This is a genomic window from Deinococcus aquaedulcis, from assembly GCF_019693445.1.
GTDB classification, from domain to species: domain Bacteria; phylum Deinococcota; class Deinococci; order Deinococcales; family Deinococcaceae; genus Deinococcus; species Deinococcus aquaedulcis.
Map to the genome: position 1 here is coordinate 1 of NZ_JAHRBL010000011.1, position 54,918 is coordinate 54,918.

Here is a 54,918-nt window from a genome sequence, read left to right on the forward strand (position 1 = left end):
GTACGTTGCAGCTGAAACCGCCGGGAGCTTTACGGCAGGCGTCTAGGCTGTGGCGCATGACTGGGGTGAAGTCGTAACAAGGTAACTGTACCGGAAGGTGCGGTTGGATCACCTCCTTTCTACAGGTCACGTCTATCAAACCAGATGCGTTCAACAGCGCCCCGGAGCTTATGGCTCCGGGGCGCTTTCTTGTTGCTGCTTGCTGGTGGTGTAACTGTTTTCCTCGCCTCAGTGGCCAAGGAAGGGGCAGGTGCTTCGCTGTTCTTGCCACGCGGGCCGCTGCACCACGAAGTTCGGTTTCAGCTCTGTATCGTCGTACTGTTCGTGCCAGACCGGGGTGGTGGCGGGTGAGAGGGGCGGAATGAGCCACGACCAGCGGCCAGTGGCGGTGCGCCCTGCCTGCGCTTCCAGCTCCACAAAGTGCTGGAACTGCCGGGTGACGCTGTGATGGTCAGCGATGCGCACGCCCGCCGCGTCGAAGGAGTGCAGCACGGCCACATTCAGTTCCACCAGGGCGCGGTCCAGCCATAGCGAGCGGCGCCAGGTGGTGTCCAGCTCCAGCGCCTGCGCCACGGCGGGCAGCAGGTTGTAGCGCCCTTCGTCGGCCAGATTGCGTGCGGCAATTTCGGTCTGCAGATACCAGCCGTTAAAGGGCGCGCAGGCGAAGGCCTGGCCCGCCACCTCCAGCGTCATGTTGCTGATCACCGGCAGGGCGTGCCAGCGCAGCCCCAGGGCGCCAATGCCTGGGCAATCGGGGTGGGTGATGGGTACCTCGTACACTGCGTCTGCGGGCAACTCGAACAGGGTGACCTGTCCCTGCGCCTCGATCGCCAGCGGCAGCACGTCAAAGGGAGTACCCGGCCCCCCAGCCCAGCCCAGGCGCTGCAGGTACTGGGTCAGGGCCACGTTTTGCGGATCGCCCCGCACCGTGCCGTCGGGCTGGCGGTAGCCGGCGTAACGGATTAGCTGGTCGTTGTGCAGGCGCACGCCGGGCCCAAACACGCTGATGATCGGCAGAATCCGCCCCCCGTTCAGCGCCGCGCGCAGATGGCCACACAGGTGGGCAAACACCTCTGGCGCGGTCGTCACGTGCCGCAGGTCCCGCACCTGCAAGCTGGCCCAGGGCAGCCGCCCCACACAGCGCGTGCTGTGGCGCCACGCCATGCGCGCGCCGTGGGTCAGCTCGGCGGTACTGAGAGCCAGATGGCCGGCGCGCACCGCCTCCTGGCGGCGCTGGGCCAGGCCGGGCGTCCCTGTTTCCGTGTGATAGGCCTTCAGAAAGGCCAGCGCCTCCTGCAGCTTGTGCTGTGGGACGGCGTCAGGCAGGCGGGGCGCAGGCATCCTGCCCATGCTGCCCGCCCCACGGGCCGAAAATGTCCCTGAACGCGGGAGGCAGGGCAGTGGGGGCTCTTTCGCCAAGGTCATGGGGACAGGCTTCTTGCCGTCGAAGATGACAGACAGGCTCTGCCCCGTGTCCTGCAGCGTTATCTCTTCTTACGGAAGCCAGCGGCGGCGACCGCACTCCGGTAGCGTGGAAGGGCGCATGGGAAAGAACGAGATGAGGCCAGGAACCACACGCAGGCGGCAGCCGTGACGGACCACACGGAGGTGCTGGCCCTGCAGCAGCGTGTTCAGGCCCTGGAGGCCGAGGTGCAGACTGCTCAGCAGGCCGCCCGGGTCCTGTTTGCTGAGGCCCCGACCCCCTATCTGCTGCTGGGCGCGCAGGGCCGGATTCGGGACGTCAACGCGGTGGCGTGTGGCCTGCTGGACCGGGCCCCCCAGGCGCTGCTGGAGCGGCCACTGGCCCAGTTCCTGACGCCTGCCTCGCAGGGGTCGCTGGACACCCTGCTGGCCCAGGCCGCCCGCAGTGGTCTGCGGCACTGGGGCGAGGTGCAGGTGCTGCAACCCGACGACACCCCCCTGGACGTGCTGCTGGAGGTGAATGCCCAGGCCGCTGCCGATCAGCCCTGGCAGTTCCGGGTGGTCCTGACCGAGATCACCGCCTACAAACGGGCGCACGCCCAGCTGCTGGACGAGGTGGCCGATCAGCAGGGGCGCATAGAGGCCCACGCCACGCGGATGCGCCTGCTGAACCAGGAACTGGGGCAGGTGATGAAGGTCTTTTTGAAGGAGCTGCATCTGCCCCTGGCGCGCGCCCTGAACTTTCTGGCGCTGGCCCGGCGCATGGGCCAGGAGTCGCCAGTGGGCGGTTCTCCCCTGGCCGCCGCCGAGCAGGCGGTGCAGCAGTTGCTGGCCCTTGCCGCCTCCATTGAGCGCTATCTGCGCATGCGCGATATGCGGATTCGCCTGCACACGGTCAATCTGAACACCGTGCTGCAGGAGGTTCTCAAGAAGCTGCAGCCCTCGCTGCTGGACCGGGACGTGCGGATCACCGCCGATCCCCTGCCCACTGTGCAGGCCGACGCCCGGGCGCTGTTCCTGATTCTGGACGAGTACCTTGCCAACGCGGTGAAGTTCACCAAGCAGCGCGAGCAGGCGCGCATTCACGTGGTGGTGCAGGAACAGGATGGCGAATACTTCATTGGCGTGCAGGACAACGGCGCCGGGTTCAACATGCGCCAGAAGGACAAGCTGTTTCAGCTCTTTGGCCGCCTGCACTCCTCGCAGACCTTTGAGGGCACCGGCGTGGGCCTGATGACCGTCAGCCGCTGCTGCCAGCGCTTTGGGGCGCGTGCCTGGGCCGAAGGCAAGGTGGACCAGGGCGCGACGTTCTGGTTCGCGTGGCCCAAAGTGCCGCGCGTGCTGGATTGAGAGGGGAGAGCGGGGTGGTGATTGCCTCTCCAGTCACCTAGATCCCTAAAGCACATAACCCCCCGGCCTTGGTCGGGGGGTTACTCTGGCGCGCCCTGGAGGACTCGAACCTCCGACCGACCGCTTAGAAGGCGGTTGCTCTATCCAACTGAGCTAAGGGCGCAGACGGTGAAGGCTCCCGCGCGGGGAGCCCTCTGTTCTGGAGCGGGATCACGGATTCGAACCGAGGCCAGAAGCTTGGAAGGCTGCTGTGCTACCACTACACCAATCCCGCTGGGGGGTGCGCGCGTCAGGGGGCGAACTCTATGGTCGAGGCGACAGGATTCGAACCTGCGACCCCTTGGTCCCAAACCAAGTGCGCTACCGGCCTGCGCTACGCCTCGATAGAGCCCACGTACGCGCGCCCGCGCACTATAGCAAAGTCTGTGCCCCCCGTGCAGGCGCTATGCTGCGTGGTCGTGAGTGAAGGCGTGGCCCGCGTGAAAACCTACCTGGACCTGGTGAAGTTCGAGCACACGGTGTTCGCGCTGCCCTTCGCCTACGCGGGCATGTTGCTGGCCAGCATGCAGACGCGCGGCACCGGCTGGCCAGGCTGGGAGGTGCTGCTGTGGGTCACGGTGGCGATGGCCTCGGCGCGCACGGCGGCGATGGGCGCCAACCGGGTGATTGACCGCTACATTGACGCCCGCAACCCCCGCACCGCCGGCCGCGAGGTGCCCAGCGGCAAGGTCAGGCCGGCCCAGGCCTGGGCGCTGGTGCTGGTCAGCCTCGTGATCATGGCCTTTGCCGCCGCGCAACTGAATCCGCTGTGTCTGGCCCTCATGCCGCTGGCCGTGGTGTTCCTGATCGGCTACCCCTACACCAAACGCTTCACGTGGCTGTGCCACGCGTGGCTGGGCGTGACCGACGGCGCGGCGGCGGCGGGCGGCTGGATTGCAGTCACGGGCGAATTTGCGCCGCCCGCCTGGGTGCTTTGGGCGGTGGTGATCTTCTGGATGATCGGCCTGGACGTGATTTACGCTACCATGGACCGCGACTTTGACGTCGCCAACGGTATCCGCAGTATTCCGGCGCGCTTCGGAATTCCGCGCGCCCTGCGGATTGCCGCCATGAGCCACGGCCTCACCTTTGCCCTGCTGCTGCTGGTGGGCTGGGTCACGGACGCCAGCGGGTGGTACTACCTCGCGGCGTGCGTGATGGGCGGCATTCTGCTGTTCGAGCACCGCATCGTGAACCCCAACGATCTGGCGCGGGTGAACGTGGCGTTTTTCGACGCCAACATGTGGCTGGCCCTGACCATGCTGGCGGGCGTAGTGGTGGACGTGACGTGGCGCACCCTGACCTGAAGGTGCCCCTGCCCCCAGAGGCCGCTGCCGCCTTTGCCGAGGGCGACGAGCGCCGCGCAGCGACCCTGCTGGCCCGCGCCCGCGACGCCCAGCCCCCGGGTTCGGTGGCGTGGGCGCAACTGGAGCGCCTCTACGGACTGGTGCTGATTCATGTGCAGCGCGAGGTGGAGGGCACCTTTGCCCTGGAACGGGCCGACGCCGTGCTGGACGCGGCGGGCGCCGCGCGGCCGGATCTGGGCTGGCTGGGGCCGGCCTCTTCGATAGAATCGCGGGAATGGTAAAGCGGCCAGCAGCACTTGCCCGGAGATGGTGGGGCCCACGCCAGGGAGCGCGCGCGTGACCCTGGAGACCTCGGAGCGGGAATTCACGGCGCGCTTTGCGCCCCACGCGGCCAGCGGCGTGCTGTACCCCCAGCGCGAGGGCAGCCCGCTGCTGGAGTTTGCGGCGGGCGGGCGGGTGCTGTACCTCTTTGACCGCAGCGGGCCCTACGCCACGCGCCCCGGCCCCGCCCAGGTGGTGGTGCATGGCGTGCTGGACCCTACAGGCACTGCGGTGCTGGACGAGACGGCGGAGGAGAGCTTGCAGGTGGTAGGCGTCTCGGCCGTGGAAGGTCGGGGGCGGGTGCTGGCCGTGGAACGCGGCGTGCTGGTGGTCTATGCGCGGCTGCCCCTGGTGCTGGCGACCCTGGGCCTCCCCCTGGAGGCCCGGCCCGGCGACACCCTGGCGTTCCGGACCCAGCCTCCCCTCCACGGCTTCCTGGTCGCGCAGCCCTGAAGACCGTGGGGCCGTGGATAGGCACCTCAGTCTGGGATGCAAATGAATTGGAGCAAGGGAGAAGGTAGGCGGCCAGTTGGCTCCAGTGGCGATCTGGTCCTGCGGCTGCTGAGCAGGATGGAAGCCGCATGAGTGGGGGCCACGGGTGTAGCCCATAACAGCTCGAGCAGCTCTTTAAAAGAGAAAAGCCCTCATGAGAGGCTCACCGCAAGCCCGAGCAGCAGGTTGTTGAGGAGCCTCTGCCCATTTCCACTTACTTAACTGCTGTCAGCGGCCTTCTGCCGTCCTACCCTTGCTCCAGATTCGAGATGTGAGGTTTTGTATATCCTGGACACTTCAACATTGATTTAATTTGATCTTTCTTTCCTGCTCATCTTCAGGCATGATGAGGGCCGCTGCCTTATGCCTGACCTTCTGCTCCCCCTTCCCGGTCCCCAGGACGACACCGTCTCTGCTTGCTTCGTGCTGGTGGACCTGGTGGGCAGCACGGCCATGGCCCAGGCCCTGCCGCTGCCCAGCTACATGGCGCTGATGCAGGACTTTGTGCAGCTGATGGTGCTGAGCTTTGAAGCGCGCGGCGGGCAGGTGCTGCAGCACCAGGGCGACGCGGTGCTGGCGTGGTGGCCCGCGCAGCACGCCGCGCAGGCCTGCACGGCGGCGCAGGACGCCCACGGCCGCGCCGCGCGCCTGCATGTGGCCGCACAGCTGGGGCAGCAGCTGCGCCTGCGTGCGGGCGTGTCGGTGGGGCCGGTGCTGATGGGCATGGTGGGCGGGCAGCTCAGCGCGTACGGGCTGCCGGTGAACTACGCCAAGCGCCTGTGCGACGCCGCCCGGCCCGGCGACACCCTGATCTGCGACGAGGTGCGCCGCCGCCTGCCCGAGCACCTGACCTGGCCCTGCGCCCCACTGGCCCTGCAGGGCTTTGGCAGCGACTGTATGGCTCACCATCTGCTGTCCGAAACCGCAGACGACGCGCGCATGAAAGTTGATTAAGCACGCGGGGGGGCTTCTCATGAGAACGCTCCCTAGACTGGCCGCATGGAACGCAAGCCACTGGTGCTGGTCATCGAGGACGAAAAGGATATTGCGCGGTTTATCGAACTCGAACTGGCAGCCGAAGGCTACGCCACGGAAGTGGCCTTTGATGGTGTGACCGGCCTTTCGAAATTCCGGGAAGTCAACCCCGACCTTGTCATTCTGGATCTCATGCTGCCGGTGCTCGACGGCCTGGAAGTGGCCCGGCGCATTCGCAAAACGAGCAACACACCCATCATCATCCTGACGGCCAAGGACGGCATTCAGGACAAGGTGGAGGGCCTGGATTCCGGCGCCGACGACTACCTGATCAAGCCTTTTTCTATTGAGGAGCTGCTGGCGCGGGTGCGCGCCCACCTGCGGCGCGTGAACCCGGCCGTGACCGGCGAGGTGCGCGTGGCTGATCTGGTGATGAACCTGGACGGCCGCGAGATTTTCCGGGGCGGGCGCCGCGTGGAACTCTCGGCCAAGGAGTTCGAACTGCTGGAACTGCTGGCCCGCAACCCCGGCAAGGTCTTTTCCCGCTTTGAAATTGAGGAAAAAGTCTGGCCCGAATACACCGGCGGCAGCAACGTGGTGGACGTGTACATTGGCTACCTGCGGCGCAAGCTGGAAGAGGGCGGCGAGCGTCGCCTGATTCATACGGTGCGTGGCGTGGGCTACGTGCTGCGCGAGGAATAAGCCGGCCGCAGACGTGGGTGCAGAGGCGCGCGAAGAGCTGTAGGGCAGTAAAAAAGGTCGGGGGGTCAAGGCGTCCAGGGGTCGAGTTGGGCGCCCCTGACGCCTCGACCTTTTGGCGATGGGTCGGCCGGCTTCCAGGGCTGAACGGGAGGGACCTCCTGCCATGCCCTGTCCCTCCAGTGCCTCAACCGCGCCGGATCTCATGGCGGGCGCCGCTACACTGCAGCCCATGAGTGCCGCCCCTGCCCGGAGCCGCGCGTGACCCTGCGCTGGCGCCTGACCCTGTTTTACACGGCGCTGCTGGCCTTTTTGCTGACGGCGGTGGGGTTGATCACCCTGTACCTGATGCGCGCCAATCTGATCGGTGGTCTGGACCGTGAACTGGACGCCACCTACCGGCAGTTTGTGTCGTATGTGATCAACCCGCTCAAGCCGAACGAACCGCGTCTGCCACTGGACCGCCTGCAGCGCACCGCCCGCGAACGCACGGGGGACCCGGAAATCAGCCAGGCCAAGCTGCTGGCCCGCTTTTACTTTCCCGATTCCAGTCTGGCGCTGGAAAACCTGTCGTTCTACACGCGGCAGTCGCTGATTGATGACCTGGCGGGCGCGCGAACGCCGGATGACCGCGCAAAGCTGTTCCGCACCATCGAGACCCTGCGCAGCGGCACCCGGCGGTCGCTGGCGGTGGATGTGGCCCGGCCCATCACCCTGTCCAGGGAGGAACTGGAGCAGCTGATCAACTCGGTGGATGGGCGCCTGACGCTGAACCGCACCGTGTACGTCTCGGCCAACAGTGAGCCGGTGCCCATGCGCCTGCTGGTGGTGCTGGGCCCGCTGAAGCCGCCTGCCCCGAAGCCTGACCCCGGATCTGCAGAGGACGCCCCCAAAGTCGCTGCTGAAGAGGACGCCGCAGCCCCCCAGGCCAGCCCGGGCGACTTGCTGGGTGGGGGCAGCCTCAGCACCTACCGCCTGGACGCCCCCGAGGACGAGAGCGTGAGTCTGGTGTACGTGGCGCGCGACCTGCGCACCGTGGAGGGCCTGCTCAATCAGCTGGAAAAGGTGCTGCTGCTGCTGTTCATCACGGGGCTGCTGACCGCTGGCACCGGGGCCTACGCGCTGGCCGGGCAGGCGCTGCAACCCCTGCGCCGGGTGCAGCGCGCCGCCGAGCGCATTGGCGGCCAGAACCTCACCGAGCGCGTGCCCGTGCCGCAGACAGGCGACGAGGTGGAATCGCTGGCGATGGCCCTGAACGCTATGCTGGGGCGCCTGGAAGGCAGCTTTGAGGCCCAGCGCCGCTTTACCAGCGACGCCAGCCACGAACTGCGCACGCCAGTGACCGCCATCAGCGGTCACGCCAGCTACCTGCTGCGCCGCACCAACCCCAGCGGGCAACAGGCCGAGAGCCTGCGCATCATCCAGCGCGAATCCGAGCGGCTGACCAACCTGATTGCCAGTCTGCTGCAGCTGGCCCGCTCGGACAGCGGGGCGCTGGCGATTACCCGCGAGCCCATCCTGGCCGCGCTGTTCCTGTTTGAAATCACCCAGGAACTCGCGCCGCTGGCCCAGGCCCAGGGCACCGCCCTGCGCACCGAAGGCGAGGACGTGACTTTTGAGGGCGACCCTGACCGCCTGAAACAGGTCCTGATTAATCTGGTGAGCAACGCCCTGAAGGCCGGTGCCCAGACGATTACCCTGCGCAGCGCCCGCCTGGGCGACGAGGTGCGCCTGAGCGTGCAGGACGACGGCCCCGGGATTCCCGCTGACCAGCTTGAGCGCCTCTTTGACCGCTTTTACCGCCTGGAAGACAGCCGCAGCCGCGACCAGGGCGGCGCCGGCCTGGGCCTGAGCATTGCCCGGGGCATCGTGGACGCCCACGGCGGCCGCATCTGGCTGGAGAGCGAGGTGGGCGCTGGCACCACCGCCCACGTGCAGCTGCCCATCGGCAACGTGCCGGAGCTGGGGGAAGAGGACGTGCCGTAGGGGGCAGATGGTCAATGGCGAATGGCCGATGGCCAAAGGCAGTTGAGCCATCTGCTCTTCGCCATCGGCCATCCGCCTTTCTTACCCCAGCATCAGCGCGTGGAATTCCTCCATGATGCTCTCGGCGTCGGCGGTGGTGCGGGCCACGACGAAAATGGTGTCTTCGCCGGCGATGGTGCCCACGATGTCGTCGCGGCGCACGCGGTCGAGCAGCAGGGCCACGCCGCTGGCATGGCCTTCGGCGGTGCGGATCACCAGCATGTTCTCGCCCCGGTCCACATCGTGCACGAAGTTCTGAAAGAGGCGGGCGAGTTCTTCCTCGGCGCCGGTGTGGCCTGCGGTCTGGGCCAGGGCGTAGCGGTGGCGGCCCTTGCCCACCGGCAGGCGCACCAGCCGCAGCTCGTTGATGTCGCGGCTGACGGTGGCCTGGGTGACCCGGATGCCCTCGGCGCGCAGGCGCTCCACCAGTTCGCCCTGCGTGCTCACGCTTTCGCGCGCGATGATGTCCTGAATGCGTTTCTGCCGCTGGTCCTTGCTGAGCGCCCCTGCCATTGCTCACATGCTATGAATATTCACGTCTTTATGCAATCGGGGCCTGGGGTGTGGGGGGCGGCAGGAGGCGGGCGGCTTCCGTCAGCAGTTCCTCGGCCACTGCACGCTTGCTCATGCGGGGCCACGCGTCATGGGTGCCGTCGGGGCGCACCAGGGTCACCTCGTTGTCGTCGCCGCCAAAGGCCGTGCCCGCCTGGGTGGGGTAATTCAGCAGGATGAAGTCGGCGTTCTTGCGCGCCGCTTTCTGGGCCGCGCGCTCCACGCCCGCGTGCGTTTCCATCGCAAAGCCCACCAGCACCCGCCCGCCCTTGTTCTGCCCCAACTCGGCCAGAATGTCCGGGTTGGGCGTGAGGTGAAGGGTCACGTCGCCCGCCACCTTGGCCTGCTTTTCCCCGCTGGGGGCGGCGGCGCGGTAGTCGGCCACGGCGGCCGTCATGACGACGAGGTCGGCGTTCTGGGCGGCCTGCAGCACCGCCCCCCGCAATTCCAGCGCCGATTCGATGCGCACCACCGTCAGGCCCTGGGGGTTGGGGAGGTTCACCGGGCCAGTCACCAGCGTCACCTGGGCCCCCCGGTCCCGGGCGGCCTCGGCCACGGCAAAGCCCATCTTGCCGCTGCTGGGGTTGCTGATAAAGCGTACGGGGTCGAGGTATTCGCGGGTGGGACCAGCGGAGACGACCACGCGGCGGCCCGCGAGGTCGTGGGTCGAGGGGTCGAGGGGTCGAGGGGTCGAGGCAGACTCTCTCGACCCTTCGACCTCTCGACTTCTCGACGGCTGCGCCTGCCCCACCAAGTCCATCACCGCCGCCGCAATATCTTCCGGCTCGCTCATGCGTCCCACGCCGGTCCCCTCGCCGCGTGTGCCAAAGGCGCCCACCTCGGGGCCCAGGAAGCTGTGGCCCCAGGCGCGCAGCTGCCCGGCATTGGCCTGCACGGCCGGGTGGGTCCACATCGCCTCGTTCATGGCGGGCACCCAGAGGATGGGCGCGCGCACGCTGAGCAGCGTTGCCAGGGCCAGGTCGTTCGCGTGGCCATGCGCGGCCCCCGCCAGCAGTTCGGCCGAGGCGCCCACCACCACCGCCGCGTCCACCTTGGCGTACCCCAGGTGCAGGGCGTCGGGCCGGGGCTCAAACCAGTGCTCGTCGGTGCCCACCGGGCCGTCGGCGGCGGTGCTCAGCGACAGTTCCGTGATGAAGTGCAGCGCGGCGCGCGTGGCGATCACCCGCACCTGCGCGCCCTGTTCCCGCAGCCGCCGCAGCACCGAGGGCGCCTTGACAGCGGCCATAGAGCCCCCCACGATGACCAGCACGGTTGGCTTGGCGTCTTTGCTCACAGGGGAGAGTGTAGCGGGAAGGGGGGAAAGGCCATGAGCCATGGGCTTTGGGCCATGAGGGAAAGGCCCATCAGCAACAGCAGGGGCGTGACGTATTCCCCCTGCCTTTGCCTTTTCCCCAGAGCTCATGGCTCATGGCCCATGGCCCAAAGCCCTTTTACCCTTCGCGCTGGCCGGTCACCCAGTAGCGCACGCGCTCGGCAATGTTCTCCATGTGGTCGCCCACGCGCTCCAGGCTGCGGCCCACCCGCATCAGCATCAGGGCCTTGGAGATGTTGCGGGGGTCTTCGAGCATGTACGTCACCAGTTCGCGCTGGATCTGCTCGTACAGGTCGTCCACCTCGTCGTCCATCTGCACGGTGGCCTCGGCGCGGGTCACGTCGCGGTCGGCAATGGCGGTGCGCAGGTTCTGGCTCATCTCGCCCAGGCGGTCGAGCATGCGGGCCAGGTTCACGTAGCGCTTCAGGGCCGGGGCCTGGGCCAGCTCGGCGCCGTCTTCGGCCACGTGCACCACGTAGTCGCCCATGCGCTCAATGTCACTGAGGCTTTTGAGGATCAGGGCCACCATGCGCAGGTCGCGCGCCACCGGCTGGTGCAGGGCGATAATCCGCAGGCATTCGGCCTCAATCTGGGCCTCCTGGGCGTCCACCTCGCGGTCCAGGGCCTTGACTTCAGCGAGACGCTCCACGTTTTCGCGCAGCAGCACGTCGCCCGCCACGGGCAACATGCGCTCAACGGTACCAAGCATATTCAGGGCGCCGTTCAGGACGGCGCGCAGATCGTTTTCCAGGGCTTCACGCATGGGAACTCCTCGGGAGGGGGCGGGGCAGCGGGGCCCGGGGGCCCCTGGCGCCTTTATGAGAGCGAAGCTAGCACCCGGGCGCCGGGCGGGGTGTCAGGGCGGTGTCAGCCACCCCCCATTACAACCCGCCCACCCCAGGCAACGTAAAGCAAAAAGCGTTGGCCTCGGCGCGGCGCTCGGCCCAGGCCTGCCCACCCCAGCCGTGCACAATCGAGCGCACGATGTAGAGCCCCATTCCACTGCCCTGCCCGGTGGCGCTGGGCCCGCGCGTGTGGGCCCCAAACAGACTCTCGGCGTCCAGGATCGGCTCGCCCCGGTCCAGCACGCTGACCTCCACCCAGGTGCCACGTTCAAAGGTCAGCACCTCAATGGGCTGGCCGGGCGGGCCGTACTTCAGGGCGTTTTCAATCAGGTTCAGCAGCACCTGCAGCAGTTTGTCGGGGTCGGCGCGCACCAGGAAGTCCTGCCCAAAGCGCAGGCTGGCCCGCCGGGTGTTCAGTTCGGCCGAGAGAAGGCGTTCGGCGCGGGCAAAAGCTTCGGTCAGCGGCAGGGTGCGCGCCCGGGTGGGCCGGAAGCCCACCGCGAGGTCTTCGACCAGCCGGGCCAGCCGCTCGGTTTCCTGTAGGCCCTGGCGCACGAAATTCTGCGACAGGTCGCGCGGCATGTCGTATTCCAGGGCTTCAAGCACCCCGCGCAGGGCGGCCACAGGCGTGCGGAACTCGTGGGACAGCACGGCGGTGGCCTCGCGCAGCTCGGCCTCACGGCGGCGGTGGTCGGTCACGTCCTCCACGATCAGGGCGCCGCACTCGCCGTCGCGGCTGGCCTGGCAGCGCAGGGTGCGGCCCGAGACCTCCAGTTCCAGTTCGCCGCCGCGTTCCAGCAGGGTTTCCAGGGTGTGGCGCCGCACCACCTCCAGCACCGGGCGGCCCTGGGCACGTTCCTGGGGCACCCCCCACAGGCGCGAAGCCGCGGCGTTCACCCGGGTCACCAGCCCTGCCCGGGTCAGCAGCACCGCCTGGGGCAGCGCGTCCATCCAGCGGTCACTGGGCGGGGCGGCTGGGGCGCTGCCTGGACCGGGGGCCGGGCCAGAGTCAGTGCCGGTCATGGGGCCTCCGTCCAGGGGCGCATGCGGTAGCCCTTGCCGCGCACCGTTTCCAGAAAGCCGGGCTTGCTGGGGTCATCCCCCAGGTGGGCGCGCAGCTGCGTGATGTGCTGGTCTACCGTGCGCTCGCCGCCCAGAAAGTCGGCGCCCCACACGCGGTCAAGCAGCTCCGTGCGCGAATAGACCCGGCCCACGTGCTGCGTGAGAAAGGCCAGCAGGTCAAATTCGCGCCGCGTGAGGTTCAGGCGTTTGCCCCCCACGCGGGCCTCGGCGGCGCCCACATCCACGCTGAGGGGGCCGTTGGTCATCAGGGGCGGCACCTCGGGCTGGGTGCGGCGCAGCAGGGCGCGCACCCGGGCCACCAGTTCAGCCGCCGAGAAGGGCTTGGTCAGGTAGTCGTCGGCGCCGGATTCCAGGCCCTCCACCCGCTCGGCCTCGGCGGCCCGGGCGGTGAGCATCAGCACCGGGAGCTTGCGCAGTTCGGTGTTGCCGCGCACCCGGCGCAGAAAGCTCAGGCCGCTCTCGCCCGGCAGCATCCAGTCCAGCACCAGGGCGTCGGCACCCACCAGGGCGCCCTCGGCCCCTGCCACCGAATCCAGGGCCGTGACCCGCAGCCCAGCCCGCTCCAGGTGGAAGCGCAGGACATCGCGCACCGTTCCCTCGTCCTCGATGACAACGACGTGGCTCATTGGTTTCCATTCTGACGGGCAACGTCAGGCGGATGTCAGGGGGGCAGAGGGTCTAAGGGTCTAAGAGGCAAAGGGTCTAAGGGGCAGCGGGGGGCGTTAACAGGGGGAGGGTCGAGGGGTCGAGGCGTCCAGGGGCCGAGAGCAAGCGGAGCTGATCGCCTGCGACACCGACGATGACGACGGGCAAGAAGGCGAGGGGGCGGGAGTAAAGAGCCGCTGGGCGCCAGAGTGGAGCCTCTGCTTTTCTTGACCCCTCGACCAGAGGGCGGCCCCACCCCACCCGGCGCGCCCTGTACCTCGCCCCCTTCGCCCCCCGTCCCCCTCGCCCGGCCTCCTGTCCTTCCCGGCCTGCCCCCCGGTGCGTTACGCTGCTCTGGCCAAGCGCAGCCTCCACGGGCCGCGCGGCCGTGGCCGGGACCGCAGCGACATCCCTCTCCAGGTGGTTCTGTGAGACGCCCCCCGGCACGCAAGGAGCCATATGCGGAAGTACTACACCTCGGAATCGGTGTCCGAAGGGCACCCCGACAAGCTGGCCGACTTTATCTCGGACAGCATTCTCGACGAGTTCCTGCGCCAGGAACCCGAAAGCCGCGTGGCGGTCGAAACGCTGCTGACCACCGGCATGGCCGTGGTGGCGGGTGAAGTGACCGCCAAGACGGCGCGGGTGGACGTGCAGAAAACCGTGCGTGACGCCGTGATGAAGGTGGGCTACACCCGCGCGAACTACGGCTTTGACGCCGAGTACAGCGCGGTGCTGGTCAGCCTGCACGAGCAGAGCCCGGAAATTGCCGGCGGCGTGAACCACAGTGAAGAGTGGCGCGGCATGTCTGAAGAGGAGCGCGCCCGCCCCGAGAATGCCGCCTCCGAGGTGGGGGCCGGCGACCAGGGCCTGATGTTCGGCTACGCCACCGATGAAACGCCCGAGCTGATGCCGCTGCCGATCTCGCTCGCGCACCGCCTGACGCGGCGCCTGGCCGAGCTGCGCAAGGCCGCCCAGGCCGCCCGCGAGGCCCAGCTGCGCGGCGAGGCGCTGTCGGAGGCGCAGACCCAGGCCCTGCACTTTGGCTACCTGCGCCCCGACGCCAAGGCCCAGGTGACTGTGGTGCGCGACGGCGAGCCGCACGAGGCCACCGAGACCCTGGTGGACACCGTGGTGATCAGCACCCAGCACCACGAGGACGTGACCCAGGCGCAGATTCGCGCCGACCTGATTGAGCACGTGGTCCGCGCCGTGATTCCGGCTGAGCTGCTGACCGATGAAACCAAGTATTTCATCAACCCGTCCGGTCGCTTTGTGATCGGCGGGCCTCACGGCGACACCGGCCTGACTGGGCGCAAGATCATCGTGGACACCTATGGCGGCGCGGTGCCGCACGGCGGCGGGGCCTTTTCGGGCAAGGACCCCACGAAGGTGGACCGCTCCGGGGCGTACTACGCCCGCTTTATCGCCAAGAACATCGTGGCCGCCGGGCTGGCCCGCCGCGCGCTGGTGGAGGTGGCCTACGCCATCGGCCGCGCCGCGCCCGTGAGCCTGCGCGTGGACACCTACGGCACCGGCACCGTCAGCGATGAGAAACTCGCGGCCCTGGTGCGCGCCCACTTTGACGCCCGCCCCCAGGCGATCATTGCCGAACTGGGCCTGCGCCGCCCCATCTACGCCCAGACCGCCGCGTATGGGCACTTTGGCCGCCCGGAATTCCCCTGGGAAAGCACCCACAAGGCCGAGGCCCTGAAGGTCGCTGCGCAGGGCTAAGGAGGGGGCAGAGGGGGGACAGAGGCCGGGTGTCTCTGTCCCCCTCTCTGTCGGGGCTCAGGGCAGGCGGGGAACGTCCAGCGCCTTGACTTTGCCCGCCGCGTCGAAGGTGACCGTGGCCTCGAAGGGAATGTTGCGGTACCGCCACGCGGACTGGCGCAGTAGTTCAGCGCGGCGGCCAAAACTGGCGTCGGGGAAGCCGAAGCGCCAGGCGTACTGCCAGCGGGTCATGCCCAGCACAGTCTGCAGTTCACCCCTGGGCACTGCCGCCGAAGGGGCCGCAAGGCTGAACACGCGCTCCACTGCCCAGGTATCCGGCAAGAGGATGGGTGTCAGGTCGCCGCACTGGCCTTCACCCGGCGTGCGGCTGAGCTGGTCCAGGGTGCGGCTCAGGGTGGCTGGGTCATCGTCCACCCCGGTCAGCGAGAAGGTCCCGGTGGCCTGAAGCGGCCGGGTTTCGATCAGGGCCACCAGCGGGGTCAGGGCCAGGACGTCGGCGCCTCGGCCTGCATCGCTGGCCCAGCCGCCCTGGGCGTTCAGGGCCAGCGGGCGTCCCAGCCGCGCCAGCGTCACCAGTTTGAGCGGCGTGTCGAACCCGGCCCCCAGCCCTATCGCCTGATCCGGCTGAGGCTCGCAGGTGGTGGACAGGCCGCCATAGGCCCAGACGGTTTTGCCCTCATAGCGGGTTTTCAGCGACAACAGGGCCGGATCCCGGATAAGTGGGGCCAGATCGGCAAAGGTGCCGTCTGGGGCTGGGGTGCCCAGCCGCACCACCTCGCCCAGGCCCGGCACGGTGAACACCGCCCGCCCCGGTTCCAGGCGCGTCAGGGTCAGGAGGCGACCAGTCAGGGCCGGGAAGGGGAGGGGGCGCCCCCTCTGCTGGTAGCGGCCACCGCCGCCCACGCGCAAAAAGCGGTTCCCTGCGCGAAGCGGCGTGGGTGCAGGCAGGCCGGGGTGGACCGCCAGCGGCAGGCCATAGGGCCCCTGAGGGCTGACCAGCTGCGCCACGGCGGGCGCTTGCAGGGTGGTCTGCACGGCCACAGGCACGCGGGTGGACGGGCCCACCCTCAGCGGCTGGCCGGGCACCAGCGTGGCCCAGGCCGGGGGCTGTCGCTGGGCGGTCCAGTGAAGCTTCAGCGGTGCGCGCAGTGGGGACAGGGCCCAGGCGCCCTGCGCGCCTCCCCGGGGCTCAAGGACCAGAGGAAAGCGGGCGCCTGTCCCTGGCGTCAGGTAGCCGTCGAACCAGTTCAGCGGCGCGGCGTGGGCGGCGTTGGCCAGGACGCTGCACAGCGCGGCGGCCAAGGCTCTGGGGGCTCTGCGCAGGGAGTTCATGCCCGAGGGTAAGCGCGGGCGGGGTGGCGGGGCGTCCGCCCAAAGAAGGGGTGGCGCTCAGCTGCGGGCGGCCTGCTCTGCTTCCCGTTCGGCGTACACGTCGGCGTGCTTGCGGCGCAGGGCGGCGGCGCTGGCGCGCGGCACCATCTCGCTGATGTCGCCGCCGTAGCTGGCGATTTCGCGCACCATCGAGGAACTGACAAAGCTCCAGCGGGTGGCGGCCATGATGAACACCGTTTCCACCTCGCCAATCTGCCGGTTCAAGTGCGCGATCTGCAGTTCGTACTCGTAGTCGCTCACCGCGCGCAGGCCACGGATGATGATGCCCTTTTTCTGCTGCGCCATGTAGTCCACCAGCAACCCGCCGAAGGTGTCCACGCTGACGTTGGGCAGGTGGGCAGTGGCCTCCCGCAGAATGGCGAGCCGCTCCTCCAGGGTGAACAGGTGACGGCCCTGCTTGCGCGCGTTGTGCATGACCGTGACGGTCACATGCTCGAAGATCTTCGCGGCGCGCGTGAGCACGTCCATGTGCCCGCTGGTGATGGGATCGAAGGAGCCGGGAAAGACGGCGTTCATTGCCCTGCCACCTTAACGGAATTTGGGGTGGGCAGGGCGCGGGCGGGCCGGGTCTAGAGGGTGAGGTCCAGCAGCACGGCCCGCACAGCCCGCCACAGGGCGGTGGGGTCACGGGTCTGTTCGGCGCGGGCCAGCAGCCGGTCCACCGCCTGGGCCACGCGCAGCGGCGACAGGTCCGGGCGCAGGTCCCGGATCACCGTCAGCAGCAGCGGGCGCGCGGCCGGGCCCAGCAGGGGCCCCGTGTCACTCAGGCCCGGCTGGCCTTTCCCACGGCCTGCAGCGCGCCCACCAGGGTGGCTAATTGCTCTTTGGCACAGGTCAGCTCGGGGCGGCCCCCCACCAGCTGCGGGCTCAGGTCCAGGCCAAAGCGGGCCAGGGCCGCCAGCGCGGCGAGGCGCTCCTCGGCGGGGCCGTGCCACTCGCGGCTGCTCAGGCAGTCGGCCAGGGTCTGCAGGGTGCGCCCGGGTAGCGCGCCCGTCTGGGCCACAAAGCCGGGCTGGGTGGGGGCCGGCTCGCCGGGTTCGGGGGTGCGGGTGACCACGATCACGCCAGCCACGCCGGTGTGGTCCGGAATCTGGGTCAGCAGGCGCTGCAGGTCGTTCAGGGCGGCTTCAAACTGGGTCTGGATCGTGTGGTTCATGGGGGTCTCCTTGGGGTATGGGGCACCTGCATCACAGCGGCGGCCAGTTCCATTCAGGGGCCAAGAGGCGGCCCCTCACTTCCACTTCCGCCGCTGTCTCTGACAGATACTCACTTCGTTCGCCCCGGAATGGTTGGGGGGGTCCCCCTTAACCGTTCCGGTTCTGCCCTTAAGGTGCAGCAGGGCCGGGGAAGAACCGGGGAAGGCATGGCTAAACCCCGGCCTGCACGAAGGCGTCGAAGGGCAATTCGGGCTCGGCGGCCAGTTCCTGGGCCAGCGTGCGGCAGTACTGGGCGTAGGTCTGCTGGGCGGCCGTGCGCTCGCCCAGGCCCAGCAGGGTGCGGGCCAGCCCCTGCCACGCGGCGGTGGCGAGCGGGTCCAGCACGGTGGCCTGCCGGTACAGGGGCAGCGCAGCGCGGGGCTCGCGGGCCCGCAGCCATTCGCCCAGGGTGAGGGCGGCCGTCAGGGCGTCGCCGCTGTACTCGGTGCGGCGCAGTTCGGCCCATTCGGTGTCCACCTCGGGCAGAAAAGGGCCTTGCAGCGTGGCAAAGGCGGCCTGCAGCGCTTCAGGGTCGCCGCCGTCCAGGGCGCGGCGCAGGGTGCTCACGTCCACCGCCAGAGCGAATTCGGGGGCCAGGCCGTAGCGGCCCCCCTCGAAGGGCAGGGGGTTGAAGGTGACCCCGGCGGGGCGACTGAGGGCCGCGCGCAGCTGCCGGGCGGCCACCTTGAAGTACTCCACATGCCGCCGCTCGGCCGAGCCGTCCCACAGGGCGTCTACCAGCTGGTCACGGGTGCTGGGGCCGTGCAGCGCGAGGTAGACCAGCAGTTCGCCGGACTTGCTGAGCGGCATGGGCACCGCCTCGCCGTCCACGCGGACCGCCAGCGCCCCGCAGGTGCGCACGCTCAGGGCCGGCCCGGCTGGAGCGGCGGCGGGCAGCGGCGTGGCCGGCTGCTGGGCCAGTTCGGCGCCCAGGGCGGCGTCCACCCCGGGCAGACCGCGCAGCAGGGCCGGCAGGGTGTGCAGGTCGCCCGGGAGCAGCGTGCCCTGGCGCTGGCGCACCGCCAGCCCGTACAGCCCGGCGCGGCGCACCGCTTCGTCGGACGCGGCCAGGGCCAGCACGCGCGCCAGCTGCGCCTCGGCGCGGGGCAGGTCGCCTTCCTCCAGCGCCAGCAGGGCCGCACTCTGCGCCCAGGCCGACTCGGCTTCGGGGCCGCCAGCCCCCAGGCACAGTTCGCCCCAGGCCAGGGCCTCGGCGGCGCCGCCGGGGTCGCCCGCGCGCAGGCGGACCTCGGCCAGTTTGGGCCACAGCCGGGGCGGCAGGGCCCCCAGCCCAAAGGCCGCGCAGCCTTCCAGCGCCGCCTGCACCTGCGCGGCCGAGCCCGCCCAGTCACCCTGCTCGAACAGCACCTCGCCCAGCGTTTCGTGCAGGAAGGGCGCCATCACGCTGCGTTCGCGCGCCGCCACCGGCAGGGCGGCGCGCAGCAGGCCCAGCGCCTCGCCCAGTCGGCCCTGGGTGCGCAGCAGGTCGGCCAGATCATTGTGCAGCACCAGCGAGCGCCCGGGCATGTCCAGCGCCGCGTAGACGTCCAGCGCCCGGCGCAGGGCGTGCTCGCAGGCCACTGGCTGGCCCAGGTAGCGGTAGGCGGCCTGTGCCACGGTCAGCGCCGCACCCAGTTCGCCCAGGGCGCGCCCCTGCTCGGCGTGGCGGGCGGCCTCCAGGGCGGTGTCCAGTCCCGCCTGCAACTGCCCCAGCGCCAGCTGCGCCGAAGCTTTCAGGCGCAGCAGCCGCGTGTGGTCAGGTTCAGCAGGACCCGCGCGCAGGCCTTCCTCGGCCCAGGCCAGTTGGTGCCCCGGCTGCCCGGCGCGCGCCGCCAGCACGCCCAGCGAGAACAGCAGGGCAGGCTCCGGGCTGTCATTCTCGGCGTACAGGGCGCGCAGCAGGGCCTCGCCGCGCGCCGCCTCGCCGGTTTCGAACAGGGCCTGCCCCAGCGCGCGGCGCAGCGTTCGGCTGGTCTCCGCCGGCCCCCCGCCGCCAGCGTGGCCGCCGTCGAGCACCTCGCGCACCAGCCGGAATTCCCAGCGGGCCTCGTAGACCGTCACCAGCTCCTCGGCCAGCTGCGCGGCCTGGGGGTGGTTCCCGGCGGCCCGCCAGTGGCGCAGCGCCCGCAGGCCATCGCCCGAGGCCTGGGCGTCCTGGGCGGCGCGGGCGTGCAGTTGCTGGGCCCGCCCGGGCTGCGCGGTCAGTTCGGCGTCCAGGGCGGCGTGCACCAGCGCCAGGGGCCGCCAGCTGCCCGCGCCCAGCGGGGTGAGGGGCACGCCCACGCGCCGCACCTCGCGCAGCCAGCCGGGGGGCAGGGCCAGGCCCAGCGCCTGGGCCGCGCCTTCGGACCACACGGGCAGCACCGCCGCTTCGGGCAGGGCCGCACGCACTGCGGCGGGCAGGGCGCGCAGCACGTCGCGCAGCAGGTCGGCGGGCGTGAGGTGCGGCGCGGCCCCCGAGGCCACCAGCGCCACGCCCACCGGCCAGCCTTCCAGGTGGGCGTGCAGCTCGGCGGCGGGCTCCGTGTGACCGTGGGCCTTGTGACCGCGCGCGCTCAGGTAGGCCTGGGTCTCCTCGGGGCTAAAGGCCAGTTCGGCGGCGCCCAGCAGCTGCGCGCCGCCCTGCGCGGCCCGCCGGGCCAGGCCCAGGGGCGGCTCGGCGCGCGCCGAGAGCAGCAGGCGGTGGCCTTCGGGCAGGGCGTCCAGCCACGCGTCCAGCCACTGCGCGCTGTCGGCACCCAGCACATCGGCGCCGTCCAGCACCACGTCCACGTTGGCGCTGGCTCCGGCCAGATCGTGGGCCAGGGCGCGGGCCGCGCCTTCGGGCGAGGCGCCCTGGGTGCGCGCCTGGGTCCAGTGCGGCAGCGCCAGCCCCGGCAGGGCCTGCTGCAGCGCCGCCGCCAGCGCCTCGCCCAGCGCCAGGGGTTCGGCGTCGGCCTCCCGCAGCGTCAGCCACGCCAGGGGGCGCGCGGCGCGGCGGGCGTGCTGGGCCAGCAGGGTGGTCTTGCCGTAGCCGCTGGGGGCCACCAGGGCCAGCAGGGCCACATCGGTCTCGGCGTGCAGGTGCACCAGCAGCCCGGCGCGCGGCAACTCGTGTTTCATGGGGCGGGGAATGGCGTGCTGCGGGGCAAACACGGTCGGGGCCTCCGGGGCAGGTCGGGAAGAAAGAGCAGGAAGCGGCTTCAGGTCAGTATAAGCCGCTTCTCATCTGGGCAGGGAACTGGGGGCCTTCACCGGTCTTCCCCGCTACCCCCTGCGGCCCCTTCCCCGGCGCTTCCCCGGCCGGCGGGCACACTCCTTCTCAAGCGGCGGCCCCCAGGGCCACAGCCGCACCCCCCCGCCGCAAGGCACAAGGAGAAAGAAGATGCAACACCTCATCAAGTCCGCCCTCGCCGCCGCCACCCTGACCCTCGCCCTGGCCTCCTGCGGCGCCGCCACCGTGCAAACCCCCGACGCCCAGCCCCAGGCCAGCGAGGCCCAGGGCCAGCCAACCGGCGCTGCCGAAGCCCCGGCGGCCCCCGCCGCTGGCCAGCTGCAGGCCGCCGCGCTGCCGGGCGAAGGGCCCAACATCCGCGTGCGGGTGGTCATTGACCGCGTGGTGGGCTTTGACACCGAGGACATCACCGGCGCTGACGAGTTCTACATGGGCGGCGACCTCGTGGTGAGCAAGCCCGACGGCAGCAAGAAGAACGTGCCCTTCCTGGTTGCCCCGCCCTTTGACATCAACGACCCCAGGGGCGGCGAGAGCCACGAGATCAGCTGGACGGTGCTGGACGAGGTGGTGCCCCCCGAATCCGACATCGTGGGCCAGCTGGTCGCCTACGACGAGGACGCTGGCAAGGACTGGGGCACGGTGGGCCCCAAGTTCATGGACGCCGCCAAGGCCACGGGCGACGCGCTGATTCAGACGGGGAACGCCAAGGCCGCTGTTGCGGCGGGCGCCCTGAACGCCGGCATGAAGGTGCTGGACGCGGCGATGTCCGCCGACAAGGACGACGTGCTGGGCCTGTTCGGCTTTGAAGGCACCACCTTCCGCTACGACACCCCGGGCGCCATTTACCGCTCCAAGCGCATCTACAAGACCAGCACCTGGGGCTGGAGCACCTGGAACTACTACGTCTACTACCACATGGAAGCGGAGCGCACCTACAGCGCGCCCACGCTGTAAGGCAGAGAGCGGTGGGGCGGGAGGCTTGAGGCTTCCCGCTCTTTCGTTGTGGGGATGGTGCCCGCGCCGCCGGCCCCATGAACCGCTGAGCAGCGGCCCATTCTCTGGGGCGTGACCCGGCTCCGGTCCGGTCCGGCAGGACTTGGCGGAAGGCCTTCAGCCCCGCTTACGCCTCCTCGGGTGCTGCCTCCTGTTCTTCCGGCAGGCGCTCATACAGGGTCAGGGTGTTGCTGCCGTACTCGCGCACCTCCTGCACGTAGCCTGGGTGCGCCGGCAGGCCCAGGCGGTCCGGGTGCTGGCACACCAGCAGGCCGCCGCTGCCCACCACGTCGCTCGCCAGCAGCTTCAGGGTCAGGGCCGGAATGTCGGCCTCGTAGGGCGGGTCACTGAACACGATGTCAAAGCGGCCCAGCCGGGGCAGCAGGCCCAGGGCGTCGCCCCGGAGAATCCGGGCGCGCAGGGCCAGGGCGCGGGCGTTGGCCTCCAGGGCCTTCACTGCGCGGGCGTCCTTTTCCACCAGCGTCACCGCGTAGCCCCGGCTGGCGGCCTCCAGGCCAATGGCGCCGCTGCCGCCGTGCAGGTCCAGGAAGGTCCCACCCGGCGCGCGCGCGGCGAGCAGGTCAAACAGGCTCTTGCGCACCCGCGCGCCACTGGGCCGGGCGCTGTCCGGCACCTGCAGCGCGCGGCCCTTGGCGGTGCCGCCCAGAATGCGCAGACTCATGAAAACGTCCTCACAGCCCCCAGGATACGGGGCCGCTCAGCCCAGGTAGGGCTGGGCCGCGTCAAAGCTCGCCAGGGCGTCCGGGGCCAGGGTCCAGTCGTCGCCGTCGCGCGCTGCCTGCCCGGCCTGCACCATGCGGTTCAGTTCAGCTTCCACACGCTGCTGCACGCGGCGCAGCGGCATGGCAGCTGCACCCTCCACGCCGCGCCAGGTCAGGAACGCGCGGTGAAAGGCGGGCAGGTGGTCCAGGCCCACCTGGGTTTCCAGGTGGCGCCAGCGCAGCGGGGCAGCGGTCATGTCTCCTTGCTTCGCACACTGCGGGGGGCCCCGTCATGAGAAGCCCCCAAAGCGGGGCCCGCCGCGCGGCAGGGCGCGTACAATGGCCGCATGACCGCCGACCCACCGGGCACCCCGGCCCCCATCCCGCCCGAACTGGCGCGGGCGCTGGAAGCGCTGGGCGGGCAGCTGGTGTGGCGCATGGGCAAGGACGAGGCCAGCGACGACGTGGTGGTGCGCCTGGGCTTCGCCTCGGCCACGCCGCGCTTTGCCCACCTGCCCCGGCTGCGCAGCGCCGCCGACGCCGAACTGCAGGCCGCCCTGGCGGAAAACCGTGTGGTGATTGAGTGGGTGGAGTGAGGCGGGCCGCTTGATCGTCGAAGCGGCGCAGGCCTTTACCGTGCCCTGGCCGGGCCCCCACGAGGCGGCGCTGGCCTTTGTACGTGACCCGGCGCGGGCCCTGGCCCATGTGCGCTTCCTGCGGGGGCTGCAGGCCGGGGAAGGCGAGGTGCGCGGCGAACTGGTGGTGCCGCTGCCGGGCCTGGGCAACGTGGACCTGCCGTTTTCCAGCGCCCTTCAGCTGACCCCGGCTGGGGCCGACCTGTGCCCGCAGCCTGTGGCGCACGAGCGGGCCTGGGTGGAGGTGGCCGGGCAGGCGCAGGTGCAGGGCGCCGAGGTGCAGTTTGCCTTTCAGTTCCGGGCCCACCTGCAGACCCCGGATGCCCAGGGCTGGGGCGGGGCCGCCTTTGAAAAGATGGTGCGGGCGGCGGCCGGGCGCACTCTGGAACGGGTGGCGCGCGAGTTACCTGCGGCACTGGCCCAGGCCGCAGTGGCAGCGCAGAACAGCTGATCCAGCGTCCGGGTGATTCGGATTCTCCAGAAAGGCCCTGGATGGTCCACGCCTGCCCGCCCAGCCACTCGTTCTTGCATCGGTTCAAAAAAGGCGCGCAGACGTGGCGCGGACTGGGTCTGAGCGTTTGTCCCAGCGAACCCAGGCCAGATCGCCCATGGAACCCTCTGGCTGTCCCTGATAGAACGCGCCTTATGGTCAATACCGCTGCGCTGGCCCCACCCGCCGTGCTGAACACTGCCCGGCTCCGCCTGGTGCCTATGGGACCAGAACACCTGGATGGCATGATGGAAGGCTTGCAGGACAGAGAATTTCAGCGGCTTACCGGTACCCACGAGCACTTCACCCGCCTGCAGGTTGCGCGCTTCCTGGAACAGATCACTGCGGCGACGGACCGGGCTGACTGGGCCATCCTGCGCGCGTCGGATGACCTGTATCTGGGCGAGGTCGTGCTGAACCAGCTGGACGCCCATAACTGCAGCATGAATTTCCGCATCGCTCTGAACAGTCCGGCCCAGGTGGGTCAAGGCTACGGCACCGAGGCCACCTGCGCCGTGGTGGCGTATGGCTTCGGGTTAGTGGGGCTGCGCCGCATCAGCCTGGGGGTGTACGCCTTCAACCCCCGCGCCCGGCGGGTGTACGAGAAGTGCGGATTTGTTCATGAGGGCACTGAGCGGAGCGCGCTGTACTGGCAAGGCGAGTGGGTGGACCAGCACCGCATGGCCATCCTGTCCACCGATCCCCGCCCACAGGCCACCGCGCCAAGCACAGCAGAGGCCCGCTGATGGGGTGCTCTAGGCTGGCCGCAGCCTGCAACCCCTCCAGGGAACCCAGGCCATGCTGATCACCCTGGTGAGGCACGGCCAGACCGCCCACAACGCCGCTGGCCGCTTTCAGGGCTGGGCGGATATCCCCCTGAACGACCTGGGGCGGGCCCAGGCGGCGGCGCTGGCGGGGCGGCTGGCGGCCCACCCCGTGCGCCCCACCCACCTGCTGAGCAGCGACCTGGGCCGGGCGCTGCAGACGGCCGCGCCGCTCGCCGGGGCCCTGGGCCTGCCCGTGCAAGCACGCACCGAACTGCGCGAAATTCACATCGGTGCCTGGGAGGGGCTGACCTTCGCAGAGATTGAAGCGCAGGACGCGGGGCGCTTCCGGCAGTGGCCCCAGGTGGCCGCGCCCCAGGGCGAATCGGTGGCCGACCTGACGCGCCGGGTGGGTGCGGCCCTGGCCGGGCTGGAGCTGCAGCCCACCGACCACGCCGTGGTGGTCACGCACGGCGTGGTGATCACCGCGCTGCTGTGCGAGTGGCTGGGCTGGGATTTCGGGGAAGCCTGGGCGGCGCGGCGTGGCCTGCACCACAACACGGCCCTCAGCAGCCTGCGCTGGGCAGGTGGGGCCGTGCAGTGCGAACCGCTGGCCTGCGCCGCCCATCTGGAGAGCCTAGCGATGGGGGCCGGTTGAGACAGCCTGCCGTTCACTATTGATACAGATGCTGTCCAGTTCTGGAACGCCGTCGCGTTTCCTGCTCTGCTGCGCGGCTCTGCGTGTCCTTCGGGTCGAAACATTTCGGCACGCAGGGGGGGATATTTCGGAAGCCGTCTAAACCAGCCCACCCGGCACTTCAGGGGCAGCCGAACAGGTCTCTCCCGCAGCTTTGCGCGCCTTACTGCGCCAAGAAGAGCCGTCGTCGGTGTCGTGTGACAGAGTACGCCGGAAGCCGGTGCACGGGACGAAAAAACCGCCGCCTCCAGACAGGGGCGGCGGCCGGCCTTGTTTGCCAGCTCAGGCGTGAATTTCGGGGAAGTCCAGCACGCGGGCGTCGCTCCACAGCCCTTCTAAGTCGTAGTACTCGCGGGCGTCCTTGGTCATGATGTGCACGACCACGCTGCCGCCAAAGGCCAGCAGCAGCCAGCGCTCGCTGGGGCCTTCCACGCTGGGGCGGGGCAGGCCGGCGGCCTGGGCCTTTTCGCGGATGTTCTCCTGCACGGCGTTGAGCTGCAGTCCCGCCGTGGCCGTGCAGATCACAAAGTATTCCAGGGTGCTGCTGACATCGGTCAGGTCCAGCACCACCACGTCTTCGGCGCGGCGTTCGCGGGCGGCGTCCACAATGGCGCGCAGTTGGTGCTGAATGGTGGGGTCTTGGGTCATGGGGTCTCCAGGGAAAGAAAGGGGATAGGGCGTGCTTAACGGGTCAGTGTACAGGCCAGGGGGCGGGCCCCGCCTTGAGGCTTCGCTGAGCCGCTCCCGGTCAGCGGGGGCAGGCGCCCCTAGGGCGCGGCCTTCAGGCCCACGAGGGCGGCCAGGGCGGTGCGGGCGTCCTGACCCAGGAACACCCCCACCTCGCCCGCCGACACCGGAAAGCGCTCGCCCTGCAAGCGGGGCAGGTTCAGGGCCTCGGCCAGCAGGTTGGCGTCCTGCACTGCCTCGCCGGTAAACACCTGACTGGCCTCCTTACTCTCGGGGGCCGGGCTGAGGGCCACTTCGGGGTAGCCCAGGGCGCGCAGGGCGCGGGCGAGCGGCTCGCCCAGCCCGGCCCCGCTGGCGTCCACCACGCGCACGCGGGCGCCCGGCTGGGCCTGGGCCGCCGGGGCGCCGCTCCACAGCGCCGCGAGCCGCTCGCGGCTCACCGCGAGGTTGAAGGTGCCGGGAATCTCGTCGGTGGGCAGAGTGGCAAAGCTCAGCTTCAGGCGGCCCAGGTAGGGGCGCAGCGCCGCCAGCAGGTTGGGATCGGCGTTGGTTTCCACGCCATTGCCAATGCCGCCCAGAATGGTGGGCAGCGCCGCGAGGCCCTGCGGAGATTTCAGGCGCGCGGCCAGCTGGGTCAGGGCCTGCTTCTGGTGGTCAATGCGGCCGTAGTCGTCCCCAAAGCCTTTGCGCACGCGCAGAAACAGCACGGCTTCCTCGCCCTGCAGGTGGTGGGGGCCGGGGGCCAGCTTCAGGTCCACGCCCGCCGCCTTGTCCACCCACTCAATCCCGCCTTCGGGCACCGTGACGTCCAGGCCGCCCAGGGCGTCTATCACCCGGGCCACGTAGTCGGTGCGCACGATCACGTACGAGTCCACCCGCTCACCGGTAATGGTTTCCACAGCGCGCGTGAGGGCTTCAGGACCGCCCGCGAAATACTGGCTGTTCACCTTCTGCTGGGCCACGGACTTGAAGCGGTCAAAGGGGCCCACGTTGGTGTCGCGTGGAATGTTCAGCACCCGCACCTGGTCACCGTCCACCTTCACCAGCATCACGGTGTCGGTGTTGGGGGGCTGCACCAGGCCGGTGCGCTGGTCCTGATTCTTGCAGGGCTGCTGGTAGTAGCAGTACACGATGTCGCGCCCGGCGATCAGCACCGTGAAGTGCGGCGCCTGCCCGCCGGCCACCGGCGCGGCCGACACCGGCCCGGCCCCGCTGAGCAGCGCAAAGGCCGCCAGCGACAGGGTAGACAGGGTCAGGCCAAAGGCCTGCAGCGCGCGCAGCCCGGCCAGGCGCGGTGGGGTGAGGGGCGGCGTCACGAATCCAGGCGCAGGGCGGGCGGGGGCGAATCGGGGGCTGCGCCGGCCTGGGCCACACACGGCAGCGCGTGGTAGGCCTGCAGGGTGCGCGGGTGCACTTGAATGCCGCGCCCCTGCAGGTAGGTCACTTTCGAGACGATGGCCCGTTCCAGCGCCGCACCCAGGTCCCGCAGCGCCAGTTCGCGGATGTCATGGTTCACGCCGCGCCCGGGTTCAGAGACGTCCGCGATATACACGCAGGCCGACACCGGATTGCCGCCGCGCGGGCCGGTGGTGTGGTCTTCCACGGCTTCCAGCACCACCCGGTCCTGGTAGCCCCAGCGCTCCAGCAGGGTGCGGGCCGCGCGGCCATGCAGCGCCAGCGGGTGCGCGGCGTCAATCTCGCATTCGGGGGGCGCGAGGCGCAGCAGTTCGCCGTCCGGCAGATCGCGGGCGATGTCATGCAGGATGCCCGCCGCGTAGGCGCGCATGTCGTCCAGGCCGTTGGCACGGGCAATCTGCGCGGCCAGTTCGGCCACGCGCAGCACGTGTTCGTAGCGCCGTGGCCTGACCATCAGGCGCACGCGCTCTTCCCAGCCGGTCCACGCCGCCACACCGGGGCGGGGTACGAGAAGCTGGGCGATCACGAAGGTCTGTGGCCGCTTCCCCACATCATGGGCAAGACTTTACACCGCGCGGGCCCTGCCGGGTTGACCACCGGGTCACTTTCTGATGGACACCGTCAGGGAAGGGGAGAAGAGAGTGAATGGGCTGGGCTGTACATGGGCGGCGGAAACGGCGTTTTTTCCGACAAACTCAGCATTGGGCAGCCGCGCCCAAAGCCCTCTGGCGGCAGTTACGCCGCGCTTCACGGTGCGGGGGGGGTGGGGGCGGGGCGGGCTTCGACCGTCAGGCGCACGCTCACCGTTTCCAGGGCCTGGGCCCCGGCGGGCACCGAGAGCTGCACGGGCACGGTGTACGTGCCGGCGCGGTAGGTCACGGTGCCCGAAACCTCGCGCAGACGCGCGAGCAGTTCGGGGGCGGCCACCACGCGCACGGTGCTGGGCTGCAGGCTGACCGCCACCACGCGCAGGGTGCGCGGCGGGGTGTTCAGCACCACCGGCACGGTCTTGACCGGCAGCTCGCCGGTGTCCAGGCGCCGCACCGTGACGGTCGAGGGCCGCACCGTGACCCCAGACACGGGCCGTCCGCTGCGGTCCAGGGCAATCAGGGCCACCTCCTGCTCGCCGCCCGCCGCCAGCGCCGCCGGACTGGTGACCAGCCGGGCCACCGTGCCCAGCACGCGCCCGGCGCCAGTCACGCTGGCCTCGGTGGGGGAGACCACGTAGCGCGGCACGCTGGATTCAGGGGGCGAGGTCACGCTGAGGGTGACCGGCAGGGTGCGCTGCACCTGGGTGTCCACGAAGCCCTGCACCCGGGTGGGGGTCAGGCGCTGCACGGCTGTGCCGGTGGGTGGGGTCACGGTCACGGGCTGGGTGAAGCTGCCCTCGGGAATGCCGGTCACGTCCACCACGGCCTCCACACTGCCCGGGTCCAGTTCCCGCAGGCGCTCCGGGCGCCCGGAGAGAATCACCCGCACCGAGGCCGGGCTGAGGTTGCTGGTGGCGCGTTTCTCCTCGCCGCTGCCGGTGGTGTCGCGCACCGTCACCGGCACGTCGAAGCCCTGGGTCACGTTGGCGCGGCGGTCGGCGGTGGCCACGAACCACAGGGTCAGCGACACGCCCAGCGCCAGCAGCTTGGGCCCCAGGTTGTGGGTAAAGCGCGCCCAGGCGTAGCGCGGGCTGAGCCAGCGCCGCAGCCGGGCCAGCCGGGGCGCGCTCACCGGGCCTCCGGGGCCGTGGGGGCGGGGCCCTCTAGGTCGGGCAGGCGGTCGTAGACCAGCGCGCGCAGCTGCTCGCGCAGTTCGGTGCCGTTCAGGTCCGGGCCCAGGCGCCCGCCCAGCGCGAGGCGCATGCTGCCGCGTTCCTCGCTGACCACCAGCACCACGGCGTCGGTGAGTTCCGACAGGCCAATGGCGGCGCGGTGGCGGGTGCCGTAGCGGCGGTAGGTGCCGTCGCTGCTCTGGAGCGGAAACAGGCAGCCAGCCGCAATGACGCGCGAGCCCTGTACGATCACACCGCCGTCGTGCAGCGGGGCGTTGCGGGCAAACAGGGCCTCCAGGAACGGGACGCTCACCAGGGCGTCCAGCGGCACCCCGGTGGCGGCGTACTCGCCCAGCGGGGTGCGGCGCTCAATGGCGATCAGGGCGCCGGTTTTGCGCTCGGCGAGGCGCTCCATGGCGCGCGCGAGGTCCTGCAGCGCGGCGCCGCCCGCCCCGGCCCCGGCGCCCCGGGGGCGGCCCACCCGTTCCAGGGCCGCGCGCAGTTCGGGTTGAAACAGCACGATCAGGGCGAAGATCCCCACGGTCCCCGCCCGCCCCAGCAGGTAGCCCAGGGTGGTGAGGTTCAGGAGCTGCGCCGCCACCCACACCCCGGCGAACACCAGAATGCCGCGCACCACGTTCACCGCCCGCGTGCCCGCCACCAGCAGGTAACCCTGGTAGATCAGAAACGCAACCAGGGCGATGTCCAGGATGTCCCGGACACTTACCTGACCAAGCGGGGTGGACAGCAACGGAAGGGGGCGCTCCTTTCAGGATAAAGAGGGGCGGAAAAGGCCGGGCGTTTGCGCGCCCACTATACGGCCTGAAGCGGGGCCGCCGCCGCAGACAACGGACGGCTGGGGGCCGTATGTGCGCCCTCATGGAGACTTCCTCAAGGTCTCCCGCCGCCGGCTTCATGCTGAAATGACGGCAACAGGAGGTCACCCATGAAGATTCGCTTTCTTGGCCACAGCGCCTTTTTGCTGGAAACCCCCGAGCACCGCCTGCTGCTGGACCCCTTTCTGAGCGGCAATCCCCAGGCCAGCCTGAGTGTGGAAGAAGCCCTGGCCCTGAAGCCCAGCGCCGTGCTGATCAGCCACGCGCACGGCGACCACTGGGGCGACGCGCTGGCCTTTGCCAAGGGAGGAGTGCCGCTGATCGCCACTGCTGAAATTGGGGGGTACGCCATGAAACACGGCGCTGCCAACGTGGTTGCCATGAACATTGGCGGTACCTACCGCGCCGACTGGGGCAGCGTGTACCTGACCCCGGCGTGGCACAGCTCCTCCTTTCCAGACGGCACCTACGGCGGGATGCCCACCGGCCTGGTGATCGAACTGGGCGGGCGGCGCGTCTACTTTGCCGGCGACACCAGTCTCTTTTCCGACATGCGCCTGATTGGCGACCGCGAACTGGACGCCGCGCTGCTGCCCATTGGCGACCATTTCACGATGGGCCCAGAAGAAGCGGCGCGCGCCCTGGAACTGCTGCGCCCCCGGGTGGCCGTTCCCATGCACTACGGCACCTTTCCCGTGCTGACAGGGGACCCGGCCGTGTTCGCCCGCGAGGGCCAGGCACGCGGCGCCGAGGTGCGGGTGCTGGCACCGGGCGAAGCGACGGACCTGTAAAACTGGGCTGTTCCCTTTGCTCTATCAGTGCCAAGTACGGACGTGTTCGAGTGTTCCCGGGCATCACGAATCGCCTGACCAGCCATCTCTCGCGCTGCAGCCGAGCCGCTGTGGACCGTTTGATTACCATTTCAGCACGCTGGATTCGCCTTTCCAGAACAACCAGCGGTGCTCTTCTTTGTGGTCGCCGTTGCCGATGGTGTGCGCATCCTGCCCCTGGCCGAGGGCCAACTGGTGGAGCGTCCCTGCATACGTTCCGACCCAGAGCCGCTGCTCGTCAGGAGAGAGGGCCATGCCGCTGATGGTTCCCCCCAGGTAGTGCCGCCAGAGCGCCTGACCCTGCCAGTCGTACGCGCGCAGGTAACCGTGCGCGTCACCCAGAATCACGCCGCCGCTGAAACTGACCCCCCCATACACTCTCATGGCCGGATCGATCAGGCGCACTCCCGGGTCCGATCCGGGTTCTTGGTACGGCGCAATGTTCACACTTGCAGGGTCAGTGACGTTAACCGCGATTGAGACGCCATTGTAGAAATGGCAGCTGTTGGACAAGAGCAGGCTGTCGTTGGTCGAGAAGAGGCAGAAGTGAGGGTACTCCGATTGCGGACCGATGCGGCCAAGCCGTGTGCCGTCTGCGCCAAACAGGAGGTGGTCGCTCGACTGGGAGCCGGCACAGATCAGGCGGTTGTCGTGAGACAGGTCGGCGTTTTCCATGTCGATCAGGCCCGTCAGGCCCTCGTCGCCGTCACCGTCGGCGACGGGCAGAAGGCGGACGGCCGTCTGCGGGGTAAGGAGATCAATGCCAGCGGCGCTGACCACCAGCGCGGCGTCGCCGGCATTGAAGGGAAACAGGTGGGTGATGCCGGCCGCTGGGTCAGTGGCGTAGGGCAGGGTGTTCAGGATAGGCCCGTTCCACCCGTCACGCAGGGTGATGGCCAATGGATCCGCAACCGCAATGACCGTGCCCCGTTTGGCCTTGCCGACCGCAAGCCATTCCCTGGACAGCGGCTGACACATGCCGTCCTGCAGCAAGTAGGCCTGGCGCGGCTCGTAGGGCGCACCCACCATAAAGACCAGGCGGTCGTTGTCCAGGGCCACCAGCTGTCCGACGTACTGTCCGCGTTCATGGGCGAGCTGGGCAAACGGCGCGAACGAAGGCGGCAGCTGCTCGCGCAGCGCGCTGGTTGTGCCGTGCAGGTTCGCTTCACGGAGCCGTTCAAGCACCTGTGGCGCGAAGTCCTGCCGGTCGTCCTGGGCGTCAGGCCCCTGCCATGCCTCCCAGCCATGAACATCGGCGAAGGCCAGCATGTCGTTGATGGCCTTCGCGTACGTTGCCCCTCGCTCGTTCCATTGGTTCTGCCAGTCCATCCAGGTCCTCCTGCGTGGTGCCCAAAGATAGAGTGGTGCCGCCCAGGAAGCACCTTGCTGGTACTCGGAGACCTGCCGAGCTTGTGACACACCTTCTGCAGGATGCTGCGGCCTTCTGATTCACGGCATGTCGCGTTCGGCTCCGCGTCTCTCGCTCGTCATGAAGCGTTCCAGCAGCTGAACTGACAGCCCAATGCGGACGTCACCTCACCCTGTGCAAAAACGGTTCAGGTCTGAGCGGCCTGGCAAAGCTGCCCCGCAGAGCGGAAGCTGGGCGCGCTGGCGGGGTCGGCACACTCCCGGTTTGGGGGCGTTCCAGACGGCCGTCCGTGTGAAGTGGCTTCCGAAAACGTTCGGAAACCATGACCGGCGTTTCTGGCCCAGAGGGCTTCGCGGAGTAGCGAAGCCAAGCGGGGAGAAGGCCGCTGCCGGGGAGTGCCTGGCCGTCCGTAGAAACAGGTGGGGTCGCAGGTGCTGTCACCTGCGGCCCCCGTCACGCTTGGCTTTACCCTTCGCGGCCCACCGGCTGGCGCGCTTCCACATCGGCCTCTCCGGGCACCCGGGTCTGGTTGGGGGTGGGATCGGGGAATTCGGGGTTGGCCTTGCGGCCCGCGTCATGTGGCCACACGCGGGCGTCCACATGAATTTCGGTGGGGGGGCGCAACTTAACCCGGGTGGTGCGCGCGGGCAGGCCCATCGCAATCCCGTGCGGCGGAATATCCCCGCGCAGCAGGGCGTGGGTGGCCAGCATGGCGTCGTCGCTCACCACGCTGCCCGCCAGCACCGTGGAGTGGTACGTGATGCGCGCGCCGCGTCCAATCACCGTCTTGCGCAGGGTGACGTCGGGGCCGTCCAGCACACTGTGGGTGTGGCTGTAGATGTTCACATAATCGCTGACCGAGGCGTTATCGTGCAGCTCAATGCCGCCGATGTCGTCCAGCAGCACGTGGCGGTGAACGACCACGTCGTGGCCCACCTCCATGTTGTAGCCCACGCTGAATTCCACGTTCTGCCAGCATTTGAAGTTGCGCCCCACGCGCTTGAAGATGTGGCCCGCCAGCGCCCGGCGAATCGGAATGCCCAGCACCGGGTTCTGGCCCACCGGGGTCTGGTCCAGCGATTTCCACAGCCACAGCAGCGGCTTAACCCGCGCAAACTGCTCGGCGTCAGTGGCCATGTAGTATTCGGCCTCGAACGTGACGTTACGCGCGTCCAGGCTCAGGGCAGCCAGCGGGGCGTCCGAGCGCAGCTGGGCGTAGGAGCGGCCATACATCACTTCAGCCAGAATGTCGCGGGCCAGGTCATACCGGTCGGTGGCCGGATCTGAGAGGCGCGCGTCCAGGTCGCGCACGAATTCACCGAATGTCGCCTGCGCGTCCGGTCCGATTTCCACTGGCTTGAGCCACGTCACCTGCCCACTCTACTCCCTACAGTGAAAAACAAAGTGGGATGGTGCGCCGGGACGTGCAGACGAGTGGTGGGGCGCTCACCGCTTGGGGGCCGCCTGCTGGGATCGCCACCAAGGAGCAGAACTGTTCCATTGAGAGTGCTACGTCTGGGAAAGCTCCCACTCTGGAACGCCGCCATAGAGCATGCCCCGGCCGCCAATCTCATCGGTCAGCCGTACCAGTGCGTCCCACTCCGCCTTGTGCTGAAGCAGGTAAACGAAGGGCGCGAGATCGGTCCGCACGCGCATCAGTGCCTCTTTCCACTCGCGCAAAAAGTGGCCGCGATCCACCAGAAATTCGGCGGTGTGCTGCTTGCCGAATGGATCCCAGCACACCCGGACATGCAGGTTTTCCCCATCCAATTTCCCGGTCCAGTCTGAGTCAAAGCTCGACTGATCGTGCAAGGCCGTATGGCTTCCTTGTCCCTGGTGGATAGCGCTGAGAAAGGCAACGAGTTCTCCGATCCAAGTGCTGAAATCCTGATAGGCCAAGGGATGGAATTGGTGGTCAATAGCGACAATGACCGCCTCGGCCAGGAGCGGATAGGCCTGCGCGATCAACATTCCAAGATCTTCGGCGGGCTGCGGTTCGGCCAGAAACGCCGGGTTCAGCCGGGGGCAGCCTGCCTGAATCCAGAACATGCTTCACAGGGTAATGGCCATGGAATAGCCGCAGGGAGGGGTACCCGCTGAGGAAACCAGGCGCCCCTCGCCATAAAGTGCCCGAGGTTGTTGCCAGCTCTTACCGCCGGCCGTACCCGCCGCCGCCCATTTCCGGCGTGCTGGTGCTGCGGGCGTCGCCCCGGCCCGCGTCGCCGCGTCCAGGGGTCTGGGTGGGGGCGGTGGCGCCAAAGCCCTGCACGGGCGCGCTGCCGTAGCCGGCTGGGGCCGCCGCTGCCCCGCCTGCCTGCCCAATCGTGGGGTCATTCGCCAGTCGGGCAAATTCCTTGGCGTCCACCGCACGCTCCACGCCGGTATCGAAGGAAATCACGCGGCGGCGGTACAGGTTGGCCAGGAAGGCGTCCATGGTGACCATGCCCTCGCGCGCCCCGGTCTGCATGACACTGGTGATCTGGAAGGTCTTGCCCTCACGGATCAGCGCGCGCACGGCGGGATTGGCGATCAGGAGTTCGTAGGCCAGGATGCGGCCCTGGCCGTCCAGGCGCGGCAGCAGCTGCTGGGTCATGACCGCCACGAGGTTGTTCGCCAGCTGCACGCGAATCTGCTCCTGCTGCTCTTCGGGGAACACGTCCACGATACGGTCAATGGATTCCGGCGCGCTGTTCGTGTGCAGGGTGCCCATCACCAGGTGACCGGTTTCGGCGGCGGTCACGGCGGCCTTGATGGTCTCGTAGTCACGCATTTCGCCCACCAGAATCACGTCGGGGGCCTGGCGCAGCACGGCGCGCAGGGCGTCGTTGAAGCTCATGGTGTCGGCCCCCACCTCGCGCTGGTTGATGATGGACTGCTTGTGCGTGTGCATGAACTCGATGGGGTCTTCGATGGTCATGATGTGCAGCCGCTTGGTGGTGTTGATGTGGTCAATCATGGCCGCCAGGGTGGTGGACTTGCCCGAACCCGTGGGCCCGGTCACCAGCACCAGCCCGCGCGGCGCGTTCGAGATGTCCACCACGCTCTGGGGCAGGCCCATTTCCTGGGCGCTCTTGATCTTGGTGGGAATCAGGCGCAGCACGCCGCCCACGTTGCCGCGCTGCATAAAGGCGTTCACGCGGAAGCGCGCCTTTTCCCCCAGGGCAAACGAGAAGTCCAGTTCGCGCCGCTCTTCGAAGGTGCGCTGCTGCTTTTCGTTCATCATGGAGTACATCAGCTTGCGGGTGTCGGTGGGGCCCAGTTCGGAAAAGCCCTGGGCGTCGTACACCCCCTGCAGCTTGAACTGCGGCGAGAGCCCGACAGTGATGATCACGTCGGAGGCGCCTTTTTCGGCGGCAAAACGCAGAATATCGGTGATGTCGGCGGGCTGGGTCATGGGGGGCTACCTCGGGGTGGGGGAGAGGGGGCGGGAGCAGGGGGGCTCGGGGTTACTTGCTGGTTACTGCCAGCACTTCTTCCAGGGTGGTGATGCCGGCCAGGGCCTTGTCAATGCCGTCCTGGCGCAGCGTTTTCATGCCGCTTTGCTTGATGGCGACCTCGGTGATCTCGGTGGCGTTCTTGCCCGCGCCGATGGCCACGCGCAGCGGCTCGTCAATCACCATCAGTTCGTGAATGCCCATGCGGCCCTTGTAGCCAGTGCCGCCGCAGCGGTTGCAGCCCGCGCCGCGCATCAGCTGGGCGCCCATCAGGTCGCGCTCCGTAATGCCGAGGCGGCGCAGCACGTCGGGATCGGCGTTCGTGGGGGCCTTGCAGTCGTTGCAGACCTTGCGCACGAGGCGCTGGGCCACCACGCCCACCACGGCGGCGCCGATGTTGAAGTGCTCCACGCCCATTTCTTCCAGACGCACGATGGCGCCGGGGGCGTCGTTGGTGTGCAGCGTGGCCAGCACCAAGTGGCCCGTCAGCGCGGCTTCCACGGCGATCTTGGCCGTTTCGGTGTCGCGGATCTCGCCCACGAAAATGATGTCCGGGTCCTGACGCAGGAAGGCGCGCAGGGCGCGGGCGAAGGTCATGCCCGCCACGTTGTTCACCTGTGACTGGATGATGCCCGGAATCTCGTACTCCACCGGGTCCTCAATGGTCGTGGTGTTCTTCTCGGGCACCGCGATGCGCTTGAGGGTGGAAAAGGAGGTAAAGGATTTGCCCGAACCCGTGGGGCCAGTCACCAGGAAGATGCCGTTGGGCTTGTGGATGGTGTCCAGGTAGCGCTGGTAGTTGTGCTCGGAAAAGCCCAGCTGCTCGACCTCGGGGATGTTGCTGGCCTTTTGCAGCAGACGCATGACGGCCTTTTCGCCGTACACCGTGGGCAGGGTCGAGAGACGCAGGTCAAGGTCAATGGAGCCCTTCTTGAAGCGCACGCGGCCGTCCTGCGGAACGCGCCGCTCGGAGATGTCCAGACTGCCCAGAATCTTGATGCGCGCCAGGATGCTCTGGGCACTGCCCTTGGGCAGCGCGTTCTGCTCGCGCAAGATGCCGTCCACCCGGTAGCGCACGCGCAGGGCGGTTTCAGTGGGCTCAATGTGAATATCTGAGGCTTCCTGCAGCGCGGCCTCGCGGATGATGTTGTCCACCACGCGCACGACCGCGTTGTCGTCCAGGCCCGCCGAGATGTCCACGTCGTCGGCGCGCTTGCTTTCCTTCTCGCGCTTGTTGCTTTCCTGCACCAGTTTCTGGTTCAGGTCGGCCATGTCCTTGTTGCCGAAATAGCGCTCGATCAGGCGGATGATGTCCTTTTCCGCCATCACGGCCGGCACGATCTCGCGCCCCGTGATCAGCTTCAGGTCGTCCAGCGCGAACACGTTGCGCGGGTCTTTCATGGCGATCACCAGCGACTCGCCCTGCAGCCGGATAGGCACCACGCCGTAGCGCCGCGCGGTGGCTTCGGGGATCATCAGCGCCACTTTGGCGTCTGGTGGGTTCTGAACAGGATCAAGGAACTCGTAGCCCAGCTGCGCAGCCAGCGAGCGCGCCAGCATTTCTGGGCTCAGCTTGCCGGACTGCACCAGGGTGTCTTCCAGGCGCCCGCCCCCGGCGTTCTGCTTTTGCAGGGCGTTGTCAATCTCGTCGGCGCCTGCGAAGCCCAGTTCCACGATCACCTCGCCCAGCGCCTTGACGCGGCCCTCTCTGGCCTGCACCTGCAGCGCTTCACGCAGTTGCGCGCGCGACAGCGTGCCCTGCTGCACCATCTGCTCGCCCAGTCGCCCGCGCTGCGGATAGAAGCGCTCGATCAGCAGTTCCACGTCCGACGGCTTGGCCAGGATCAGGTTCACGGAGCGGCCAATAAGGGCTTCCAGGTCGTCGCGCTTGCGCGGGTCGCTGGTGACCACGGTCACGCCCGTATCGGTCTCGTCTACCGGTACAGCGGTCAGGCGCAGGGCGTCGGCACGCAGCATGGCGCCCAGCACGTCCTCGCTGGGCTGGAAGTCGCGGGGGTTGCGCAGGAACACGGTGCCGGCCTGCTCGGCCAGCACCTCGTACAGCTGATCTTCGGTGATCGCCTTCTGGGCAATCAGGGTGGCCCCCAGCGGCTCGCCGGTCTGCTGCTGGGCGTCCAGCGCCATCTGCAGCTGGGCGTCGGTGATCAGGCCGCGCGCAATCAGGCGCTGGCCCATCATGCCGCCGCCGCTGCCGCCCTCCTCGGCGGGCAATTCCGCCGAGAGGTTCAGTTCGGGGTAGTTGGTGGCAATGGCCCACATAATCTGGTCGCGCAGGGCCTGGTAGGGCTCAATGTTCAGGCCGCTGTCGTCTTCCAGCGCCTCAATGGCGTAGCTGGACAGCGGGTCCACAATCGCCACGCGCAGGGTGCCGCCGTCCAGGCCAAAGGGAAAGGCCTGCACGTTCAGCGCCGTTTGGGCGCGCACGGCGCTCAGGGCCGCCGGGTCCGGCGTGACCACCAGCAGGTTCACCAGCGGAATGCCCAGCGCCTCTTCAATGGCGCGGGCAATGCGCTTTTCGCCCACCAGCCCCGAATCAATCAGGATGTCGGCGAGGCGCCCACCCACCTCGGCGTGGCGCACCAGGGCCTTTTGCAGGTCCGAGTCGTTGACATACCCCTGCTCCAGCAGGATGGCGCCCAGGCGCCGGTCACCGATAGAAAGTGCCATTGTTCATCTCTCCTTGTGGCGCCGTCAGGGCCGCCAGTCGTGGCCGTAGCGTTTGAGCACCGCGCGTTCCAGCCGTCTGGCCACGCGGGTATGCGGTAAGGAATTGCTGGCCAGGGGCCGCACCAGAATGGTGTGCATGCCGCTCAGGTTGCCGCCCAGAACGTCGGTAAACACCTGATCGCCCACCATGCCCACCTGCTCGGGCCGCAATTTCAGGGCGCCGATGGCGCGGCGAAAGGCGCGGGGATTGGGCTTGCCCGCCAGCCCCACGCCCTGAAAGCCCAGATGCTCCAGCCAGTAGGTCGCGCGGCGATCCGTGGCGTTGCTCAGCAGGTACAGCCGGATGCCCGCCAGTTTCAGGTCGCGCGCCCAGCGCATAACCCCGGCGGCGCCGTCCTTCTCGTAGCTGCCGTAGGGCACCAGCGTGTTGTCCAGGTCCAGCAGCAGGCCGCGCAGGCCCCGCCGGGCCAGGAATTCGGGGGTAATCTCGGTGACGTGATCAATCACGTCCTGGGGGCGCAGCATGCTCATGCCTGGCCTCCCGGGGCCCGCTCTGGGCCGCGCTGGCCGATCACAGCCCACATGCGGCCGGTGCGCCCCGCGTCGCGGCGGTAGGAATAAAAGTCGGCCTCAGTGGAGCAGCGGCCACTGACCCAGAGATTGGCCGCCGGCACGCCGGCTTGACGCAGCACCTCGCCGTTCGCCCAGGCGAGGTCCAGGTGGGGGGTGCCGGCCCGGCGCGTCACGGCTCCGCCCAGGCCCGCCGCCTCAAAGTCGGCGGCCACGCCCTCGCCCACCGGGTAGGCGGCGGCGCCAATGCCGGGGCCCACGGCGGCGCGCAGGCGCTCCGGGCGGGCGCCCAGCGCGGTCATGGCCGCCACCGTGCGCGTCGCAATGCCGCCCAGGGTGCCCTTCCAGCCCGCGTGGGCCGCGCCCAGCACCCCGGCCTCCGGGTCTTCCAGCAGCAGCGGGTAGCAGTCGGCGGTGCCGATGGCCAGCAGGACCCCGGGGCGGTCGGTCACCAGCGCGTCGCCGGTCCAGTGGCCGCCCGTGCGGGCGTGGACCACCTCCACGCCGTGCACCTGCGTCAGGCGGGCCACCTGCGTGGGCTCAAAGCCCAGCGCCGCACACAGGCGCGAGCGGTTTTCGGCCACATGGGCAGGGTCGTCCTCGCGGTCATCCAGGTTCAGGCCGGCGTAGGGCGGGCGCGACACGCCCCCAGCACGCGTACTGAACGCATGCGGCGCAGTGAGGTGCGGCGCGTGAAGAAGCATCAGGCGTTCAGTATTCCGCGTCATGTCTCACCAGATTCTGACGGGGGGGGTGGGGGGGGTGGGTGAAGGTGGGCACTGAAGTCAGAGGGAGGGGAGAGGGTGATGGGCGCGCACCGCCCAGTTGCCCTTTTGCACCCGCTTCAGCGCGCCGCCCCCGGGGGCTGCTACAGTCCCCCGCATGACGGTCCAGATTGATCTTTCCGACAAAACGGCCCTGGTGATGGGCGTGGCCAACGCGCGCAGCCTGGGCTGGGCCATCGCCGAGCAGCTGCTCTCTGCAGGCTGCCGGGTGGGCTTCTCCTACCAGGGCGAGCGCCTGAAGGGCGAACTCGACAAGCTGCTGGCCGGCCGTGAAGGCGTGTGGAGCCAGCAGGCCGACGCCACGGTGGACGAGGATCTGGCCGCCCTGTTCGCCCGGGTGAAAGAGGAATTCGGGCACCTGGATTACCTCGTGCACTCCATCGCCTTTGCGCCGCGCACGGCGATGGACGGCCGCTTTCTGGACACCACCCCCGAGGACTGGAACACGGCCCTGAACGTCAGCGCCTACACGCTGGTTTCTACCGCCCGCCACGCTGAAGGACTGCTGCGCCCCGGCGCGAGCATCATCAGCCTCACCTATCACGCCTCGCAGCAGGTGGTGCCCAAGTACAACGTGATGGGTGTGGCCAAGGCTGCCCTGGAAGCTGCCACCCGTTACCTCGCCGCCGAGATGGGCGGCAGCGGCGTGCGCGTAAACACCATCAGCGCCGGGCCCATGCGCACCATTGCGGCGCGCTCCATTCCGGGCTTTGGCACCATGTACGAAAAAGCCGCCGCCAGCGCGCCCCTAGGCCGCAATGCCACGCCTGAAGAGGTGGGCAAGCTCGCCCTGTTCCTGCTCTCAGACCTGGGCAGCGGTGTGACCGGCCAGACGGTGTACGTGGACGCGGGCGCCAGCATCATGAGCATGAAACTGGAGCAGAACTGACGGGGGGCGCCCCCCGGCCCCGCTATGCTGCGGCCCATGCCGCTGACCCCACACGCCCTGCTGCTGCTGCACGCCCAGCGCGCCTTTCTGGACGGCCGGGCCGACGAGCGCGCCCTGGCCCGCGCCTGGGCCCACCAGACCCTGGCCGCGCGGGCCAATGGCTGGCTGGTGGCCGTGGTGCAGTGGGACGCGCCCCCCGGGGCCGACTGGACCACACTGTTCAAACCCTGGACCCTGCACCCGGATTTCCGGGTGGAACACGGCGACCTGCTGGTGCGCGCCGGGACCCCCGACGCCTTTGCGGATTCGGACCTGGGCGCCGCCCTGCACACCCGCGCGGTGCAGACCCTGCACCCCCTGGGCCTGCCGGACACCCCCGAATGGACCGCCACCCTGGCCGGGGCCCAGGCCCAGGGCTTTGTGGTGGCGCCCCTGAAGCCACTATGAATTGGGAGACCCCATGAACCTGGACCACACACTGGACCTGCTGGTGCGGCTGCTTGCCACCCCCAGCCCCACGGGCTTCACCGAGCAGGCCGTGGCCCTGCTGGACACCGAACTGCGCGCCCTGGGCGTGACCCCGGCCCGCACCCGCAAGGGCGCGCTGACCTGGGAGGTGCCGGGGACGCGGGAGGGCCACGTCACCTTCAGCGGCCATGTGGACACGCTGGGCGCCATGGTCAAGGAGATCAAGCCATCCGGGCGCCTGCGGTTGTGGGCCGTGGGCGGCTACGACTGGGCCACCGTGGAAGGCGAGGACGTGCGGGTGCACACCCAGGACGGCCGCGAGCTGACCGGCACCGTGGTCAACGTGCGCCAGAGCACCCATGTCCACGGCGCCGCCCTGCGCGAGCTGAAACGCGAGGCCGCCGTGATGGAGGTGCGCCTGGACGAGCGGGTGTTCAGCGCCGCCGACGTTCGGGCCCTGGGCGCCGCCGTGGGCGATTTCGTGAGCTTCGATGCCCGGCCCCGCGTGACCCCGGCCGGGTACGTGAAGGCCCGCCACCTGGACAACAAGGCGGCGGTGGCGGTGTTCGTGGGCGTGACCCGGGAACTGCTGGCCCACCCGGCGCCGGTCACGGCGGCCTTTCACATCACCACGTACGAAGAGGTGGGCCACGGCGCCGCCACCGGCATTCCGCCCCACACCGACGAACTGATCGCCGTGGACATGGCGGCCGTGGGCGAGGGCCAGACGAGCAGCGAACACCATGTAACCCTGTGCGTGGCCGATGCCGGAGGGCCCTACGACCACGCGCTGGGCGGGCGCCTGCGGGCCGCTGCGGCCCACGCCGGGCTGGACCTGCGGGTGGACATCTACCCTTACTACGCCTCCGACGGTACAGCCGCGTGGCGCGCGGGGGGCGACTACCCGGTGGCCCTAATCGGCCCCGGCGTGGACGCCAGCCACGCCTATGAACGCACCCACATAGATGCTCTACGCGCCACGGGGGAACTGATGCTGTCTTATCTGCGCTCCGGTCGCCCAGCGTAAGAGCTCGTCCAGCTTCGCCGCCCCCAGCGCCCCCTGGGAAGGGATGAAGCTGTTTTCGGCCCTACGTCCAGCACCTCCTGCGGGGGCAGGGTGCCAAAGCCCGCGTCAAGCACGTGGCGGCTCAGGCCAGCACCTACAGCATTTCGCCCCGGAGCTCGCTGCGCCGCGTTAACGTCTGGGCCGAGCAGCGCGGCGCTCAGCACTGAATGGAGCGGAGAAAAAGCAGGGGCGAGCAGCAGCAGCAGGGGGTTGACAGGCCCGCTGGGCCGCATTAGGCAGTTTCACTGCCATCTGCCCCCCAGCCCCACCCCATATACTTTCCCCCCTCGTCCCTGTAAGCTGGACGAGTGCTGTCGTTACAGAAAGCGGCGAACATCCTGGGGGCCTTCAGCGCCGAGCAACCGGAATGGGGCGTGCGGGCGCTGGCCGCGCACCTGAGCGTGCCCCGCGCCACTGCCCACGCCTATCTGGCGGGCCTCACCGAAGCAGGCTTCCTGCGCCGCACCCCGGCGGGCAAATACCGCCTGTCGTGGCATCTGGCCGAGATGGGCGCCCAGCTGACCGCCGCGCTGCCCTGGTTCCCGGAGGCCCGCGCCCTCATCACGCGGCTGGCGCTGGAGGTGCGCTCCGTCGCCTTCCTGTGCATTCTGGAAGGCGAGGAGATCGTGGCCGCCATCCGTGAGCGCCACCCCGACGCTGACATCGACCTGCCGCTGGATGTCTATCTGCCCGCCACCGCCACCGCCAGCGGCAAGATCCTGTACGCCCACGCCGATCTCACGCCGCGTACCTTCTCAGCCTGCACGCCCAGTTCGATTACCTCGCTGGACGAATGGCGCACCGAGGTGGCCAAGGTTCGCCGCCTGGGCTACGCCTACTCCATTGAGGAATGGGTGCCCGGCCAGTGCACGCTGGGGGTGCCGTACCACGCCCTCTCGCACCCCGGCGATCCCCACGGCGAGAGTGTGGTGGCCGCCATCGGCGTACAGATGAGCGCCCAGCGCTACCTGCGCGAGGAGCGCCACATCCGCGAACGCGTGCTGAGTATCGTCCGCGAAGCCGAAGCGCTGCCGTAAGCGCGAGGGCCAGAGGCGGCCGAAGATGATGCTCCTCATCCGCTCAAGGTTCGGAGAGTTGTAGCCGTCCGCGTAGAGTGGCCCGACGAACGCGCTGGTTGAGCCTCCTTGCGGGCGATTCGCAGTGCTGCGTAGCCGAGGCGGGTGAGCGCTCCTACCGTCCCAGACGACGATGCTCTCATCTCGCCGCAATTGAAGACGGACTGAAGCCTTTCTGTGGGTGGGCGGGCAAGAGGGAAGCAGACCTACTTGCTCGCTCGCCGCCTCAGCCCAGGGCCTTAACCTCGTTTTGCAGGGCTTCGAGCTCTGTGCGCAGCGCCGCTGCACGTTCGCGGGCAGCCTGCAGGCGCGTTTGCTCCTGCGCGGTAAAGCGGGTGTAGGGGCTGACCGCGTCGCGCAGGCGGGTGTCGGCCCGCTCCTGCTCGCGTTCATATTCCCGGCGCACAATCCGCTCCAGGGCCTCGCGCAGTTCGGCCACCCGGGCACGCAGTTGCCGGTGGGCCTGAATGCGTTTGTTGGGCAGCACGAACAGGCCCAGGCTGCCCAGGGTCAGCCCCGCCAGAATGCCCCCAGTGAAGTCCAGCGCCGAGGCCCCGATCAGGGCGCCTACGCCCGCTCCCAGGCCCACGCCACCGGCCAGCCCACCGATGACGCCCTTCATGGCGTCCTCGGCGTCGCGCGACAGTTCGCGGGCGAGGTGCTGCTCGGTGGTGGTTTCCAGGTGCTCGCGCGCGCTGCCCGCAATGCCTTCGAGCAGCGCGCCCCGGTCATAGGAAAAGCGCGTGCGCGCCACCTCGGCGCTGGGCTGACGGCGAATGAGAAAGGCCTGCACGTCTTCCCAGAAATGCAGGTTGGCCTCCACGAAGCGGTCAATCATGGTGCCGAACTGCCGGTCAATGGCTTCGGGCAGATCAGCCACCGCCTCGCGCCGGAAGGCGTCTTCCAGTTCGCGGCTGTTCAGCAGCCCGCGCAGATTGGAAAAGCGCAGGTGGTCGTCAATAAAGCGGTCGGCGCGGACCTCGAACTCGCTGAGCAGGCGGCCAACCCGGTTCAGCTGCCCGTCCAGTTCGCCCAGCATGCCCTCGCGGTGGGTGACCTGCTGGGCTTCCAGGTCGCGCAGCACCGTGAGGTCCTCGGCCAGGGTGCGCCGGGCCGCCTCGGCGCGCGCCTCTTCACCAGACAGCAGAGCAGCGGCGGTGCCCAGTGGGCTTTGCAGTTTCAGGCGGGTGCGCTCGGTGTCGGAGAGGCGCACGCGCAGCACCTCGCGCAGGGCGTGAAAGCCCACGTCGCCGCCGCGTTGCTCGGCCCGGGCGCTTACCAGCAGCACGGGTGGGGTCAGGCCCAGCACGCCACGCGCGCCCGTTTCCACAAACTCGCGCACCTGCGCTTTCTGCTCCGGGGTTTCGAGCAGGTCAGCCTTGTTCACCACCATGATCACCTGCCGCCCCCAGCGCGCCGCGAGGCTTAAAAACTGCCGCTCGGACTCGGTGAAGGGGCGGTCGGCACTGGTCAGAAACAGCAGCAGATCTGCCCGGGGCAAGAAGCCTTCTGTCAGCGTCTGGTGCTGGCGGATGATGGCGTTCGTGCCCGGCGTGTCCACCAGCGCCACGCCTTCCAGACTGGGCAGGGGGTGGGTCAGGCGGCTCACGAAGGGGTCGGCGGTGGGCTCCATCTGCCCGGCCTTCTCGCCGTGGACGAGTACGTAAATGCGGTCGGTGGTGGGGGTGACCCCTTCTGGCAGGACCGCCGCGCCCAGCAGAGCGTTGACGAATGAACTCTTGCCCGCGTTGAATTCGCCCACCACCACCAGCAGGAAGGTTTCATCCAGCGCGCGCAGGGCCTGCCGCGCGTGCGCGACCACGTCCTCGGGGGCCCCCTGGCCCTCCACGAAGGCCTGAAGGTCCGCTAGCAGCTGCCTTTCGCGCGCCAGCAGGGTGTGCACAGAACCGGACACCAGCATGCCGCCCAGCCTACCCGCCTGGGCCGGGTGGCGGCCTTGATGAACTGTTGGGCTGTGGGTGTTCGGGGCCCCTCCCCAAATGGGGGTCTTCCCCCATTCAGGGGCCCCCAAATGGGCGCAAACGGCGGCTCTGCGTGGGAATTTGTGCGGCGCCTGTCAGAAGCAGAGTGGCACTTTGGATGACAGCGAGGTCATCTATGACGACACCCCCTTTCACCCCGGATCAGTCCCAGCAAGGCTTCACGCTGGTCGAGTTGCTGATCACCATTGGCGTGCTGTCCATCCTGCTGGGCGTGGCGGCCATGACGCTTCTGCCCTGGCTGCGGGCCCAGCAGGTACGCACTGACATCAGCGAACTGGCCGCTGACTTCAACCTGTACCGCACGAAAACGTTGAGCGAAGGGCAGGTGTACCGCATTACGCTTTCCACTGACCGCTATGTGGTGGAACGGCAGCTTACGAAGACCACCTGGGCCACAGCTGAGACTTACGTATTTCGCCGCGCCCGCTTGAACCTAAGCAGCGTGGCTACGCAGTACGTTTTCCTGACCACCGGCATTCTGGAAGCTGCCCAGAACAATGTGATGTCAAGCAATACCACGGTGGTGGGCAGCGACGGTAAGACCAGTGTCGCCCTGCGTGTCACGGCCCTGGGCTTCACGAGGATTCTATGAAGCGCGCCGAAGGCTTAACCATCACCGAGGTGCTGGTCGCCATGCTGCTCGTTTTGGTTATGGCCACCAGTGTCAGCCCCATGTTGACTGCCACTATGTCCAACAACTCCAGCTCGCGCACCCGCAGCTCGGCACTGAGTGCCGCCGAAACCTGGATTGAGCGCTACCGCAGCGGCCAGGAGCCACTGGACACCGTGGGTCCCTGTGTCGAAGTGCCCACGGGTAAGGTCACTTGCACATACGCCTATGACCACAGCTTCTCCGGGGACACGGGCATTCCCTCGCACGTCTCAGACGCCGCCAACCTGAAAGGTCAGTTTGAGCGTTTTCGCAGTGTACTGGAAGCCACGCCCGTTTCTTCGGGCAGCAACCTGAGTCTGTGGGAACTCAAGGTGCAGGTGTTCTGGAAAGAAAAGGAGGAAAAGAGTGTCACGGTCTACACCCGCTTTACCCGCTGAGGCTGCGGCAAGCCGTCAGGCTGGGTTTACCCTGCTGGAACTGCTGATTGCCTCGGCCATCACGCTGGTGATTCTGGGCGCTGCCAGCAGCATGTTGATGACCACCGCCCGCGTGCAAACCCTGGAGCAGGAGCGGGTGCCACTGCAGGCGACCGTACGCAGCAGCCTGGAAATGATGGCCTACGACCTGCGCCGCGCCTCAGATCCGCGTGTGCTCTACACGGCTGCCAACGTCCCCAATGATTTGAAGAGTGCGGTCAGCACAAATACGGTGCTGACCCTGACGGTGACTGACGCCGCCGGGTATTTCACCATCCCCGAGCCCGGCGGTTATCCGAACAGTAAGTCCTTCTCCCAGAATTCGGTCACCGACGTGAATTCACCTAACTCAGAGGGAAAGTTCTGTGATGAGGTCTTTAGAGGCGACGACTGGGCCCTCGTCACCGTTGGCTCACAGGGCGCGCGCTGGGTGCAGACGCATCAGTCAAATCCCTGCACCGGTAATGACAGGAACAGGACGCCCGGTGCCCCTGGCAACATCAAGCTGAATCACAACCAGTACCCTCTGAGCGGCATGACCTGGGCTCCTGACGGCGCCATTTCCAAGGTATGGGTCATTCAGTATTACCTGGGGACGGAAACCATCAGTGGTCAGAGTGTGCCCACGCTGTACCGCAAGATTGACAGCCAAGCAGCGCAGGTGGTGGCCTATCACATCTCTGGCATGCGCCTGGAGTATTCGGTGGACGGCGTGACCTTTACCACCACCCCCAATGCGATTCCCAACGTGGTGCGCGTGACCCTGACTGGTCAGGAAGCGCGTGCTCAGACGAATGGCACGCGGCGCACCTACGCCCTGACCAACACTGTCTTTATGAGGAAGGCGACCCAGAATGCAGCGCCCTGAGATGACCCCCCAGACCCACGGCTTCGCGCTGGTCAGCGCCCTGGCCGTCATGACCCTAGTGCTTTTGATCACCTTCACGCTGGTGACCACGTCCACCAGCGAACTGTTCCAGACCAACTCCAGCCAGGGCCTTGTGCGGGCCCGTGCGCTGGCTGAGGCCAGTGTGGCGCAGGCCACGGCCACTCTGGTGAACGACGGCGTGACCCAGGTGAATACGGTGCTCAAGCCGTACGTAGACGCCTTTGCCTCCAGCGGCAAGGACGCGGCCAGCGAGGATATTGTGCCGGTGTCGGCGTACGGAACAGTGGAAACGCAGTTGAACAGCACCGTCAAGAGCAATGCGAGTGTGACGGCCCCCGACGGCGGTGGCAGTGCCCAGGGCGGCGTGGTGTTCGACAATTTCCGCCTGGACAAGGCCAGCCGAAACAAAGAAGGGCAAACCTACTATGTAGATTACGAGCTCAGCGGCACTGGCACCAGCGGCAAACACCAGCGCAACGTGGAAACCACGGGAACCCTGCGGCTGGTGCTGGGCCGTCAGTACCTGAATCAGTATGTGCTGCTGGCCGATGATGGCGGCTTTAACCAGGGCACTTGCTGGATGTCCGGCGGCAGGCAGTTCTGCAGTGGTGGCGGGTTCTTCGGAACAGGTAATACGTTCGATGGGCCAGTGCACTTCAATAAAAATGTGGCTTTCCGTGGCAACCCTCGCTTTAACTATGGTGTGACGGTCGCCTCGCCTACCAACTTTATGTATGACTGTGTGGCCCGCGCCTATCAGGTCACTGCCAACCAGACCACAGGCTGTACCACCCCTGATTACGGCAGCTACGGCAAGCAGCATGTGAGTGACACTGTGCCGCTGCCCACCAATGCTTTCTCGCAGGCCCGCGCGGCCCTTGGTCTGAATGCGGGGCTGACTGGCGCGCTGACCAACAGAGAAATCTGTCAGGCGATTGGGCAAAACCAGAACTGCACGCCGGCCAGTGGTGTTTATGTACCTCGTTCGGGCAGCACCGTGACTGGGGGCATCTTTATCCAGGGTGACGCCCAGGATGTGCAGCTGAGCGTCAATGGTCAGAATCAGGTGTATACCGTGACCAGTGCGACTGGCGTGGTGACCCGTATTGAAGTGAACTATGGCAGCAACACCACCACGGTTACCACAGGCAATCAGGTGACCAACCTGACCGGGGTGCCAAACGGCCAGTTGTATGCCAATGGCAGCATTCGTTCGCTGCGTGGCCCCGCGCGGACTGGTGCTGTGTCTAGCCCCTCTCCCGCCTCCCCCCCTGTCCAGGTGCCGCCCGCGCTGGCAGCCGAATCAAAGCTGAACATTGCCTCCAGCGGCGACGTCCGTATTCAGGGCGACCTCACCTATACGGAGGACCCGCGCACCGTCCCTGATGCCAAGAATGTGTTGGGGATCATCAGTGGAAGTGGCAACGTGCTGGTCGGAACGGGGGCGCCCAACGATATCTACATCATGGGCTCAATTTTGGCTGGGGGCAGCGGCAAGGGTCTGCTGGTGGAGGGCATTGACAACCCGTCCGTGGTCTATGGCGCGCGGGGCAAGCTGAACCTGTTGGGCTCGCTGGCCGAGAATACTGACCCACTGCGCGCGATTACTAGTGGGAGCCAAACCGTCAAGGGCTACGACGATAACTTCAGCTACGACAAACGTTTCCTGAACGGCGGCGCGGTGCCTCCCTATTTCCCGGCCACCACCAAGTTCACCGCCACCACCTTCTGGCCCAAGCAGAACACCTGGGACGAGAAGTAAGCCAGAGAGCACCATAAACAGAGGGACCGGGGTTTCTTCCCGGTCCCTCTATCTCTTGGCCCTCGTTCTTTACCCCCGCCGCCCTTCCTCATCGTCAAAGTATTCAAAGCGGAAGGTGCCGATTTCCACCGTATCGCCTTCGCGGGCGCCGGCGCGTTTAAGGGCGTTGTACAGGCCCTGGCGCTTGAAGACAGCGCCCAGGTACTCGGCGGCCTCTTCCATGTAGCGCGAGAAGCGCACAATGCGCTCCTCAAAGCCGCCCCCATGAATCTCCCAGACCCGTTCGGGCTGCCCAGTGGTCACGATGCCCACCCCGCGCGCGGGCGGATCCTCGCGGAAGACCACCCGCAGCGGCTCCTCGGCCACCGTGTCCGGCTCAATGTCCAGGGCGTGCGTCTGGGCCCAGAGCTCACGGTCAGGCAGCATCTGGAAGAGGGCCTCGCGCAGTTCCGGCAGGCCCTGGCCGCCCTTGGCACTCACCCGGATCACGGGCAGGCCAAACTGCGCCAGTTCGTCTTCCACCATCACGGCGAGGTCCTCGTCGGTCAGTTCCACCTTGTTCAGGGCCACCAGGGCCACCTGCTCCAGCAGTGTGGGGTCGTAGGCCTGCAGCTCGGCCTGCAACTGGCGCAGTTCGCCCACCGGATCGCGGGTTACGTCCAGCACATACACCAGCACGCGCGTGCGGCTGATGTGGCGCAGGAATTCCAGCCCCAGCCCTTTGCCCTCGCTGGCACCCTCGATGATGCCAGGGATGTCGGCCAGGGTGAAGCGCTCGTCCAGCGGCTGGCCGTGCGCGTCGAGGCGGTCCACCACGCCCAGGATGGGGGAAAGGGTGGTAAAGGGGTAATCGGCAATCGCCGGGTTCGCCCGCGAGAGGGCCGCCAGCAGGCTGCTCTTGCCCGCGTTGGGGTAGCCCACCAGCCCCACATCGGCAATCAGGCGCAGTTCCAGGCGCACGCGGCGTTTCTGGCCCGGGGTGCCCAGCTCGGCAAAGCGGGGGGCCTGACGGGTGCTGCTGGCAAAGGTGCTGTTGCCGCGTCCGCCAGAGCCGCCGCGCGCAATCACCTTTTCCTGCCCCACCCGCACAAGGTCGGCAATCGCGCGCCCGGTGTCCTCGTCAAAGGCGGTGGTGCCCACCGGCACGTCAATGTAAATATCCTCGCCGTCGGCCCCCTGGCGCAGGCGGCCTTCGCCGTAGGCGCCGTTGGGGGCCTTGAATTTGCGCTTGCCCACCAGCCGCTCCAGGCTCTCGACGCCCTCAATGGCGCGCAGGATCACGCTGCCGCCTCGGCCGCCGTGGCCGCCGTCTGGGCCACCCTTTTCCATGTACTTGGCGCGGTGGAAGGACATGCTGCCGTCCCCGCCGTTGCCGGCGGCCACCTCAATTTTCAGAACATCTCGGAACGCCACAATCACTCCTTTACGCGCGTCCGGCACGCGCCGGCAACGCGAACGCAGCCTGACCACACGCAGGGCCACACCCAGGTGGGTGGGCGCGGCGGTCAGGCCGCAACGCCTGCCAGTCTATCAGGGAAGTGCCCCCGCGCCCCGGCGCTCAGCCCTGTGCCGCCGGCGCCGCGCCGCCAGACTGAGGCCCAGCACGGTCAGCGCGGCGGCGCCCAGGGTCCAGCCAGGGGCGGCCCACAGGGTGTCCCCAACACTCAGCACCAGCATGGCCACGAAGGGGGCCAGCAGCATCGCCCAGAACAGGCTGCTGCCCAACGACACCCACCATGCTTCCCGGCCGGCGCGCAGCGCGGCCCGGGGCAGCGTCCCCAGCACCCCCAACACCAGCCAGCCCACCAAACCCAGGGTCACCACGGCGCCGGCCGACTCCAGCGGGCTCAGGTCAAGGGTGCGCCACGACAGGGCGTTCAGGCCCCCCAGGACCAACCCCAGGCCCGCCAGCATGCGGGACCCGGGCGCCGCTGCCACAAGACCCAGCGCGGCGGCAAAGAGGCCCAGCCCTGCCAGCCACACGACGCTCGTCAGGAGCGGCGACCTTGCCCGTGGCGGTGGAAGCAACGGCGTTGGGGACGGCGGCCAGCGGTACAGCCCCCCTGCCGCCGAGGTGAGGGTGACTTCAAGCCCCTCCTCGGTGGCCGGGCGCAGGCGGATGACACTGTCCCTGGCAAAGGGCAAGCGGGCCAGTTCTGGCACGGCCTGGGCACAGGATTGCCCCTCCCAGGTGGCCGGCAGGTGAGCCTCGGTCGAGTCCAGTTCCTGGGCCAGGGCGATTACGCAGCGGCGCAGGGTGTTCTGGGCGCCCACCTCCAGCGCCTCACGCCGGGCCGCGTCGGGGGCGGGGATGGGGGTCGCGGCGAGGGCGGCCCCGATGCCCAGCAGCAGGGCCATGCTCAGGAAGCGGCTGGACATGCCCCGTGTTGTACCGTGTCCCGGCCAAGAAAAGAGCCGGCGACCACAGGGGGTCACCGGCCCAGATGCGCTGAGCAAACTCAGTCAGCGGCGGTTTCGGTGGGCACTTCAATGCTGATGAAGCGGCCCTTGGTGCCACGGTTGGTGAACACGACCTTGCCGCTTTCCAGGGCAAACAGGGTGTGGTCGCGGCCCATGCCCACGTTGGGGCCAGCCTTGAACTTGGTGCCGCGCTGGCGCACCAGGATATTGCCGGCCAGCACCTGCTCGCCGCCGAACTTCTTCACGCCCAGGTACTTGGGATTGCTGTCACGGCCGTTCTTGGACGAGCCGACGCCTTTCTTGTGTGCCATTTCAGTTCACCTCAGCCTTTGATGCCCAGAATCTTGATGGCGGTGTAGTCCTGACGGTGGCCGGTGCGGCGGCGGTACTGGATGCCGCTCTTGTACTTGCGCACATAGATCTTGGGGCCACGGCCATGCTCGACCACTTCGGCGCTGACCGTGAACTTACCGGCCGCTTCACCGAAGGTTGCCTGCTCGCCGCCCACAAAGATGGGGGTCAGGTCCAGCTTGTCGCCGGCCTCGCCCTTCAGGCTCTCGACGCGGATCACGTCGCCTTCCTGCACGCGGTACTGCTTCCCGCCGGTCTGAATGATTGCAAACATCTTCGTTCCTCCTGCCGCGCGCCCGGACAAGACGCTGCTTGTCGGGCGGCTCTGGCTGCGTTCGTTGCCCCCGCGCCTTGGCGGGTCACCAAGAGCGGAGTGTACCACAGCGGGAAGCGCAACGGGAACGCCACCCGTGGCCGGGGCGGTCAGGCACCAGGGCACGGGGGCAGCAGGCAAACGCGGCGTCTGGCGCGAAGGGGCGCGGCCAGGGGGGCGTGGATTGCGTGCAGGTTCCCGTGTCTGTAACGTGTCCTCGCGGTACACGTAGGCTCGCGGGGGCGCGAGTCGGTGTGCGTCTGACCTCCGGCGCTGGCTGCCTTTGAAGAGCGGCGCAGCGGTCCCGGGCAGCATACCACGCCTGGGGGCCCCAGCGGGAACGCCCGGCCGGTGCAGCGCGTACTGAAGGGCGTGATCAAGCGGATTCGTGCGGTGTGGCGCGACGCCCTGGCCCTGCTGTTCGCCCTGGGGGACCGGCAGACCCCCACCAGTGCCCGGCTGCTGGCCCTGGGGGCGCTGGCCTACGCTCTGCTGCCCCTGGACCTCTTGCCCGACCTCACCCCGGTGCTGGGCGTGGCCGACGACGCCCTGGTGGTGCCGGGGTTGCTGGCGCTGGCGGCGCGCACCCTGCCGGCACCGGTGTATCAGGCGGCGCAGGGGCGCAGTCTGGCCTTGCAGCGGCGCTTGCCATGGCTGGTGCCGGCGGTGGCCTTCGGGGCCCTGGGGGCGGCGGGGCTGCTGGGCTGGGCGCTGTGGCAGGCCCTGGCTGGCTGAGACGGAACTCAGCTGAGCAGAAGGCGAAGGGTGACGGGCCTCTCGAAAGCCGTGTCGCCGACTGGAAGAGCTCCGCAGGAGAGCGAGCACGAGACACTCCAGGACGACGGCCGTGGAAAAGCAGCCCTTCGCTCTGCCCACGCTGTTTTGGAGGCAGAGTCGTCCCGGATCAGAGGGGCCGGCCCGCTGTAACCCCCCATTAACCGAAGCGACTACACTCGGGGCTCAGATGAGACTGCTGCTTGTGGAGGACGACGCACGCATTGCGCAGCCCACCGCCAGCGCCCTGCGCGAGGCTGGGTACGCCGTCACCTGGGCGCAGACGGGGCCGGAGGGCCTGGAGCAGGCGGCCCTGGGCGACTTTCCGCTGGTGGTGCTGGACGTGATGCTGCCCGGGATGGACGGCTTTGCGGTCGCCCGCGAACTGCGTGCCCAGGGCAGCGCGGCCGCCATTCTGTTCCTGACCGCGCGCGGCGAACTGACCGACCGGGTAGAGGGACTGGACCTGGGGGGCGACGCTTATCTGGTGAAGCCGTTTGCCATGCCTGAACTGCTGGCCACCCTGCGCGCGCTGTCGCGCCGGGAGCGGGGGCAGGGGGCGCCGCGCGTGGCCTTTGCGGCGGGACGCGGCCTGCTGGACACCGTGGCCCGCACGGTGGGCTGGGACGGGCAGGAGGTGGCCGTGACCGGGCGCGAATATGCCCTGCTGGAAACCCTGGCGCTGGCCCCCGAACGCTGGTTTACCCGTGAAGACCTGATTGACCGCGTGTGGGGCCCTGGCTTTGAGGGCGAGGCCCGGATTGTGGACGTGTACGTGCGCTACGTGCGGCGCAAGCTTGCCCCCGAGGCCATCAGCTCCGAGCGGGGGCGGGGTTACCGGGTGGAGCGCTGAAGGCGCCATGCGCCGCCTCCCCTTGCCGCTGACCCTGCGCGCCCAGCTGGCTCTGTGGGCCGCGCTGGCCACCGGTCTGGCCGTGGCCCTGGTGGCGGGCGGGCTGTATGTGGCGGTCAGCGGCTTTCTGCGGCAAGCGCAGGCGCAGCGTCTGAACAGCGCCGTGGAAGTAGTGCAGGGCCGGGTGGAGGATCTGCTGCGTCCCCACCGCCCCGGCGAGGGCGGGCCGGACGACCTGCTGCCCTCGCTGCTGGGGGTGGCCACGGTCTCGCAGGCGGACCTGGAACGCATTGCCCGTGCGGTGGACGGCGAAGGCCTGGCCCTGCGGGTGGTGGCGCTGCAGGGGGGCGAACTGCAGGCGGTGGGCACGGCGGGCTTTCCGGCGCTTTTCCTTCAAACCCTGGCGCCGGGCCTGCACGGCACCCCGGACGGCGCGGCGCTGCTGCTGGTAAGGCCGCTGCGGGGCAACGCCCTGCTGCAGATTGCCCTGGACACCCGCGCCCTGAACGAGGCCCGGCGGGCGTTTGGGCGCGCACTGACCCTGCTGCTGCCCCTGGCCGTGGCCCTGTCGCTGCTGGTGGGCTGGCTGGTGGCGGGGCGGCTGCTGCGGCCGGTGCGGGCCCTGGAACTGGCGGCCCGGACGGTGGGGGCGGGCGGCGACCTGCGCCGGCCCCTGCCCGGGGCGGGCGAGGGCGACGAACTGGCGCGGCTGGCCCTGACCCTGCAGGGCGCCTTTGCCCGGCTGGCCGATGCCCGCGAGCGCGAACAGGGCTTCCTGCGCGCCGCCGCCCACGACCTCAGAAGCCCGCTGGCCGCCCTGACCGCCCGGGTGGAAGGCAGCCTCGCCCGCGAGCGCGACGCCGAGCGCTACCGCAGCGACCTGAAGGAAATTGGCACGGACATCGCGCGGCTCTCCACCCTGGCCAACCATCTGCTGCTGCTGGCGCGCGACCCGGCGGCCGTGCAGCGCGCGCCTGTCCCGCTGCGCGAGCTGGCTGCCGACGCTGTGGACCGCGCCCGCGAGCTGGACCCCCTGGCGGATGTGGACCTGCACGCCCCGCAGGCCGTGACCGTGCCCGGCGACCGGGTGCTGCTGGGGCAGGTCATCTGGAACCTCACCACGAATGCGGTGCGCCACGCCCCAGGCGCCACGGTCACGGTGGCGGTAGAAGCCAGGGAAGGGGGCGCCGTGGTGACCGTCACCGACGACGGCCCCGGCGTAGACGCCGCCACCCTGGCCCGGCTGGGCGAGGCGTTTTTCCGCCCCGACGCCAGCCGCAGCCTGGACACTGGCGGGCACGGCCTGGGGCTGGCGCTGGCGCGGCAGGTGGCGGCGCTGCACGGCGGCACGCTGAGCCTGCGCAGCGCGCCCGGGCAGGGTTTTTGCGCGCAGCTGCACCTGCCAGCGGCCGTGCCGGCGCGTCTGGTACCCTGAGCCGCAATGAACATCCAAGGCGAAGCGCACTGGAGCGCGGTGGTGCTGGGCGGCGGCGATCCCGGCGACCCCTTCGCGGCGGCGCACGGCGTGAAGGTCAAGCCCCTGATTCCGGTGGCGGGCCTGACCATGGCCGAGCGGGTGCTGCGGGCCCTGCGCGGCAGTGGGCAGGTGGCGCGCGTGGCCTACGTGGGCCCCACCACCCCCGCCCTGGACCCCTGGATTGA

56 protein-coding genes, 3 tRNA genes and 1 rRNA gene (1 of these 60 only partly in view) are annotated in these 54,918 nt (G+C 68.7%); 27 read left to right on the forward strand and 33 right to left on the reverse strand.

The genetic code is table 11. The features are described 5' to 3' along the window. Positions 1-119 (forward strand): 16S ribosomal RNA (locus tag KMW22_RS12870); the annotation flags it as partial. A 109-nt stretch (positions 120-228) separates the two neighbouring features. Here KMW22_RS12870 and KMW22_RS12875 read toward each other — a convergent pair. Next, on the reverse strand, positions 229-1,341 hold the full coding sequence (locus KMW22_RS12875; RefSeq protein ID WP_221090458.1) for a nitric oxide synthase oxygenase: 1,113 nt from the start codon (positions 1,339-1,341) through the stop codon (positions 229-231). 249 nt (positions 1,342-1,590) lie between these two features. On the opposite strand from KMW22_RS12875, the gene KMW22_RS12880 reads away from it, so the two are divergent. Beyond that, positions 1,591-2,772: a sensor histidine kinase gene (locus tag KMW22_RS12880; RefSeq protein ID WP_328774694.1), complete on the forward strand. Its 1,182-nt coding sequence runs from the start codon at positions 1,591-1,593 to the stop codon at positions 2,770-2,772. An 86-nt stretch (positions 2,773-2,858) separates the two neighbouring features. On the opposite strand, the gene KMW22_RS12885 is transcribed toward KMW22_RS12880, so the two are convergent. From KMW22_RS12885 to KMW22_RS12895, 3 genes are all read right to left on the reverse strand, one after another. Then, positions 2,859-2,935 (reverse strand) — tRNA-Arg (locus tag KMW22_RS12885). 37 nt (positions 2,936-2,972) lie between these two features. Then, positions 2,973-3,046: transfer RNA gene (locus KMW22_RS12890), tRNA-Gly, on the reverse strand. Positions 3,047-3,078: 32 nt separating this feature from the next. Further along, positions 3,079-3,155, reverse strand: a tRNA-Pro gene (locus tag KMW22_RS12895). A 75-nt stretch (positions 3,156-3,230) separates the two neighbouring features. Between KMW22_RS12895 and mqnP the strand changes: the two genes are divergently transcribed. From mqnP to KMW22_RS12925, 6 genes are all read left to right on the forward strand, one after another. After that, the gene (gene mqnP, locus KMW22_RS12900; protein WP_328774695.1) at positions 3,231-4,118 is read left to right on the forward strand and encodes a menaquinone biosynthesis prenyltransferase MqnP; all 888 of its coding nucleotides are present in this window, start codon (positions 3,231-3,233) and stop codon (positions 4,116-4,118) included. After that, positions 4,100-4,399, forward strand: a complete 300-nt coding sequence (locus KMW22_RS12905) for a hypothetical protein (RefSeq protein WP_221090459.1) — start codon at positions 4,100-4,102, stop codon at positions 4,397-4,399. The genes mqnP and KMW22_RS12905 overlap by 19 nt, the downstream gene beginning before the upstream one ends. A gap of 55 nt (positions 4,400-4,454) precedes the next feature. After that, on the forward strand, positions 4,455-4,892 hold the full coding sequence (locus KMW22_RS12910) for a hypothetical protein (protein WP_328774696.1): 438 nt from the start codon (positions 4,455-4,457) through the stop codon (positions 4,890-4,892). A 402-nt stretch (positions 4,893-5,294) separates the two neighbouring features. Next, positions 5,295-5,885 (forward strand): adenylate/guanylate cyclase domain-containing protein, encoded by a 591-nt coding sequence (locus KMW22_RS12915; protein WP_221090461.1) that lies wholly within the window; start codon positions 5,295-5,297, stop codon positions 5,883-5,885. A gap of 45 nt (positions 5,886-5,930) precedes the next feature. Beyond that, positions 5,931-6,608 (forward strand): response regulator transcription factor, encoded by a 678-nt coding sequence (locus KMW22_RS12920; RefSeq protein WP_010887388.1) that lies wholly within the window; start codon positions 5,931-5,933, stop codon positions 6,606-6,608. A 258-nt stretch (positions 6,609-6,866) separates the two neighbouring features. Further along, positions 6,867-8,591, forward strand: a complete 1,725-nt coding sequence (locus KMW22_RS12925; protein ID WP_328774697.1) for a sensor histidine kinase — start codon at positions 6,867-6,869, stop codon at positions 8,589-8,591. A gap of 81 nt (positions 8,592-8,672) precedes the next feature. On the opposite strand, the gene argR is transcribed toward KMW22_RS12925, so the two are convergent. The 5 genes from argR to KMW22_RS12950 form a co-directional block, all read right to left on the reverse strand. Next, positions 8,673-9,143 (reverse strand): arginine repressor, encoded by a 471-nt coding sequence (gene argR, locus KMW22_RS12930; RefSeq protein ID WP_221090462.1) that lies wholly within the window; start codon positions 9,141-9,143, stop codon positions 8,673-8,675. Between the two features lie 28 nt (positions 9,144-9,171). Further along, positions 9,172-10,428 (reverse strand): bifunctional phosphopantothenoylcysteine decarboxylase/phosphopantothenate synthase, encoded by a 1,257-nt coding sequence (locus tag KMW22_RS12935; RefSeq protein WP_235692939.1) that lies wholly within the window; start codon positions 10,426-10,428, stop codon positions 9,172-9,174. A 205-nt stretch (positions 10,429-10,633) separates the two neighbouring features. Continuing rightward, positions 10,634-11,278 carry a phosphate signaling complex protein PhoU gene (gene phoU / locus KMW22_RS12940; protein ID WP_221090464.1) on the reverse strand — a complete coding sequence of 215 codons (645 nt, stop codon included), beginning with the start codon at positions 11,276-11,278 and terminating at the stop codon, positions 10,634-10,636. 118 nt (positions 11,279-11,396) lie between these two features. Beyond that, a complete protein-coding gene (locus tag KMW22_RS12945; protein WP_221090465.1) occupies positions 11,397-12,383 on the reverse strand; it encodes a sensor histidine kinase in 987 nt (328 codons plus the stop codon). Continuing rightward, positions 12,380-13,069 (reverse strand): winged helix-turn-helix domain-containing protein, encoded by a 690-nt coding sequence (locus tag KMW22_RS12950; RefSeq protein ID WP_221090466.1) that lies wholly within the window; start codon positions 13,067-13,069, stop codon positions 12,380-12,382. Before KMW22_RS12950 ends, KMW22_RS12945 begins: the two co-directional genes overlap by 4 nt. A gap of 478 nt (positions 13,070-13,547) precedes the next feature. Between KMW22_RS12950 and metK the strand changes: the two genes are divergently transcribed. Further along, positions 13,548-14,822: a methionine adenosyltransferase gene (gene metK, locus KMW22_RS12955; protein WP_221090467.1), complete on the forward strand. Its 1,275-nt coding sequence runs from the start codon at positions 13,548-13,550 to the stop codon at positions 14,820-14,822. 57 nt (positions 14,823-14,879) lie between these two features. Here the strand turns inward: metK and KMW22_RS12960 are convergent, their stop codons facing one another. The 5 genes from KMW22_RS12960 to KMW22_RS19670 all read right to left on the reverse strand — a co-directional run bounded on the left by KMW22_RS12960 (position 14,880) and on the right by KMW22_RS19670 (position 20,545). Beyond that, positions 14,880-16,154, reverse strand: a complete 1,275-nt coding sequence (locus tag KMW22_RS12960) for a hypothetical protein (RefSeq protein WP_221090468.1) — start codon at positions 16,152-16,154, stop codon at positions 14,880-14,882. Between the two features lie 57 nt (positions 16,155-16,211). Further along, positions 16,212-16,730, reverse strand: a complete 519-nt coding sequence (gene coaD, locus KMW22_RS12965) for a pantetheine-phosphate adenylyltransferase (RefSeq protein WP_221090469.1) — start codon at positions 16,728-16,730, stop codon at positions 16,212-16,214. A 53-nt stretch (positions 16,731-16,783) separates the two neighbouring features. Then, positions 16,784-16,927 carry a hypothetical protein gene (locus tag KMW22_RS12970; RefSeq protein WP_221090470.1) on the reverse strand — a complete coding sequence of 48 codons (144 nt, stop codon included), beginning with the start codon at positions 16,925-16,927 and terminating at the stop codon, positions 16,784-16,786. 50 nt (positions 16,928-16,977) lie between these two features. Then, a complete protein-coding gene (locus KMW22_RS12975) occupies positions 16,978-17,370 on the reverse strand; it encodes a hypothetical protein (protein WP_221090471.1) in 393 nt (130 codons plus the stop codon). 211 nt (positions 17,371-17,581) lie between these two features. Further along, positions 17,582-20,545 (reverse strand): BTAD domain-containing putative transcriptional regulator, encoded by a 2,964-nt coding sequence (locus KMW22_RS19670; protein WP_221090472.1) that lies wholly within the window; start codon positions 20,543-20,545, stop codon positions 17,582-17,584. 229 nt (positions 20,546-20,774) lie between these two features. Between KMW22_RS19670 and KMW22_RS19570 the strand changes: the two genes are divergently transcribed. Then, positions 20,775-21,578 (forward strand): hypothetical protein, encoded by an 804-nt coding sequence (locus tag KMW22_RS19570; protein WP_268906309.1) that lies wholly within the window; start codon positions 20,775-20,777, stop codon positions 21,576-21,578. A gap of 166 nt (positions 21,579-21,744) precedes the next feature. Here KMW22_RS19570 and KMW22_RS12990 read toward each other — a convergent pair whose 3' ends face one another. Both KMW22_RS12990 and KMW22_RS12995 read right to left on the reverse strand, forming a co-directional pair. Further along, positions 21,745-22,299 carry an RsmD family RNA methyltransferase gene (locus tag KMW22_RS12990; RefSeq protein ID WP_221090473.1) on the reverse strand — a complete coding sequence of 185 codons (555 nt, stop codon included), beginning with the start codon at positions 22,297-22,299 and terminating at the stop codon, positions 21,745-21,747. Between the two features lie 36 nt (positions 22,300-22,335). Next, on the reverse strand, positions 22,336-22,596 hold the full coding sequence (locus KMW22_RS12995; protein WP_221090474.1) for a hypothetical protein: 261 nt from the start codon (positions 22,594-22,596) through the stop codon (positions 22,336-22,338). Between the two features lie 90 nt (positions 22,597-22,686). Here KMW22_RS12995 and KMW22_RS13000 point away from each other — a divergent pair, with 90 nt between their 5' ends. From KMW22_RS13000 to KMW22_RS13015, 4 genes are all read left to right on the forward strand, one after another. Beyond that, a complete protein-coding gene (locus KMW22_RS13000; protein ID WP_221090475.1) occupies positions 22,687-22,935 on the forward strand; it encodes a DUF3248 domain-containing protein in 249 nt (82 codons plus the stop codon). Continuing rightward, on the forward strand, positions 22,919-23,425 hold the full coding sequence (locus tag KMW22_RS13005) for a DUF3809 domain-containing protein (RefSeq protein ID WP_328774699.1): 507 nt from the start codon (positions 22,919-22,921) through the stop codon (positions 23,423-23,425). The genes KMW22_RS13000 and KMW22_RS13005 overlap by 17 nt, the downstream gene beginning before the upstream one ends. 194 nt (positions 23,426-23,619) lie before the next feature. Continuing rightward, positions 23,620-24,210: a GNAT family N-acetyltransferase gene (locus KMW22_RS13010; protein ID WP_221090476.1), complete on the forward strand. Its 591-nt coding sequence runs from the start codon at positions 23,620-23,622 to the stop codon at positions 24,208-24,210. A gap of 52 nt (positions 24,211-24,262) precedes the next feature. After that, entirely contained in the window at positions 24,263-24,886 is a 624-nt protein-coding gene (locus tag KMW22_RS13015; protein WP_221090477.1) for a histidine phosphatase family protein, read from the forward strand. Positions 24,887-25,207: 321 nt separating this feature from the next. On the opposite strand, the gene rsfS is transcribed toward KMW22_RS13015, so the two are convergent. The 5 genes from rsfS to cdaA form a co-directional block, all read right to left on the reverse strand. Next, positions 25,208-25,573 carry a ribosome silencing factor gene (gene rsfS / locus KMW22_RS13020; protein ID WP_221090478.1) on the reverse strand — a complete coding sequence of 122 codons (366 nt, stop codon included), beginning with the start codon at positions 25,571-25,573 and terminating at the stop codon, positions 25,208-25,210. A gap of 119 nt (positions 25,574-25,692) precedes the next feature. Continuing rightward, entirely contained in the window at positions 25,693-26,928 is a 1,236-nt protein-coding gene (locus KMW22_RS13025; RefSeq protein WP_221090479.1) for an LCP family protein, read from the reverse strand. Continuing rightward, positions 26,925-27,482, reverse strand: coding sequence for a bis(5'-nucleosyl)-tetraphosphatase (symmetrical) YqeK (yqeK, locus tag KMW22_RS13030; protein WP_221090567.1), 558 nt, complete (start codon positions 27,480-27,482; stop codon positions 26,925-26,927). The genes KMW22_RS13025 and yqeK overlap by 4 nt, the downstream gene beginning before the upstream one ends. Before the next feature lie 293 nt (positions 27,483-27,775). Further along, positions 27,776-28,750: a CdaR family protein gene (locus KMW22_RS13035; protein ID WP_328774700.1), complete on the reverse strand. Its 975-nt coding sequence runs from the start codon at positions 28,748-28,750 to the stop codon at positions 27,776-27,778. Further along, on the reverse strand, positions 28,747-29,538 hold the full coding sequence (cdaA, locus tag KMW22_RS13040; RefSeq protein ID WP_221090569.1) for a diadenylate cyclase CdaA: 792 nt from the start codon (positions 29,536-29,538) through the stop codon (positions 28,747-28,749). The genes KMW22_RS13035 and cdaA overlap by 4 nt, the downstream gene beginning before the upstream one ends. Before the next feature lie 198 nt (positions 29,539-29,736). Between cdaA and KMW22_RS13045 the strand changes: the two genes are divergently transcribed. After that, positions 29,737-30,417 carry a metal-dependent hydrolase gene (locus KMW22_RS13045; protein WP_221090480.1) on the forward strand — a complete coding sequence of 227 codons (681 nt, stop codon included), beginning with the start codon at positions 29,737-29,739 and terminating at the stop codon, positions 30,415-30,417. Positions 30,418-30,540: 123 nt separating this feature from the next. Here KMW22_RS13045 and KMW22_RS13050 read toward each other — a convergent pair whose 3' ends face one another. The 7 genes from KMW22_RS13050 to pgeF form a co-directional block, all read right to left on the reverse strand. Continuing rightward, a complete protein-coding gene (locus KMW22_RS13050) occupies positions 30,541-31,785 on the reverse strand; it encodes a hypothetical protein (RefSeq protein WP_221090481.1) in 1,245 nt (414 codons plus the stop codon). A gap of 505 nt (positions 31,786-32,290) precedes the next feature. Continuing rightward, complete coding sequence (locus tag KMW22_RS13055) at positions 32,291-33,196, reverse strand: acyltransferase (RefSeq protein ID WP_221090482.1); 906 nt, start codon at positions 33,194-33,196, stop codon at positions 32,291-32,293. Positions 33,197-33,334: 138 nt separating this feature from the next. Next, positions 33,335-33,874, reverse strand: coding sequence for a hypothetical protein (locus KMW22_RS13060; RefSeq protein WP_221090483.1), 540 nt, complete (start codon positions 33,872-33,874; stop codon positions 33,335-33,337). A gap of 100 nt (positions 33,875-33,974) precedes the next feature. Continuing rightward, entirely contained in the window at positions 33,975-35,219 is a 1,245-nt protein-coding gene (locus KMW22_RS13065; protein WP_221090484.1) for a type IV pilus twitching motility protein PilT, read from the reverse strand. Between the two features lie 52 nt (positions 35,220-35,271). Next, on the reverse strand, positions 35,272-37,947 hold the full coding sequence (locus tag KMW22_RS13070) for an ATPase, T2SS/T4P/T4SS family (protein WP_221090485.1): 2,676 nt from the start codon (positions 37,945-37,947) through the stop codon (positions 35,272-35,274). Positions 37,948-37,971: 24 nt separating this feature from the next. After that, positions 37,972-38,478: a YqeG family HAD IIIA-type phosphatase gene (locus KMW22_RS13075; RefSeq protein ID WP_221090486.1), complete on the reverse strand. Its 507-nt coding sequence runs from the start codon at positions 38,476-38,478 to the stop codon at positions 37,972-37,974. Further along, positions 38,475-39,245 carry a peptidoglycan editing factor PgeF gene (gene pgeF / locus KMW22_RS13080; protein ID WP_221090487.1) on the reverse strand — a complete coding sequence of 257 codons (771 nt, stop codon included), beginning with the start codon at positions 39,243-39,245 and terminating at the stop codon, positions 38,475-38,477. The genes KMW22_RS13075 and pgeF overlap by 4 nt, the downstream gene beginning before the upstream one ends. Positions 39,246-39,399: 154 nt before the next feature. On the opposite strand from pgeF, the gene KMW22_RS13085 reads away from it, so the two are divergent. The 4 genes from KMW22_RS13085 (at position 39,400) to KMW22_RS13100 (ending at position 42,762) form a co-directional block, all read left to right on the forward strand. Then, a complete protein-coding gene (locus tag KMW22_RS13085; protein ID WP_221090488.1) occupies positions 39,400-40,191 on the forward strand; it encodes an enoyl-ACP reductase FabI in 792 nt (263 codons plus the stop codon). Between the two features lie 36 nt (positions 40,192-40,227). Continuing rightward, entirely contained in the window at positions 40,228-40,638 is a 411-nt protein-coding gene (locus tag KMW22_RS13090) for a cysteine hydrolase family protein (protein ID WP_221090489.1), read from the forward strand. A 13-nt stretch (positions 40,639-40,651) separates the two neighbouring features. Further along, entirely contained in the window at positions 40,652-41,686 is a 1,035-nt protein-coding gene (locus tag KMW22_RS13095; RefSeq protein WP_221090490.1) for a M42 family metallopeptidase, read from the forward strand. A gap of 347 nt (positions 41,687-42,033) precedes the next feature. Further along, the gene (locus KMW22_RS13100; RefSeq protein WP_107138198.1) at positions 42,034-42,762 is read left to right on the forward strand and encodes an IclR family transcriptional regulator; all 729 of its coding nucleotides are present in this window, start codon (positions 42,034-42,036) and stop codon (positions 42,760-42,762) included. A gap of 265 nt (positions 42,763-43,027) precedes the next feature. Here the strand turns inward: KMW22_RS13100 and KMW22_RS13105 are convergent, their stop codons facing one another. Continuing rightward, a complete protein-coding gene (locus KMW22_RS13105) occupies positions 43,028-44,722 on the reverse strand; it encodes a dynamin family protein (protein WP_221090491.1) in 1,695 nt (564 codons plus the stop codon). A 197-nt stretch (positions 44,723-44,919) separates the two neighbouring features. Here KMW22_RS13105 and KMW22_RS13110 point away from each other — a divergent pair, with 197 nt between their 5' ends. From KMW22_RS13110 to KMW22_RS13125, 4 genes are read left to right on the forward strand one after another with little or no spacing between them, the layout of a single operon-like run. Further along, positions 44,920-45,396 (forward strand): pilus assembly FimT family protein, encoded by a 477-nt coding sequence (locus KMW22_RS13110; protein WP_221090492.1) that lies wholly within the window; start codon positions 44,920-44,922, stop codon positions 45,394-45,396. Next, a complete protein-coding gene (locus KMW22_RS13115) occupies positions 45,393-45,854 on the forward strand; it encodes a hypothetical protein (protein ID WP_221090493.1) in 462 nt (153 codons plus the stop codon). Before KMW22_RS13110 ends, KMW22_RS13115 begins: the two co-directional genes overlap by 4 nt. After that, the gene (locus tag KMW22_RS13120) at positions 45,823-46,761 is read left to right on the forward strand and encodes a PilW family protein (RefSeq protein ID WP_221090494.1); all 939 of its coding nucleotides are present in this window, start codon (positions 45,823-45,825) and stop codon (positions 46,759-46,761) included. Before KMW22_RS13115 ends, KMW22_RS13120 begins: the two co-directional genes overlap by 32 nt. Then, positions 46,748-48,544, forward strand: coding sequence for a DUF4900 domain-containing protein (locus KMW22_RS13125; protein WP_221090495.1), 1,797 nt, complete (start codon positions 46,748-46,750; stop codon positions 48,542-48,544). Before KMW22_RS13120 ends, KMW22_RS13125 begins: the two co-directional genes overlap by 14 nt. A gap of 69 nt (positions 48,545-48,613) precedes the next feature. Here the strand turns inward: KMW22_RS13125 and obgE are convergent, their stop codons facing one another. The 4 genes from obgE to rplU all read right to left on the reverse strand — a co-directional run bounded on the left by obgE (position 48,614) and on the right by rplU (position 51,590). Further along, positions 48,614-49,957, reverse strand: a complete 1,344-nt coding sequence (obgE, locus tag KMW22_RS13130; protein WP_221090496.1) for a GTPase ObgE — start codon at positions 49,955-49,957, stop codon at positions 48,614-48,616. Positions 49,958-50,074: 117 nt separating this feature from the next. Continuing rightward, positions 50,075-50,923, reverse strand: coding sequence for a hypothetical protein (locus tag KMW22_RS13135; RefSeq protein WP_221090497.1), 849 nt, complete (start codon positions 50,921-50,923; stop codon positions 50,075-50,077). Positions 50,924-51,003: 80 nt separating this feature from the next. Further along, positions 51,004-51,276, reverse strand: a complete 273-nt coding sequence (gene rpmA, locus KMW22_RS13140) for a 50S ribosomal protein L27 (protein ID WP_221090498.1) — start codon at positions 51,274-51,276, stop codon at positions 51,004-51,006. 11 nt (positions 51,277-51,287) lie between these two features. Further along, positions 51,288-51,590 carry a 50S ribosomal protein L21 gene (gene rplU / locus KMW22_RS13145; protein WP_221090499.1) on the reverse strand — a complete coding sequence of 101 codons (303 nt, stop codon included), beginning with the start codon at positions 51,588-51,590 and terminating at the stop codon, positions 51,288-51,290. Between the two features lie 411 nt (positions 51,591-52,001). On the opposite strand from rplU, the gene KMW22_RS13150 reads away from it, so the two are divergent. From KMW22_RS13150 to KMW22_RS13165, 4 genes are all read left to right on the forward strand, one after another. Then, positions 52,002-52,364: a DUF1232 domain-containing protein gene (locus KMW22_RS13150; protein ID WP_221090500.1), complete on the forward strand. Its 363-nt coding sequence runs from the start codon at positions 52,002-52,004 to the stop codon at positions 52,362-52,364. Between the two features lie 229 nt (positions 52,365-52,593). Then, complete coding sequence (locus KMW22_RS13155; protein ID WP_221090501.1) at positions 52,594-53,256, forward strand: response regulator transcription factor; 663 nt, start codon at positions 52,594-52,596, stop codon at positions 53,254-53,256. 7 nt (positions 53,257-53,263) lie between these two features. Next, positions 53,264-54,691, forward strand: coding sequence for a sensor histidine kinase (locus KMW22_RS13160; RefSeq protein WP_221090502.1), 1,428 nt, complete (start codon positions 53,264-53,266; stop codon positions 54,689-54,691). Between the two features lie 6 nt (positions 54,692-54,697). Continuing rightward, positions 54,698-54,918, forward strand: the beginning of a protein-coding gene (locus KMW22_RS13165; RefSeq protein WP_221090503.1) for a nucleotidyltransferase family protein. Its footprint extends 583 nt past the window's final position; the window shows 221 of its 804 coding nt (coding positions 1-221); the start codon lies at positions 54,698-54,700; its stop codon lies beyond the right edge, outside the window.

Bases quoted from the DNA above. Each gene is read 5' to 3' on its own strand.
- KMW22_RS12875 (WP_221090458.1), bottom strand. From the start codon at position 1,341: ATGCCTGCGCCCCGCCTGCCTGACGCCGTCCCACAGCACAAGCTGCAG.
- KMW22_RS12915 (WP_221090461.1), top strand. From the start codon at position 5,295: ATGCCTGACCTTCTGCTCCCCCTTCCCGGTCCCCAGGACGACACCGTC.
- KMW22_RS12920 (WP_010887388.1), top strand. From the start codon at position 5,931: ATGGAACGCAAGCCACTGGTGCTGGTCATCGAGGACGAAAAGGATATT.
- argR (WP_221090462.1), bottom strand. From the start codon at position 9,143: ATGGCAGGGGCGCTCAGCAAGGACCAGCGGCAGAAACGCATTCAGGAC.
- KMW22_RS12935 (WP_235692939.1), bottom strand. From the start codon at position 10,428: ATGGCCGCTGTCAAGGCGCCCTCGGTGCTGCGGCGGCTGCGGGAACAG.
- phoU (WP_221090464.1), bottom strand. From the start codon at position 11,278: ATGCGTGAAGCCCTGGAAAACGATCTGCGCGCCGTCCTGAACGGCGCC.
- KMW22_RS12945 (WP_221090465.1), bottom strand. From the start codon at position 12,383: ATGACCGGCACTGACTCTGGCCCGGCCCCCGGTCCAGGCAGCGCCCCA.
- KMW22_RS12950 (WP_221090466.1), bottom strand. From the start codon at position 13,069: ATGAGCCACGTCGTTGTCATCGAGGACGAGGGAACGGTGCGCGATGTC.
- metK (WP_221090467.1), top strand. From the start codon at position 13,548: ATGCGGAAGTACTACACCTCGGAATCGGTGTCCGAAGGGCACCCCGAC.
- KMW22_RS12960 (WP_221090468.1), bottom strand. From the start codon at position 16,154: ATGAACTCCCTGCGCAGAGCCCCCAGAGCCTTGGCCGCCGCGCTGTGC.
- coaD (WP_221090469.1), bottom strand. From the start codon at position 16,730: ATGAACGCCGTCTTTCCCGGCTCCTTCGATCCCATCACCAGCGGGCAC.
- KMW22_RS12975 (WP_221090471.1), bottom strand. From the start codon at position 17,370: ATGAACCACACGATCCAGACCCAGTTTGAAGCCGCCCTGAACGACCTG.
- KMW22_RS19570 (WP_268906309.1), top strand. From the start codon at position 20,775: ATGCAACACCTCATCAAGTCCGCCCTCGCCGCCGCCACCCTGACCCTC.
- KMW22_RS12990 (WP_221090473.1), bottom strand. From the start codon at position 22,299: ATGAGTCTGCGCATTCTGGGCGGCACCGCCAAGGGCCGCGCGCTGCAG.
- KMW22_RS12995 (WP_221090474.1), bottom strand. From the start codon at position 22,596: ATGACCGCTGCCCCGCTGCGCTGGCGCCACCTGGAAACCCAGGTGGGC.
- KMW22_RS13000 (WP_221090475.1), top strand. From the start codon at position 22,687: ATGACCGCCGACCCACCGGGCACCCCGGCCCCCATCCCGCCCGAACTG.
- KMW22_RS13010 (WP_221090476.1), top strand. From the start codon at position 23,620: ATGGTCAATACCGCTGCGCTGGCCCCACCCGCCGTGCTGAACACTGCC.
- KMW22_RS13015 (WP_221090477.1), top strand. From the start codon at position 24,263: ATGCTGATCACCCTGGTGAGGCACGGCCAGACCGCCCACAACGCCGCT.
- rsfS (WP_221090478.1), bottom strand. From the start codon at position 25,573: ATGACCCAAGACCCCACCATTCAGCACCAACTGCGCGCCATTGTGGAC.
- yqeK (WP_221090567.1), bottom strand. From the start codon at position 27,482: ATGGTCAGGCCACGGCGCTACGAACACGTGCTGCGCGTGGCCGAACTG.
- KMW22_RS13045 (WP_221090480.1), top strand. From the start codon at position 29,737: ATGAAGATTCGCTTTCTTGGCCACAGCGCCTTTTTGCTGGAAACCCCC.
- KMW22_RS13050 (WP_221090481.1), bottom strand. From the start codon at position 31,785: ATGGACTGGCAGAACCAATGGAACGAGCGAGGGGCAACGTACGCGAAG.
- KMW22_RS13060 (WP_221090483.1), bottom strand. From the start codon at position 33,874: ATGTTCTGGATTCAGGCAGGCTGCCCCCGGCTGAACCCGGCGTTTCTG.
- KMW22_RS13065 (WP_221090484.1), bottom strand. From the start codon at position 35,219: ATGACCCAGCCCGCCGACATCACCGATATTCTGCGTTTTGCCGCCGAA.
- KMW22_RS13070 (WP_221090485.1), bottom strand. From the start codon at position 37,947: ATGGCACTTTCTATCGGTGACCGGCGCCTGGGCGCCATCCTGCTGGAG.
- KMW22_RS13075 (WP_221090486.1), bottom strand. From the start codon at position 38,478: ATGAGCATGCTGCGCCCCCAGGACGTGATTGATCACGTCACCGAGATT.
- pgeF (WP_221090487.1), bottom strand. From the start codon at position 39,245: ATGACGCGGAATACTGAACGCCTGATGCTTCTTCACGCGCCGCACCTC.
- KMW22_RS13085 (WP_221090488.1), top strand. From the start codon at position 39,400: ATGACGGTCCAGATTGATCTTTCCGACAAAACGGCCCTGGTGATGGGC.
- KMW22_RS13090 (WP_221090489.1), top strand. From the start codon at position 40,228: ATGCCGCTGACCCCACACGCCCTGCTGCTGCTGCACGCCCAGCGCGCC.
- KMW22_RS13095 (WP_221090490.1), top strand. From the start codon at position 40,652: ATGAACCTGGACCACACACTGGACCTGCTGGTGCGGCTGCTTGCCACC.
- KMW22_RS13105 (WP_221090491.1), bottom strand. From the start codon at position 44,722: ATGCTGGTGTCCGGTTCTGTGCACACCCTGCTGGCGCGCGAAAGGCAG.
- KMW22_RS13110 (WP_221090492.1), top strand. From the start codon at position 44,920: ATGACGACACCCCCTTTCACCCCGGATCAGTCCCAGCAAGGCTTCACG.
- KMW22_RS13115 (WP_221090493.1), top strand. From the start codon at position 45,393: ATGAAGCGCGCCGAAGGCTTAACCATCACCGAGGTGCTGGTCGCCATG.
- KMW22_RS13125 (WP_221090495.1), top strand. From the start codon at position 46,748: ATGCAGCGCCCTGAGATGACCCCCCAGACCCACGGCTTCGCGCTGGTC.
- KMW22_RS13135 (WP_221090497.1), bottom strand. From the start codon at position 50,923: ATGTCCAGCCGCTTCCTGAGCATGGCCCTGCTGCTGGGCATCGGGGCC.
- rpmA (WP_221090498.1), bottom strand. From the start codon at position 51,276: ATGGCACACAAGAAAGGCGTCGGCTCGTCCAAGAACGGCCGTGACAGC.
- rplU (WP_221090499.1), bottom strand. From the start codon at position 51,590: ATGTTTGCAATCATTCAGACCGGCGGGAAGCAGTACCGCGTGCAGGAA.
- KMW22_RS13155 (WP_221090501.1), top strand. From the start codon at position 52,594: ATGAGACTGCTGCTTGTGGAGGACGACGCACGCATTGCGCAGCCCACC.
- KMW22_RS13160 (WP_221090502.1), top strand. From the start codon at position 53,264: ATGCGCCGCCTCCCCTTGCCGCTGACCCTGCGCGCCCAGCTGGCTCTG.